Here is a 55,983-nt window from a genome sequence, read left to right as displayed (position 1 = left end):
CTCGCACGGCGAGATCGCCGAGCGTACGCAGACGCCACTGGGCACCGTGAAGGCCTGGATACAGCGCGGCATGCGCGCGCTGCGGGAGTGCATGGCATGACGAGCCCATCGACGAATTCAACATCAGACCCCTCGGGCGACATCGACACGCTGGCCAGTGCCTACGTGCTGGGCACGCTGCCCTTGGCCGGCCGCCTCGAAGTGCAGGACCGCCTGCCGCGCGATCCCGAGCTGCGCCAGGCCGTGCAGGCCTGGGAAGAGCGCCTGCACCCGTTGACCGCGCTGGCGCCCGCCGTGGAGCCATCGGCCGCCCTGTGGCCGCGCATCGAGCGCAGCCTGGGCTGGTCACGTGCCGATGTGCGCGTGCAGGCACCTGCGGCGCCATCGGCCTTGGCGTCCTGGTGGAACGACCTGCGGCTGTGGCGCGGGCTGGCCGGCGGCGGTTTCGCCGCCGCTGCGGTGCTGGCGGCCGTGCTGGTCACACGCATGGGCGTGCCGGGCGGCGCCGGGGCACCGCAATACATGGTGGTGCTGGTGGCACCGGGCGGCACATCGCCCGGCTGGGTGGTGCAGGCCGCCGCCACGTCCAATCAGCTGCAGCTGACACCGCTGGCCAACACGCCGGTGCCGCAAGGCAAATCGCTGCAGTTCTGGACCAAGGCCGATCAGTGGTCCGGGCCGAAGTCCCTGGGCCTGGTGCAGCCGGGCGAGTCGGTCAAGGTGCCGATCGACCGCCTGCCACCGCTGGAGGCGAACCAACTGTTCGAGCTGACGCTGGAGCCCGAAGCCGGCTCGCCCATCGACCGGCCGACCGGGCCGATCGTCTTCATTGGCCGGGCAGTGAAGATGATTTGATGGATCATCAGCAAAATATCTAGTCAAATAGGCCTCTAGCGCTTATTGATTAAGCGCTGATAGCTATTTTATTGATAGCATTGTTCGTGGTTGCCTTCTGTGATCCGCTGCGCACCATCGCGGCGCAGCGTTTGCTTCAGCCATTTCCCGTGCTGCCCTGGAACCACCGCCATGAACCTGCGCTTTGTCGAAGCCTTTTACTGGGTCGCCTCGCTCAAGAGCGTCACCCGCGCCGCTGAAAAGTTGTTCCTTACGCAGTCGGCCATGTCCAGCCGCATCGCTGCGTTGGAAGAAGAACTCGGCGTGCTGCTGCTGGACCGGCGCGACAAGCACTTCAAGCTGACCGTGGCCGGATCGCGTTTCTTGATCTACGCCAAGCGCATGCTGGAGCTGCAGCGGCAGCTCAAGACCGAGATGGGGTCGGGCGGGCCAGTGGAGATGTCCATGCGCCTGGGCGCCATCGAGTCGGTGCTGCACTCGTGGTTGATTCCGTGGATCGAGCAGTTGCGCAAGGACAATCCGCTGCTCAACCTGGAACTGACGGTGGAAACCACGCCGGTGCTGCTCGACCAGATGCGCCGCGGCACCCTGGATGTGGCGTTCGCCGCGTTGCCGGCATCGGCCGACGGCATTCGCAACCAGGCCCTCACGCCCATGGAGATGGTCTTCGTCGGCAACGGCAACATCCATCGCAAGCGGCGCTATGTGCTGGGCGATTTCGCCGACACCGACATCCTCACCTTCCAGCGCGGCTCGCAGCCGCATGTGTACCTGCTCGATACCTTCCGCCATGCGCAGGTGGAGCCGCGTCGCGTGCACACCGTGTCGTCGATCTCTGCGATGGTGCAACTGGTGCAAGGCGGCTTCGGCGTGGCCACGCTGCCGCGCCTGGCCGTGGCGCGGTTGCTGGCGTTTCCAGACCTGCGTGCGCTGTCGTGCGACGCAGCGCTCAAGCCTCTGCCGATCCACGTGAGCTACCGCGAAGATCCTTCTTCCCCGGCGATGGAAAACATCGTGCGTTCCGCGCTCGACTTCATCGACAACATGCAGCCGCTGCCTAAAAATCGCACTGGCTCAACCGTGCAGGCTGCGCGCCAGGGCACCAAGAAGGCCGGGTAAGCGCAGCGCCCCTACCGCTGGCAGACCATTGCGGTGCATGGCGGCCTTTCCAGTCGCCGCTTTGAAATCGAGTTCCGTGCGGCCTCGATCCCGTTTTCGTGCCGATTCTGTGCCGTTTTGGTACCGCTGGGCACCACGTTGGACCAGCGGTGTGCCTTGCCTTTCTCATGGCTTTCAAAAGACTCGGTGTTAACCCTGAATGCTGAGCCAAGGGTAATCCCTTGGCACCAAGTTGGGTGCCTCTGCCCCAATGGTGAGCATCGAAAAAATCGATGATGTAAGCAGAAATTTTTGAATTTGCCAGTGTTGGTCGCACCCCAACACAATCCGCCCAACGCCATGCAATGGCCTAATTCCAAGCAAGGAAAAACGGTGGATTCCATTCAAGAAAAAGCCCGCGCAGCGATGGGGGCTGAGGGCATCAACGACCCTGCCCATGTCCGCAGCGTGATCAGGCAAGGCGCCTGGTCTTCGCACACCAGCGGGCTGGCCCATGGCCGGGTGCAAGGCAACCTGGTGATCCTTCCCGAGGCGCTGGCCGGGGACTTTCTGCGCTATTGCCAGCGCAATCCCAAACCGTGCCCGGTGCTGGCTGTGAGCGAGCCCGGCCAGACCGCGTTGCCCACGCTGGGGCACGACATCGACATCCGCAGCGACCTGCCGCAATATCGCGTGTGGCGCCACGGCAAGCTGGTGCAGGAGGTGAGCGATGTCAGCGACCTGTGGCGGCCCGATCTGGTCACCTTCATCCTGGGCTGTTCGTTCTCGTTCGAGTCTGCCTTGGTGGAGGCCGGCATCAGCCTGCGCCACATCGATGAAGGCAAGAACGTGGCGATGTACCGCACCAACATCTCCACCGAGCCCGCCGGCCCATTCGGTGGCGCCATGGTGGTCTCCATGCGGCCCATGCCGGCGGCGGACGTGATCCGAGCCGTGCAGGTCACCTCGCGCTTTCCCAACGTGCATGGTGCCCCGGTGCACATCGGCGACCCATCGCTCATCGGCATCGCCGACCTCGGCCAGCCGGACTACGGCGACGCCGTGTCGTTGCTGCCTGGCGATATTCCGGTCTTCTGGGCCTGCGGCGTCACGCCCCAGTCCGCCATCCTCAATGCCCGGCCCGATTTCTGCATCACCCATTCACCCGGTTGCATGCTGATTACCGACCTTCTCAACCACCAACTTGCCAGTCTTTAACCCAGGAGTTTTGCCATGAAAAAATTGATGTTTGGCCTGTGTGCCGTTGCCGCCGTCAGCTTTGCGCAGGCCCAGACCAAGTGGGATCTGCCCTCGGGCTACGCCGTCAACACGTTCCAGGTGCAGAACCTGCAGCAGTTCGTGGCCGGTGTGGACAAGGCCACCAGCGGCAAGCTCAAGATTGCGGTGCACCCCAACGCTTCGCTGTTCAAGGCCAACGAGATCAAGCGCACCGTGCAGTCCGGCCAGGTGGCGATCGGCGAGTTCATCCTCTCCGGCGCGGCCAATGAGGCGCCGGTTTACGGCCTGGACTCGATCCCGTTTCTGGCGACCAGCTACGCCGACTCCAAGCGGCTTGACCAGGCCTCGCGCGGGCTGCTGGTCAGCACCCTGGGCAAGCAGAGCATGAAGCTGCTCTACACCGTGCCATGGCCTGCGCAGAGCCTGTACTCCGTCAAACCCGTCACGGCGCTCAAGGACCTGAAGGGCACCAAGATGCGGGCGTACAACCCCGCGACCTCCATGATTGCCAACCTGATCGGCGCGCAGCCGGTGACCATCCAGCTGGCCGAGCTGCCGGCCGCGCTGGCCACGGGCACCATCGACAACTTCCTGACCTCCAGCGCCAGCGGGGTGGACAGCAAGCTCTACGAAAGCGCCAAATATTTCTACGGTGTGGCCGCCTGGCTGCCGCGCAATGCAGTGGTGGTGAACCAGAAGGCGTTCGATGCGCTGGATAAACCCACGCAAGAGGCAGTGCTGGCGCAGGCCGCCATCGCCGAGCAGCGCGGCTGGGCCATGAGCGAGCAAAAGGACCAGGAATACCTCAAGGAGCTGGCCGCCAAGGGCATGCAGGTGGATGTAGGCGCAGAGAGCCTGAAGAAGGAACTCAAGGTCGTGGGAGACCGCATGACCGCCGATTGGGTCAAGTCCGCCGGCAATGAAGGCCAGGCCGTGATCGAAGCCTACAACGGCAAGAAGTGAGCAAGCCTGCCATGTCTGCCCTGTCTCGTCCCCCGGCGGCCGCCGGCAGCCCTGGGGCCCCGGGCATGCCGCCGCACATTTTGCGGCGCATGCTCGACGGCGCCTACCTGGCCGCTGGTGGGGTGGGTGCCGCCTGCATCGCCCTCATCTGCGTGCTGATGGTGGTGCAGTCGCTCGGACGCCAGTTCGGCTTTCCGACCGGGGCCATCAACGACGTGGTGGCCTGGCTGTGCGCCGCCGCAGCCTTCCTGACCATGGCCCATGCCTTCAAGCATGGCGACTTCGTGCGGGTCACGCTGGTGCTCGAAAAGCTCTCGCCGGCCGTGCGCCGCAGGTTTGAGCTGGTCAGCCTGAGCATCGCTGCGGTGGCGATCGGATACCTGGCCTGGTGGGCTTGCGCCTTCACTTACGAGAGCTGGCAGTTCAATGAGTTGGCGCAGGGCCTGTGGGCCATCCCGATCTGGATTCCGCAGCTGAGCTTTGCGCTGGGCTCCGTTCTGCTTCTCGTCGCGGTAGTCGACGAGTGGTGGATCGTGGTGCAGGGCGGCGTACCCACCTTTGTGCGACTGGTGCAAGAGCGCCATGCCAACGGTGACTTTTCTTCCGACCTTTAAAGAGCATATCCATGGACGTTCTTTCCATCGGCGCCTTCTTGCTGCTGCTCATGCTCCTCATGCTGTCCGGCGGCGTCTGGATCGCCATGACGCTGGCCATCTGCGGCTGGGTCGGCCAGGCCTTCTTCACCAACAGCCAGCCCGGGCTCAATCTGTTTTCTGCCTTCTGGGAAAGCAATGCGAGTTGGGAGCTGGCCGCGTTGCCCTTGTTTATCTGGATGGGCGAGATTCTGTTTCGCACCCGGCTCAGCGAAGACATGTTCACGGGCCTGGCGCCCTGGCTGGGCAAGGTGCCCGGGCGGCTGTTTCACACCACCATCCTGGGCTGCGGCATATTCGGTTCGGTATCAGGATCGTCTGCCGCCACGTGCGCCACGATTGCCAAGGTGTCGCTACCGGCGCTTAAAAAGCGCGGCTACAACGAGAGCATCGCCATCGGGTCGCTGGCCACGGCCGGCACGCTGGGCATCTTGATTCCGCCGTCCATCACCATGGTGGTGTATGCCGTGGCGGCCGATGCATCCATCATCCGCATCTTTCTGGCGGGCTTTCTGCCAGGGCTGCTGCTGATGCTGCTGTTCTCGGGCTACATCGCCTGGTGGTCCACACGCAACAAGGCGTTGATGCCGCCGGACGAGCCGCCGACGACCTTCCGCGAGAAGCTGCACCTGTCGCGCAACCTGATTCCCTGTGCGCTGCTGATCGTGTTCATCTGCTGGTCCCTGGTGGCCGGCTGGGCGACGGCCACGGAATGCGCCGCCTACGGCGTGGTGGGTGCCCTGGCGCTTGCCGCCTGGTGCCGTGCGCTGACGTGGCAGAACTTCAAGGAAGGCCTGGCAGGCTCGGCGCGCACCAGCTGCATGATCATGTTCATCTTGGCCGGCGCCGCGTTTTTGACCAAGACCATGGCTTTCACGGGGATCCCGCGTGAGCTGGCGGAGTGGGTCGACGCCATGAACCTGTCGCCCTATGCGCTGATCGGTTGCCTGGTGGTGGTGTACCTGGTGCTGGGCACGGCGCTCGACGGCATCAGCATGATCGTGCTGACCGCGGCGGTGGTGATGCCCATGGTGCAGAAGGCCGGGTTCGATCTGATCTGGTTCGGCATCTTCGTGATCTTGCTGGTCGAGATTGCCGAGGTCACGCCACCGGTGGGCTTCAACCTCTTCGTGCTGCAGAACATGACGGGCAAGGACAGCAACCTCATCGCCAAGGCCGCCATTCCGTTCTTCTTCTGCCTGGTCTTGTGCATCTGCCTGATCACGGCCTTTCCGCAGATCGTCACCATCGTGCCCGATCTCGTCATGGGTCAGCAGAAATAGCAGCACGCGCTGCCCGCTCTCGTCCCCGTGTCCGCCGGCCGTACTGCGCCGGCGCTTCAACCCCCTTCCCAGGAGCTTGCCATGAAGATGGTCTTGCTGGCCGCGCTCGCCGTGGCCCCGGCGCTGCACGCCCAGACACAGTGGAAGCTGGCCACCGGCTACCGCGCGGAGTCGTTCCAGACCCGCAACCTCGTGAAGTTCGCGCAGGAGGTGGAGCGCACTTCGGCAGGCGCCTTACGCATCGAGGTGCATGCCAACAACACGCTGGTCAAGCTGGCCGACATTGCGCAGGCGGTGCAAGGCGGCAACCCTCAGGCGGGTGAAACCATCATGACCAACCTGGCGGGTGAGATCCCGATCGCGGGTGCCGATGCCTTGCCCTTCGTGGTGCGCAGCTATGCCGACGCGCGCCGCCTGTGGGATCTGCAGCGGCCGTTGATCGACAAGCATTTCGCGGCCAAGGGGCTCAAGGCCCTGTACGCCGTGCCCTGGCCGCCACAGGGGCTCTTCTCCATCGCGCCCGTTCGCTCGCCCAGCGATTTCAAGGGCACCCGCATGCGCACCTACAACGCGGGCACGGTGCGCATCGCGGAAATGCTGGGCGCAACGCCGGTGGACGTGCCCATGGTCGAGGTCAGCAAAGCTCTGTCCTCCGGCAAGCTCGACTCCATGATCACTTCGGCTTTGACCGGGGTGGAAAACCAGGTCTGGGGCCAGATCCGGCAGTACTACGGCATCAACGCCTGGTTTCCCAAGAACATCGTTTTCGTCAACCGCCAAGCCTTCGACGCGCTGCCCGCCAGCGTGCGCCAGGCGGTGGCGCAGGCGGCCACCACGGCCGAAACACGCGGCTGGGCCATGAGCGCGGCCGTGGCTGAAGAGTCGGTGGCCGAGCTGCAGCGCAAGGGCATCAAGGTCGACCGTGCGCCGCCCGAGCTGGAGGCCGAGCTCAAGCGCATGGGTGAGCGCTTCTCGCTGGAGTGGGTGCACTCCGTGGGCAAAGAGGCCAACCAGATTTTCATTCCGTACTACACGCAGCGTTGAGTCCTTCGCGCCGCGCTTTCCAGCAAACCACTCAGAGACAGCCACATGCACACGCCAGCCCACACGATAGAAATGTATTTGCGCGCCAAGGACCTCAACCGGCCTCACCTGATGGAGCACGCCTTCACCGACGCTGCGTTGTTGCAGATGGAAGTGCGCCAGGGCGGCATGAACTTCCCGCCCAGAACCGAGGGGCGCGAAGCCATCGCCGACACGCTGGTGCGCAACTTCGGTCGCATCTACGACAACGTCTACACCTTCTGCCTGGCCGAAGCGCCGGATGCAGACTGTTCGAGCTTCGATTGCAGCTGGCTGGTGGTCATGACCGAAAAAGACAGCCGCGCCGCGCGGGTGGGCTGCGGCCAATACCGCTGGCGCTTTGCGGCGGACAACCGGCTCGCACAGGAGCTGCAGATCGTGATCGAGGCCATGCACACGTTGCCTGCCGCCGATGCGTCGGCATTGATGGCATGGGCCTGCGCGCTGGACGGTCCGTGGTGCCCGTTGCAGCAGGCGCTGGCCACGGCGCCTTCCATTCCTGCCGTGCAGAACGTCATGCAGATGTTGGCCACGGCGGACGTGGATGCGGTGGCATCGGCCTCGTAGGCACAAGGCCGCATTCGCCTTCCACCCACGCCACAGCAAGCCGTCTTTCTTCTACCCCAGGTTCCGCATGAAGCACTTACCAACCGCTGGCATGGCCGGCGCCGTCGCCCGGCCCCTGCATCGCCGCAGCCTGAGCGTCGGCCAGAAGCTGGCTGCCAGCTTCGGCCTGCTCGGCTGCGCCGTGGCGCTGCTGGGCGCCACCACCTGGATGACCGGCGAGGGCACGCGCCACCAGGCCACCTTGCTGGCGTCGGAACAACTGCCCATCGAGCGGTCGGTGCGCGACTGGAAGACGCAGTCGGTCACCATCGGCCAGATCGCATTGCGCACCACGGTGTCTCCAGACGTGTTTCCGCTGGTCGCCGAGATGCGCAAACAGCTGACCGCCGAGGAGGCGCTGCGAAAGCGTATAGAGGCCGCGCTGGCCGGGGCCTCTACCGCCGAGCGCACCCAGCCGCTGTGGGCGCAGGCCCAGGCGCAGCGGCAGCAATATGCGGCGCTGCGCGACACGCTGGTGCAGAACGCGCTGGAATCCAAAATCATCAGCCAGAAGGATCTTCAGGAACATGCCGCGGCGCTGGACGCGTACTTGAAGGCGATCGACCAGTTGCTGGGTGCTTCTGAACAGTCATCGCTGGTGGCGGCCGACACCATGGTGCAAGACGCCTCGCGTGCGCAGTGGATCAGCGCCATCGCCGTGCTGGCGGTGGTGGGCCTGTCTGCACTGTTCGGCTGGCTGCTGCGCCGATCCATCGTGCTGCCGTTGCGCCAGGCGTCCGCAGCCGCGGCCTTGGTGGCGCACGGCGACCTGACCGTGCACCTGAACACGGCGCGCACTGACGAGATCGGCCAGTTGCTCACGGCGCTCAACCGCATGGTCGAATCGCTGCACCACGTGGTGAACGAGGTGCGCGATGCGGGCGACTCGATCCACGTGGCCAGCTCCGAAGTGGCGGCGGGCAATACCGACCTGAGCGCGCGCACCGAGCACGCCGCCAGCAATCTGCAGCAGACGGCGGCCAGCATTGCCCAACTGGCGCAGACGGTGGCTGCCAATGCCGACAGCACGCGCCAGGCCAATGCGCTGGCGCACACCGCTACGCAAGTGGCCCGCAAGGGCGGTGAGGTGGTCGGCCAGGTGGTCACGACCATGGAAGAGATCAACGCCAGCAGCAAGAAAATCGCCGACATCGTGGGCATCATCGATGGCATCGCCTTCCAGACCAACATCCTCGCGCTGAACGCCGCAGTGGAGGCCGCGCGCGCAGGCGAGCAGGGCCGTGGCTTTGCCGTGGTGGCCAGCGAGGTGCGCGGCCTGGCCGGGCGCAGCGCCAACGCGGCGCGCGAGATCAAGGCCCTGATTGCAAACAGCGTGGATAAGGCGAGCGCCGGCGCCCGGCTGGTGGTGACCGCGGGCGCCACCATGGGCGACATCGTGCACAGCGTGGAGCGCGTGACCACGCTGATGACGGAGATCAACGACGCCAGCAGCGAGCAGAGCACGCAGATCGGCCAGGTGAGCCAGGCGGTGGATCAGCTCGACCACATGACCCAGCAGAACGCCGCGCTGGTAGAGCAGGGCGCGGCGGCGGCGCAAAGCCTCAAGGACCAGGCGCACCGGCTGGCCGGAGCCATGGGCCAGTTCAAGCTGGCGTGAAGCTGCGCCAAGCCAGAATCTCAATAAAAAAGGCCTGCAGCGCAGGCCCATCAAGCTTTTGTGGCTATCAATTCGATAGTTACATGCCCGAATAGTTCGGCCCGCCGCCGCCTTCGGGCGTGACCCACACGATGTTCTGCGTCGGGTCCTTGATGTCGCAGGTCTTGCAGTGCACGCAGTTCTGCGCGTTGATCTGCAGCCGTTGCGCGTCGCCGCCCTTCGCTTCGTCGGGCACGAATTCGTACACGGCAGCCGGGCAGTACCGCGCCTCGGGCCCGGCGTATTTCGCCAGGTTGATGTTCACCGGCACGCTCGCGTCCTTCAGCGTCAGGTGGGCGGGCTGGTCTTCGGCGTGGTTGGTGTTGCTGATGAACACGCTGGAGAGGCGGTCGAAGGTCAGCTTGCCGTCGGGCTTGGGATAGACGATGGGCTTGCAGTCGGCGGCCGGCTTCAGGCAGGCGTGGTCGGGCTTGTCGCGGTGCAGCGTCCACGGGATGTGGCCCTTGAGCACGAACTGCTCGATGCCGTTCATCAGCGTGGCGGTGGCCAGACCCTTCTTGAACCAGGTCTTGAAGTTGCGCGCCTTGTTCAGCTCGGTATAGAGCCAGCTGTTTTCAAAGGCAGCGGGGTACGCGGCCAGCTCGTCGTGCTGACGGCCGCCTTGAATGGCCTCGAAAGCCGCTTCGGCGGCCAGCATGCCGGTCTTGATGGCGGCGTGGCTGCCCTTGATGCGGCTCACGTTCAAAAAGCCCGCGTCGCAGCCCACGAGCGCGCCGCCAGGGAAGACGAACTTGGGCAGGCTCATCAGCCCGCCCGCGGTGATGGCGCGTGCGCCGTAACCAATGCGCTTGGCCGGCTTGATGCCCTTGGCCTCGTCGCCTTCCAGGTAGTAGCGAATGTTCGGGTGCGTCTTCCAGCGCTGGAATTCCTCGAACGGGCTCAGGTAGGGGTTGGAGTAGTCCAGCCCGGTGATGAAGCCCAGCGTGACCTTGTTGTCTTCGGCGTGATAGAGGAAGGCGCCGCCGTAGGTGTCGGCATTCATCGGCCAGCCGGCGGTGTGCATCACGAAGCCAGGCTGGTGGCGCTTGGGGTCGATTTCCCACAATTCCTTCACGCCGATGCCGTAGCTCTGCGGATCGCGCCCCTCGTCGAGCTTGAACCGTTCGATGAGCTGCTTGCCCAGGTGGCCGCGCGAGCCTTCGGCGAACAGCGTGTACTTGCCGTGCAGCTCCATGCCCAGCTGGAATTCGCCCGTGGGCTCGCCGTCCTTGCCTAGCCCCAAGTTGCCGGTGGCCACGCCCTTGACCGACCCGTCTTCGTTGTAGAGCACTTCGGCAGCCGGGAAGCCGGGGAAAATCTCCACGCCCAGCTCTTCGGCCTGCGCGGCCAGCCAGCGCACCACGTTGCCCAGGCTGACGATGTAGTTGCCGTGGTTCTGAAAGCACTCCGGCAGCAGGAAGTTGGGCGTGCGCCAGGACGACTTTTCGCCCAGGAAGATCATCGCGTCGTCGGTGACCGGCTGGGTCAGCGGAGCGCCCTTGGCCTTCCAGTCGGGGATGAGTTCGGTCAGCGCCTTCGGGTCCATGATGGCGCCCGACAGAATGTGCGCGCCGGGCTCCGAGCCCTTTTCCAGCACCACGACGGACAGCTCCTGCCCCTTGTCGGCCGCCAGTTGCTTGAGCCGGATGGCGCTGGCCAGCCCGCCGGGCCCGCCACCCACGATCACCACGTCGTATTCCATGGCTTCGCGCGGGCCATAGGTGCTCAGAATTTCGTCTTTCGTCATGGGCGTCTCTTCATCGTTTGATAATCGTCACGGTGGGTCGCTGGAGCGGAGTCTGGCGTTCACCTCGCAACCGATTGTATGCATGGCTTTTGGCAAGTGAACGATCGTTCTTTTTTAGGGGATCCACGGATGGCTTACCGCAATGAAACGCTCGGCAGAGAAGCATTCGGCACCGGCGCATCCGTCGGTTTTGCGCGTTGATGCTCACGGGCATCGCGGCGGGGCTGGCGGCGGGCGCACTCTGGGGGCTGGTGTTCGTGGCGCCGACCATGGCGCGCGGTTTTCCTTCCACCGACCTGACGGCCGGGCGCTTCATCGCCTACGGCGCCATGGCGGTGGGCATGCTGCTGTGGAACCTGCGCGGCACGCCGCGCTGGCCCACGCTGCGCCAGGCCGGTGCGGCGCTGTGGCTGTCCATCCTCGGCTTCACGGGCTACTACTTTCTGCTGGTGCTGGCCATTCGCGACGCGGGCGCAGAAATGCCGGCGCTCATCATCGGCACCATTCCGCTGTGGGTCATCTTGCTGGGCAAGCCGCACGGCCTGCGCTGGGCGGCCTTGCTGCCCGGGCTGGCGCTCACCGTTGCCGGGCTGGTGCTGATGGCCGACGTGCCGCATGGCGAGCCCGCGGCGGCCAATGCGGCATCGGCCGCCGCCACCTACTGGCGCGGCATCGGCCTGGCGTTGGTGGCGCTGGTCTTCTGGACGGCGTTCGCGTTGCTCAATTCCGCCTGGCTGAAGCGCCACCCGGACGTGCGCGCGGCCGACTGGGCCAACTGGCTGGGCATTGCCACCGGCCTGGGCGGGCTGTTGCTGTGGCTAGCCGATGGTTCCAGCGTGGCATCGCTGGCGGCGCGCCCGGGCTTTGGCGGCTTCGTGCTGGTGTGCCTGGCCATCGGCGTCGGCGCCAGCTGGCTGGCCACACTTTTGTGGAACGTCGCCAGCCAGCGCCTGTCGGCCAGCCTGTGCGGCCAGCTCATCGTCAGCGAGACCTTGTTCGCACTGGTCTATTCCTTCGCCTGGGACGGCCGCTGGCCCAGCGCCGCGCAGTGGGCAGCCTGCATGCTGTTCACGCTGGGCATCCTGGCGTCGATCAAGGCGCATCGGTAGCAATATGAAGGCCAAATCGGCCTCTAGCGCTTGATGTATAAGCGCAAGCAGCTATTGATTTTGTAGCAACCTTCAACGCACCACGCGAAACCGCGTGGCGTGCGCCGTCAGCCAGCCGGCGACCAGTTCGGCCGCGCCGGGCGACTGCGCTTCGTGGTCGGGGTGGAAATCGCGCCGCAGGTAGCGCAGCGCAGCCGGCACGGCGCGCCAGACCAGGCCGTCGCGGCCCCAGAACAGGTCCAGCGCCTGCCACCAGGTAGAGGGGCGCCACAGCGTGCCGTCGCGGTGCAGGTTCAGCACGGTCTGGCACAGGGCCTCCCGCACGAAGACCAGGCTTACCAGCACAAACCAGCGCACGCGCCAGGCGTGGTTGCCGCCCACCGCGCGGTACAGGTCGAACGCGACCGAGCGGTGTTCGGTCTCCTCGGCTGCATGCCAGCGCCACAGCAGCTGCATCTCGGGCTCGGCACCCTCCAGCCAGCGCGGGTAGCGCAGCGTGCCGTCGGCCAGCCGCGCGGTGTAGTGCTCATACGCGCAGGTGGCGGCCAGCGCGTGCAGTGGGTGGGGCGCGCGGCGTTGCAGCAGGTCGATGCGTTGGCGCGCCCAGTGCTGCCAGCGGTTGACCAGGCCCTGCTTTTCCAGCTGCGCGTTGCACAGGCCGTGGATGTGGCGGTGCGTCGCTTCTTGCCCGATGAAGCCACGCAGCTGCTCTTGCGGCGCCTCGCGCAGCGCGGCATGTTTCGGGGCTTTGGGAAGTAGCGGCGCGGCGTTGCGCACGGCGTCGATGAAGAATTGTTCGTCCACCGGAAAGCTCATCGACAGCGCGTTGAAGAACTGCGTGCGAAAGGCATTGCCGCCGTGCCAGTGGCGGCCAAAGCCTTGCTGCAGGTTCACCCCAAGCTTGCGAATGGGCAGCGGGCTGGGGCGCTTGGCGTTGTTGGCGGGCGTCTCGGTAGACGTGTCGGCGAGGTCGGGGGCTGGGCTTGTCATGGCATTTCCGGTTCGGGGTCGAACGCTTGCAGCGCCCCTTGTTTCTGAGCATTATTCAGGTTTACACCGCTGGCGCTACTCGCCTAATGCTCAGGTTTTGCCAGCTCCATCCATGAAGAAGCCCATATCGCCAAAACCCACGCCAGACATGCGCCGCCAGCCCACGCAAGAGCGCGCGCTGCAGACCATCGAGGCCATCTTCGGCGCGACGGCTCAGATTGTTGAACAGGGTGGAGAGGCGGCCGTGACCACCAACCGCATCGCCCAGGTGGCGGGCTTTTCCATCGGCACGCTCTACCAGTACTTTCCGTCCAAGGAGTCGATCCTGCTGGCGATGGTCGAGCGCGAGCGCGACCGGGTGCAGCAGCGGCTGCAACAGTTGCTGGGTGTGGCGGTGGCCGAGCAGCGCGAGGTGCGCGGCGTGCTGCGCGACATGGTGGCGCTGCTGGTGGCCGCGTTCGGCACCGGCGGGCGGTCGCTGGCTGGGCGGCACATGGTGCGGCTGGGCTGGCGCATCGACCACCACGACCGCATCACGGCCGCGCTGCGCGAAGGCGCCGAGCGCAACGCGATGGCCCTGTCGCGCCTGGTGCAGCAAGGCGACGCTTCGGTGCGCGCGCCCACGCCGGCGATGATGTTCGTGGCAACGCGCGCGGTGATGGGCGCCATCCGCAGCGCGTCGCTGGAAGGCTCGCCCCTGCTGGGCACGCGCGAGTTCGAGGACGAACTGGTGCGCATGGTGTGGGGCCTGTTGCGGGTCGATGGCGGCGAGCCCTAACTTTTCGCTTGGGAGTTCATTTCAAAGCAGCGCCTTAAAAGCGAGTCACTGACCACCTATTAGCCCGGGGAGACATTACACTGCGTGCAACCAATTGTGACTAAGGGAGAGAGAAATGTCGGCACAAGCAGGAGTTACTGTAAATATTAATGAAATAAAAAAAAGAAAAAATAGAACTATATTCAATGATTTTTCTGCTGCTGAGTTAATTTTCGCAATAGTCGGTCCGGTTGGCTCCGGCACTAGCTTTGTCGCAAAAGCTCTCGAAACTTTGGTGCGCAATCAACTAAGTGATAAAGAGACTGTGCAGGTTGTGCAAATTAAAGCAAGCAAGATCATAGAAAAACACGCGAATAAGGAAGATTTAGAGGCCACGGTCTTGGACAAGCTCAAGAGAGCTACCCTTTTTCAAGATGTAGGGGATGAGATTCGTAGGGAAGATCCATCTGCTCTTGCGGTTCAGATGATTGCTGAAATAAAAAATCAGCGTGAACTTCTTGAAAAACAAGGCGTGACCTATCTTAATGAGAATGAGCGGCCAAAAAAAGTTTTTATTATTGATTCTCTTAAGCATCCTGAAGAGGCTGCCCTGCTTCGGGGTGTCTATCGAGAGTCTTTTTGTTTGATAGGAGTTGTGTGTGAAAAAGAAAAAAGAGAAAAAAGATTAAAAGAAGAAAAGTGTCCCGACTCATCTCGTAATGAAGTTGCCGTATTCATGAAGAGAGATGAAAATGAGGGGGTTCCACACGGTCAAAAAGTTGCTGCCACTTTCCACTTATCAGACTTCTTTGTAGATAATACTGAAGATCGAGAGACGGCAGATCGAGAATCCAATCCAAATTGGGATGTTAATGAAAAATTGGGCCGTCTGATTGATATTCTACAAGCTAAAAAAGTCGTTCGTCCGACCCCTAGCGAAGCTGGAATGTTTTATGCGCATGGGGCGCAGCACAAGAGCGCATGCCTCTCTCGTCAAGTCGGTGCCTCGCTCACTGACCGAAAAGGAAACCTAATTGCTACAGGAACCAACGAAGTTCCTCGTGCTGGCGGCGGTGTTTACGGCGGGAATAGTGAGAAATTTGATTTCGATGATAATAGTGAGGCAGATCATCGCTGTTTTGCAACAAATAAATATTGTAGTAATACAAAAAATCAAGCAGAGATTATTGAGGAAGTGATACAAGCAATTCCAGAATTGAAAAATTCAAATTCAAAAGATATTGGCGATAATCTCAAAAAGACTCGACTTGGTCAGTTGATTGAATTTAGTCGTGCTGTACATGCAGAAATGGATGCTTTGTTGTCTGCAGGCCGGCAAGGAAAATCGACCGTGGGATCAAAGCTGTTTGTGACCACATTTCCATGTCATTATTGTGCTAGACATATTGTTACGGCAGGCATTGAGGAAGTGCAGTATATTGAGCCATATCCTAAAAGTAAAGCCTTAACACTTCATCAAGACGCAATTGGACAAATTGCTTCCGAATGGATTTCTCCTTTTGATCCAAAAATCGGTGTGAAGCCTAAGAAAGTGCTTTTTAGGCCTTTCACAGGCGTTGCCCCTAGGCTGTATCAACGCGCCTTTGTGAAAGATAGAGAACTGAAAGATGGAAAAGGTGATTTTAAAGTGGGTGAGCGTCTATGGTCTTCAGACCTCCTTAAAGAAGGCTACACATCCATTGAAAATGCACTTTTGAAGGAGCTTCAAAATGGCTAGTAATGTGTATTTTTTTGAAGATAAAGTAAAAAATCGTGATCTAAAAGATGGGCGAAAAAAAGGGTCAGAGGTGGAAGGTGCTAATATTCAAAAGTGCATCGCAAAGCAACTATCTTTACAGTTTGAAAAGCCGCATGATTTAATTTTTGTTTTTCCCCATGAATTTAATCAAATTCAGGGCTTTGTTGGCTTTCTTGAATCCCAGTCAATCGAAATAATTTTAGACCTCAGAGCAGCCCCTCGATTAGATTTTGCTGCAACCGATAGGCGGGGGGCTTTTCGAGAATTTAATAGATTAAATGTCACCTACGTGGATATCTTGGGTCGTACAGATTTTCTCCCGGGAAAATCCTTTGAAGCCCAAATGAAAATTATCGAAAGCGTTAAATCCGAGCTTGGGCGTCACCTGGATGTTGCAGCACCCGTTTTAATGCTTTTTGATGATATTGGTTTGTACAACATGTGCGGCCAGGCTCTTGTCGGTCTTCACGAAATAATAAAGCTTGATCCCGCATGCATGATTGATGAAAACACCGATTCCGATCAATTGCAGATGTGAGGCAATAAGCACGATAATTTTGCGATTTTAAAGAAGTCATGCTTGATCTAAAGCGTGTATAGATCGGAGGTCTTTAGGCCTTGATCCATAAATAAGCAACTTCAATGCCGTATTTTTACAGATTATGGAGTTATTCCTGAATCACCTGCATTTAGGTACGTTAGGTAATCAGGTCACCGGCGCCGGGTTGAACAGCACCAGCTGGTTGTGCAGCTTCCAGCGCTCGGCCCAGGTTTTCTGGCGGCCGCTGGCCACCTCCAGCATCATGTGGAACATCTCCCAGCCCACGTCCGCGATGGTGGCGTCGCCGTCGGCGATGCGGCCGGCGTTGATGTCCATCAGGTCATGCCAGCGCCGCGCCAGGTCGCTGCGCGTGGCCACTTTGATGACGGGCACCTGCGCCAGGCCGTAGGGCGTGCCCCGGCCGGTGGTGAACACGTGCAGGTTCATGCCGGCGGCCAGCTGCAGCGTGCCGCAGATGAAGTCGCTGGCCGGGGTGGCGGTGTAGAGCAGGCCCTTCTGGCGCGCCTTGTCGCCGGGCGCGACGACGCCCGAGATCGCCGCGCTGCCCGACTTGACGATGGAGCCCATGGCCTTCTCGACGATGTTGGACAGGCCCCCCTTCTTGTTGCCGGGCGTGGTGTTGGCGCTGCGGTCCACGCGGCCCTGGTTCAAATAGTTGTCGTACCAGGCCATCTCGCGAATCATGGCCTCGGCCACTTCCGGCGTGCTGGCGCGCGAGGTGAGCTGGTCGATGCCGTCGCGCACTTCGGTCACTTCACTGAACATCACGGTGGCGCCGGCGCGCACCAGCAGGTCGGTGCAAAAGCCCACGGCCGGGTTGGCCGTCACGCCGCTGAAGGCGTCGCTGCCGCCGCACTGCACGCCCACCACCAGTTCGCTGGCAGGCACGGTCTCGCGCTGGCGGGCGTTCAGGCGTTGCAGGTGCACCTCGGCCTGCCGCATGATGGATTCGACCATCGACATGAAGCCCACGTGCGCGTCGTCCTGCAGGCAGACCACGTCGAGCGGAGATTCTTCCAGCGTACGTTCGTCGCGCAGCGGAATGCTGCCGGGCGGCAGCAGGCGCTCGGGCTGCAGCTTCTCGCAGCCCAGGCTGACGACCATGACCTCGCCGCCGAAGTTGGGGTTGAGGCTGATGTTGCGCAGGGTGCGGATGGGAATGATCGCGTCGGGCGCGTCGATGGCCACGCCGCAGCCGTAGCCGTGCTCCAGCGCCACCACGTCGTCCACGTTCGGAAAGCGCGGCAGCAGCTCGGCCTTGATGCGCTGCACGGCGAAGTCGGTCACGCCGGCCACGCACTGCACGGTCTGCGTGATGGCCAGAATGTTGCGCGTGCCCACCGAGCCGTCGGCATTGCGGTAGCCCTCGAAGGTGTAGCCGGTGAGCGGCTCCATGACGGGCGCTTGCACGGTAGAGATCGGCAGGCCTTCGAGCGAGCGCGCCTCGGGCATGTTCAGCAGCTTTTCATGCACCCAGCTGCCAGCGGGAATGGCCTTGACGGCATAGCCGATAGGCACGTTGTAGCGGCGCACCACGCCGCCTTCGGCGATGTCGTGCAGCGCCACCTTGTGCGCCTGCGGCACGTGGTCGACCAGCACGATGCCATCGGACAGCACGGTGCCGACGGGCAGGCCACCGTCGTTGGCCACGATGGCGACGTTGTCGGCCTCGTGCATCTTGATGTGCAGCGGAGGGCGCACGGGCGTGGTTCTAGCGTTCATGGGGGGCTCCAGTGGCAAGAGGTTCAGCAGCTCTCAGGCCGCTTTTTTGTCAGACAGGCTTCAGTTCGATGCGCTTGATGTCCTGGACGATCACCAAATAGGCGAAGACCGTCACCAGGGCGTTGAGCCCGACGAAGACGAGTGCGCCGCCGAACGAATGCGTGGCCGCGAGGATATAGCCGATGACGATGGGCGTGACGATTCCGGCGATGGCGCCGAAGGTGTTGAAGATGCTGCCCGCCAGGCCGATCACTTCCTTGGGCGCCACGTCGGCCATCACCGCCCAGCCAAAGGCGCCGAAGCCCTTGCCGAAGAAGGCCAGCGCCATCAGGCCGACGATCATCCAGTCGGCGCTGACGTAGTTGCACAGGATCATGCTGGACGACATCAGCATGCCGATGACGATGGGCGTCTTGCGCGCCACCGTCAGCGATACGCCGCGCCGCAGCATCCAGTCCGAAACGACGCCGCCCAGCACCCCGCCGATGAAGCCGCAGATGGCCGGCAGCGACACCATGAAGCCGGCTTTCAGGATGGACATGCCGCGTTCCTGCACCAGGTACACCGGGAACCAGGTCAAGAAGAAGTACGTCAGCACGTTGATGGAGAACTGGCCCAGGTAGATGCCCACCAGCATGCGGTTGGTCAGCAGTTGCCAGGCGTAGAGGGCGGTCTGGCCCTTGGGCTTGGCCTGCGCGTTGGCCGCAGCGTCTTCACCCATGTGGATGAGTCCGCCGCCTGCGGCGATGTGGTCCAGTTCGGCGCGGTTCACGCCGGGGTGCGAGGCGGGGCTGCGAATGAAGAACCACCAGACAATGGCCAGCACGATGCCCGTGACACCCATCGAGATGTAGACCCAGTGCCAGCCCACCCAGTGCGTGAGCGCGGCCATCAGCGGCGTGAACACCACCGCCGCGAAATACTGCGCCGAGTTGAAGATGGCCGACGCCGTGCCGCGCTCTTGCGTAGGGAACCAGCCGGCCACGACCTTGGCGTTGGCCGGAAAGGCCGGCGCTTCGGCCATGCCGACCAGAAAGCGCATGACGAACAGCGTGGCCACAGCCGTGGCGGCCGAGGTGAAGATGCCCACGGTGGACTGCAGCAGCGTGAACACCGACCAAAAGAAGATGCTGGCCGCATACACGCGCCGCGCGCCGAAGCGGTCCAGCAGCCAGCCGCCCGGCAGTTGCGACAGCACATAAGCCCAGCTGAACGCCGAGAAGATGTAGCCCATCTGGATGGTGTCGAACCCGAACTCCTTTTGCATCGTCGGGCCGGTGATCGACAACGTGGCGCGGTCGGCGTAGTTGAAGGTGGTGACCAGGAAGATCATCGCCAGCACCCAGTAGCGAACGTGCGTGCGCGGCTCCTTGGCCGCCGCTGCAGGGCGGGCAGATAAAGAGGAGGGGTCGAGTACAGCTTGGCTCATAAATACGCGGGCTTCAGGGGTGCCCGTTCAGTGGGGAATCAGGGGGCTCTGGGCGGCCGTTTTTTTCAGGCGCGCTGGCCGATCTCGGCCGATTCGCGCGTCCAGCCGGCGGCCTGCTCGCTGAGCGACAGGCCCAGGCCCGGGCGCGTGGGCACCAGCATGCGGCCGCCTTTCAACTCCAGGCGTTCGTTGAACAGCGGTTCCAGCCAGTCGAAATGCTCGACCCAGGGCTCGCTGGGGTACACGGCGCCCAGGTGCACGTGCAGCTCCATCGCAAAGTGCGGGGCCAGCATCACGTGGGCGGCCTCGGCCTGCGCGGCCACCTTCAAGAACGGCGTGATGCCGCCCAGGCGGGGACCGTCGGGCATGATGAAGTCGGCACTGCGGTGGCGGATCAGCTCGGCATGTTCGGCGGCGCTGGTCAGCATTTCGCCGGTGGCGATGGGCGTGTCGAATTGCGCGGCCAATGCGGCGTGGCCTTCGTAGTCGTAGGCGTCCAGCGGCTCTTCGATCCAGATCAGGTTGAAGGCCTCGAAGGTGCGGCACATGCGCTGCGCGGTGGGGCGGTCCCACTGCTGGTTGGCGTCCACCATCAGCGAGACCTGGTCGCCCAGGTGCTTGCGGGCGGTGGAAACGCGGTGAATGTCCAGCGCGCAGTCGGGCTGGCCGACTTTCAGCTTCAGCCCGCCGATGCCGCGCTCCAGCGAGGCTTCGGCATTGCGCAGCAACTGGTCGAGCGGCGTGTGCAGAAAGCCGCCCGAGGTGTTGTAGCAGCGCACCGAATCCCGCTGCGAGCCCAGCAGCTTGGACAGCGACAGGTTGGCGCGGCGCGCCTTCAGGTCCCACAGCGCCACGTCGAACGCGCCGATGGCCTGCACCGCTAGGCCGCTGCGGCCCACCGACGCGCCAGCCCAGCACAGCTTGGTCCACAGGCGAGATATATCGCTCGGGTCTTCGCCGATCAGCGCGGGTGCGATTTCCTTAGCATGCGCAAACTGGCCGGGGCCGCCCGCGCGCTTGGAATAGCTGAAGCCCAGGCCGCGATGGCCGTCCTTTGTCTCGATCTCGGCGAACAGCATCGCGATCTCGGTCATCGGCTTCTGGCGGCCCGTCAGCACCTTGGCGTCGCTGATCGGGTTGGCCAGCGGCAGATAGCAAGACGACAGGCGTATCCAGGCGATGCTGTCCTGGCTGGCGGTGGCTGAGGAAGACGAGGCAGGCGACGAGGTCATGGCGAAAGAGGGCAGGCGGTGGGCTTCAGGAACAGGCAGGGCGCGAGTGGCTGCTGGCGCCCGTGGTTCTCTAGTCGATGGAGATCTTTCCGGTCTGGATCACGGTCTTCCAGCGGTCGTATTCCTTGCGCTGGAACGCCACGAACTCTTCCGGTGTGTTGGCCACCATCTCGAAGCCGATGGAGACGAACTGGTCGCGCACCTTCGGGTCGTTCAGTGCCTCGACGAAGGCGGCGTGGGCCTTTTGGCGCACGGCGGGCGGCAGGCCCTTAGGCGCGACGATGGCCTGCCAGGAGGCGACTTCCACGTTCTTCACGCCGGCTTCGGCCAGCGTGGGCACGTCGGGCAGCACGGGCGAGCGCTTGCCGCTGGTCACAGCCAGCGCGCGCATCTTGCCGCCCTTGATGTACTGGATCACCGAGTTCACGTTCTGGAACGATGCATCTACCTGGCCGCCGATGATGTCGGTGTGCGCGGGCGCGCCGCCCTTGTACGGCACGTGCATGCCTTGCGTGCCGGTCTGCTGCCAGAAAAGTTCGGCCGTCAGGTGGTCGCTGGAGCCATTGCCGGCCGAGGCGAAGCTCATCTTGCCGGGGTTGGCCTTCAGCTGCGCCACCACGTCGGCCACGCTCTTGATGGGCGAGCTGGCGGGCACCACCAGCACGTTGGGCGACTGCACCGCCACGGTGATGAGGTCGAAGTCTTTCAGCGGATCGAACGGCAGGCTCTTCATCAGGTGCGGCACGATGACCAGCGGGCCCAACGAGGTGACGAGGAAGGTGTTGCCATCGGACGCCGCACGCTGCACGAAGGTGGCGCCGATGGTGCCGGTCGCGCCGGGCTTGTTGTCCACCAGGAACGACTGCTTGAACTTCTCGGTCAGGCGGGGGCTGACGGCACGGGCGACCTGGTCGGTGGAGCCGCCGGGCGGGAACGGAACGACGAGGGTGACGGGCTTTTCGGGCCAGGCCTGGGCAGCGGCGCCGAAGGCGGCCAGTGCCAGCGCGGCGGTCATGCAAAGCTTTTTCATGGGTTTGTCTCCTGATGGATTGCCTGAGGGGTTGCCTGGCTTTGACATCGTTGTCATTGCCGAAGGCGACAGGACGGCATGCTTTGTTTTGGATAGCGCTGGGCGCCTATGAATACGCGTCAGGGAAAATGATATCGTTGTCATTTGTGGAAAAGAATGAGGGTTTTCCCGCAAGTTGTCGCCATCAAAAGCGGCAGGGCGGGGCGATCTGATACCGTCGCGCGGCCCGCATCTGCGCACCCGCCAGCTTCTTTTCTTCATGAATGCCCATTCCCGCTCTTCACCGCCCATCAAAGCCGCCACGCTGCATGACGTGGCCCGGGTGGCGGGCGTCTCGCTGATCACGGCGTCGCGGGCGCTGGGCAACCCGGGCATCGTTTCGGCGAAGACGCGTGAACGCGTGGAGCAGGCGGTGGAGGCGACGGGCTACATCCCCAACCTGTTGGCGGGCGGCTTGAAGTCCAAGCGCAGCCGCATGGTGGCGGGCATCGTGCCGGCGCTGTCGGTGTCGCAGTTTTTGCCCACGGTGCAGGCGCTGACGGCGGCGCTGCACGACGAGGGATACCAGCTGCTGCTGGGCCAGACCTTCTACGACGCCGAGCGCGAGGACGAGGTGCTGGCCGCGATGATCAGCCGCCAGCCCGACGGCATCGTAATGATGGGCCTGGTGCAGTCAGAGCGCGCCCGCGAGCGGCTGCGCCGCACCCGCATTCCGGTGGTGGAGACCTGGGACATCAGCGACCGGCCGGTGGACATGGTGATCGGCTTTTCGCACGTGAAGGTGGGCAGCGCTTTGGCGGGCTACTTTCTGGCGCGCGGCTGCCAGCGCGTGGGCATTGCCACGGGCGACGACCACCGCGCCATGCAGCGGCGCGAAGGCTTTCTGGCCGCCTGGGGCCGCGACGTGCCCACGGCGCTGGTGCCCGCGCCCAGCACGCTCGAATCAGGCCGGCGCGCGTTGGGCGAGTTGCTGGACAAGGAGCCGCGCCTGCAGGCCGTGGCCTGCAGCTCCGACATGCTGGCGCACGGCGTGCTGGTGGAAGCGCGTGCGCGCGGCCTGCGCGTGCCGCAGGACCTGGCGGTGTCGGGTTTCGGCAATGCGGAATTCGGCGCGCACATGCTGCCGGCCATCACCACCGTGCATGTGGACGGCCCCGAGATCGGCCGCCTGGCCGCGCGGCTGATCGTGGACCGCTGCCGGGGGCTGCAGCCCGAGCGCTCGTCGTTCGATTTGGGCTTTCGGCTGATCGAGCGGGCGTCCACGGCGGCGGTGGAGGCTTAAGGCCGCATCCATTGCTCTGGATGCTGAAATTGAGCCAAATCGGGCTCTAGCGCTTATGTATCAAGCGCTGGTAGCTATTAATTCGGTAGCGACTTCTTCTCGCGCGGCACGCGGCCCATCAGATAGAACTCCGGGTTGGGCTGCATGCCCGCAAAGCTCGCCATGCGGTTAGACAGCCCGAAGAACGCGGTGATGGCCGCGATGTCCCAGGCGTCTTCATCGTCGAAGCCGTGGGCATGCAGGGCGTCGATGTCGGCGCCCTCGATGGTGTGGCTGGCCAGGCACACCTTCATCGCAAAGTCGAGCATGGCGTGCTCGCGCGGGCTGATGTCGGCCTTGCGCCAGTTGACCGCCACCTGGTCGGCCAGCATCGGTTTTTTCTCGTAGATGCGCAAAATCGCGCCGTGCGCCACCACGCAATAGAGGCACTGATTGGCCGCGCTGGTGGCGGTGACGATCATCTCGCGCTCGCCCTTGGTCAGGCTGCCTTCCTCCTTGAGCATCAGCGCGTCGTGGTACGCGAAGAACGCGCGCCATTCGGCCGGGCGGCGCGCAAACGCCAGAAACACGTTGGGAATGAAGCCGCTCTTTTCCTGCACCTCCAGGATGCGGGCGCGCAGGTCGTCGGGAAGGGTGTTCAGGTCGGGCAGGGGAAAGCGGGGTTCGGTCACTGTGAAAGTCTCCTGGAGGTTGAGAGACGGTTGTACCCAAGCCGCACCAGGCACGTAAGCAGGAAATCACGGATGCCGGGTCACCGATTCGACATCACGGGTGCCACTGGCTGGGCCGCACCGGCGCGCCGTTGCCGGCCGGTGCAGCCGCGTTGCCCGCCAGTGCGTACGACAGCTGGTTGGCCGCAGTCACCACCGTGCGGGCCAGCGCTTCAAGGCGGTCGGCCGGCAGACGCGACGCCGGCCCGGAGATGCAGACCGATCCCATCAGCCGCCAATGCATGCCGAAGACTGGCGCCGACACGGTGGCCACGCCCTGTTCGCGCTCGCCGATGGACCAGTGGTAGCCGCGCTGGCGGATCTCTTCGTAGGCCTCGCCCGGCTCGCCCGAAAACGCCAGGATCACGCGGCCCGGCGAGCCCTTGTCCAGCGGCAGGCCTTCGCCCATGCGGGCATGGTGGCGCAGCGCATGCGGGCCTTCCACCCGCACCAGGCAGGTCCGCACGCTGCCTTCGCGCACATAGAACGCAGCGCTCTCGCCAGTGGCCTGCGTTAGTTCGCGCAGCGCGGGCTCCAGCACGTTCTGCACGTCGAAGCCGGCCTGGTAGCGCGCGCCCAGCCAGCCGGCGGCCGGCCCCAGGCGCCAGTCGCCGTCTTCGCGCTGCACCATGAAGCCGGACTGCGCCAGCGTGCGCGCCAGCCGCAGCACCGTAGTCTTATGCAGCCCGGTGCGCCGGCTGAGTTCGGCCAGCGCCAAACGCGATTCGCCCAGCGCGAAGGCTTCGAGCAACTGCAGCGCACGGGTGACGGCAATCACTCCGCCGGCAGCAGCGGCGATGGCCTCGGGGCCGTTCGACTCGGTCGATTCGGTGGCGGGCTGGACTGCGTCGAGCGCTGCGGGAAGCGGTGTGTGCGGGTTGCTCATGGTGCTACGCGTTGCGTTGTGTGAAACGCCATTGTATGGATTGAAACGTTTATCTAAAGTCACCCGCGTCGCCATTCAGCAGCCCAGGTTGCAGAGCGGTGATCGAATTTTCATAAACGGAGACAAAAACCATGTTCCAGCATTCCTGTGCTGCGTCGTCGCGCGCCGCCGCTTCTTCCCTCACGCTCAAGCCGGCATTGCCGCGCATCCGCCTGGCCGTGGCCGGCGCCGCGCTGGCTGCATTGGCGCTGGCTTCGGTGCCCTCCGTGGCCGTGGCGCAGGCGGCCTATCCGGCCAAGCCCATCCGGTTGATCGTGCCATTCCCGCCCGGCGGTGGCACCGACATGATTGCCCGCACCGTTGCGCAGAAGCTGGCCGATCAGAACCAGTGGACGGTGGTGGTGGACAACCGCCCCGGCGCTGGCGGCAACCTGGGCGTGGACGCGGCGGCCAAGTCCGCACCCGACGGCTACACGCTGGTCATGGGCCAGACCAGCAACCTGGCCATCAACCCGTCGCTGTATGCCAAGCTGCCTTATGACTCTCTGAAGGACCTGGTGCCGGTGGCGCTGGTGTCGTCGGCGCCCATCGTCATGGCCACGTCGGCCACGTCGCCCTACAAGACGTTTGCCGACGTGGTCGCGGCCGCCAAGGCCAAGCCCGACGGCATCACGCTCGGCTATTCGGGCAACGGCACGGTGGCGCATCTGGCGGGCGAGCTGGCGCAGGGCGCCTCTGGCATCAAGCTGCGCCACATTCCGTACAAGGGCGCATCGCAGGCCATGACCGACCTGGTGGGCGGGCAGATCGACCTGTACATGTCGGCCGTGCCCACGCTGCTGGGCCAGGTGCGCAACGGCAAGCTGCATGCGGTGGTGGTCACCTCGCGCCAGCGCTCCAGCCAACTGCCGCAGACGGCGACGATGGAGGAGTCGGGCTACAAGGGTTTTGAGGCCACGTCGTGGTACGGCGTGCTCGCGCCGGTCGGCACGCCGGCGGCCATCGTTCAGCAGCTGAACAAGGCCATCAACAGTGCGCTGGCCCAGCCCGATGTGGCCGACAAGCTGCGCTCCGAAGGCGGGGAAGTACTGGGCGGCACGCCCGAGAAGTTCAGCGCGCTGCTGCGCGCCGAAGTGCCCCGCTGGGCCAAGATCGTCAAGGATTCGGGCGCCAGCCTGGATTGATGTCTGCCCGCACTGCATCGCATTCATCACACCAGACCATCGCCATGACTTCTTCTCCCGACATCATCCGTGACATCGAGCGCGTGGGCGCCGAAGTCGTCGCCAAGGCCGCGACCTTCCAGGCCGCCATCCTGGCCGACGTGGCCGGACGCCGCGGCACCATGCACGCCCGCGTGGCGCCCGTTCACCAGAGCATGAAGGTGGCCGGCCCGGCCTTCACCGTCGAGGTGCGGCCCGGCGACAACCTGATGATCCACGCCGCCATCGCGCTGGCCCAGCCCGGCGACGTGCTGGTGATCGACGGCAGGGGCGACCAGACTGCCGCGCTGATGGGCACGCTGATGCTCAGCGCCTGCCAGAAGATCGGCCTGGCCGGCGTGGTCGTGGACGCCGCCATTCGCGACAAGCTGGAACTGCTCGACCTGGGCTTTCCCGTGTTCAGCGCCGGCTTCAACCCTGCCGGCCCGACCAAGTACGTGCCCGGGCGCATCAACCACCCCATTTCGGCAGGTGGCGCCGTGGTGAACCCGGGCGACCTGGTGGTGGGCGACGCCGACGGTGTGGTGGTCATCGAGCGGGCCAAGGCGCCCGCCATGCTGGCCCTGGCCGACAAGAAGGTCGCCGACGAGGCCGCGCGCATCGAGGCGATCGCCCGGGGCGACACGGCATCGAAGTGGCTGCCTGCCGCGCTGCGCGCCGCCGGTGTGCTCAAGGATGGAGAAACGCTGTGAGTGCCGGTGCCATCCTCGTCACCGGCGCCGACCTGGCGCAGCAGGCGCTCGATCTGCTTGAAGATTTCGAGATCGTCTATGCCGGCAAGACGCCCACCGAAGGCGACCTGGTGGCGCTGTGCAGGCAGCACGACCCGGTGGCCATCATCGTGCGCTACGGCCAGGTGGGCGCGGCGGTGATGGATGCTGCGCCCTCGCTCAAGGTGATCTCCAAGCACGGCAGCGGCACGGACACCATCGACAAGGAGGCCGCAAAAGCGCGCGGCATCGACGTGGTGGCCGCTGCGGGTGCCAACGCGGCGGCGGTGGCCGAGCAGGCGCTGGCGCTGCTGCTGGCCTGTGCCAAGTCCGTCGTGCAGCTGGATGCGCGCATGCACGCCGGTCACTGGGACAAGGCCACGCACAAGAGCCTGGAGCTGGGTGGGCGCACCGTGGGCGTGGTGGGCCTGGGCGCCATCGGGCTGCGGTTTGCCAGGATGGCCGATGCGCTGGGCATGCGGGTGATCGGGTTTGATCCATTTGCCCGCGATTTGCCAGCCCATGTGCAAAGCGTGGATCTGGACACGATCTGGCGCGAGTCCCACGCCATTTCGCTGCACTGCCCGCTGAAGGACGAGAACCGGGGCCTGGTGAACGCCGCCACGCTGGCGCAGTGCCAGCGCGGCGTGATCGTGGTGAACACCGCGCGCGGCGGGCTCATCGACGAAGCGGCGCTGCTGGCCGCCGTGCGGTCGGGCCAGGTGATGGCCGCCGGGCTGGACAGCTTCGCCGTGGAGCCCATGGCAGCGGGCCACCCCTTCCAGGGCGAGCGGCGCTTCATCCTCAGCCCGCACATCGGTGGTGTGACCTCCGATGCCTACGTGAACATGGGCGTGGGCGCGGCGCGCAACCTGCTGGCCGTGCTGGCACGCGCGCCTGCCGCCACGGCTGCTGCATGACCTGTCTGGAGCTGCCTGCGGGTAGGTTTAGAGCCAAATAGGCCTCTAGCGCTTATGCATCAAGCGCTGGTAGCTATTGAATTAATAGCGAAAGAGGCCCGCTCAGTTCACTGCGCTGCAGCCGACCGGCCCGCGCCACGGTAGCGCGACAGCCAGTGCGCATACGGCGCAGGCAGCTTCCAGTCAGGCTGGTCTTCGCCCAGCGTCTGCGCCAGGTGATAGGCGTAGTGCGGGTTGGCCAGGTGGGCGCGGCCGATCATCACCAGACTCATCTGGCCCTCGGCTACCACGCGCTCGGCGGTGCGTGGGTCGTCGATGCACCAGGACGACGCCACGGGCACGCCGGCTTCGCGGCTGACGCGCTGCGCGATGGGCGCCAGGAAGGCGGGCGTGACCCAGGGAATCTGCGTGCCCGGAATGACGAAGTTGACGCTGACGTTGAGCAGGTCGAGCCCGCGCTCGCGTGCGCGGCGCGCGGCGGCCACGAAGTCGGCCTGCACGCGGGCGATATCCTCCAGCGTCATGGCACGGGGCACGCGCGGCAGGTTTTCACCGTAGGCGATGGCCGATGGCGTGATGGTGGGCCAGCTGTCCGGCGCGCCTTCGGCGATGTGGTCGTCACCTTCCCACGGGCGGTTGGCGCTGGCCTTTCGGCCGGCATGGCCGATCTGGATGCCGGGTACAGCGCCTGCGGCCTTGATGCCGGCGGCGATGCGCGACAGGCCCTCGGCCTGCTCGTCGTTCCACAGCCCCGTGCAGCCCGGGGTGATGCGGCCCTCGGGCGACACGCCCGTCGCTTCGACGATCACCAGCCCGGCGCCGCCGCGCGCGATGGAGGGGTCATGCACCTGATGCCAGTCGTTGGTCAGGCCGTCGGTGGCATGCCGGCCGATATCAAAACCCTGGACCTGAACCTGCTCAAAGCGCTGGACGCCTTGCTCGACGAGCGCAGCGTGACGCGCGCCGCCCAGCGGCTGGCGCTGACGCAGCCGGCCGTGAGCGGCATGCTCACGCGGTTGCGCGAGAGCTTTGACGACCCGCTGTTTGTGCGCATGCAGCGCGGCATCGCCCCCACGCTGCGCGCGCAGGATCCGGCGTTGCCGGTCAAACAGCTGCTGGGCCAGGTGGAATCGCTGCTGCAGCCGCCCGACTTCGACCCTGGGACGGCGACCATGACGCTGCGCATCGCATCGACCGACTACGCCCTTCAGACTGTGGTGGTGCCGTTTCTTGCGCGGTTGCGCCAGGGCGCGCCGCACCTGCGCGTGGCCGTGGTGCCACCGCAGCACCTGCCGGTGCAAGAGCGGCTGGAGCGCGGCGACATCGATCTGGCGCTGATCTCGCCCGAGAACACCGCGCCGGGCCTGTATGCCCGCCATCTCTTCGATGAGCACCATGTGTGCGTCATGCGCGAAGGCCACCCCGAGGCCAGCAACGGGCTTTTGTCGCTGGACCGCTTCTGCGCGCTGGACCGCGCACGCATTCCCTACAGAGGGGGCCGCTTCGAAGGTGTGACGGACGAGGCGCTGGCCCGCCTGGGCCGCACGCGGCGGGTGCTGCTGTCGGCCACCAGTTTCTGGTGCTTCCTGAAATCTTGAGCACCAGCGACCTCGCCGTGGTGCCACAGCGGCTGGTGGCACATGCGCCCGGTCTGGTCGTGCGCGAGCCGCCGCTGTCCACTGCGGGGTTTGCCAAGACGGCGGTATGGCATGAACGCACGCACCGCTTGTCGGGCCACCGCTGGGCCCGCGCATTGCTGTTCGGCATCTGCGGGTGCGACGGGGCAGAAGTGGCTTGATGTAGCCAAAAACTATCCCGAAGATGCGATTAATTGACTTAAAGGTATCTGGCAACGACCTTACTATTCACCTGTCTAACAGCCGAGAGGATCGCCCCATGACCGAAACAAGCAAGTGCCCTTTCCACGCCGCCGCAGCCAATGGCGGAACCATCAACAAGGACTGGTGGCCCAACCAGCTGCGCGTGGATCTGCTGAACCAGCACTCCGGCAAGTCCGACCCGCTGGGCGGTGCTTTCGACTATGCCGAAGAGTTCAGGAAGCTCGACTACGAAGGCCTCAAGCGCGATCTGCGTGCGCTGATGACCGACTCGCAAGACTGGTGGCCGGCTGACTTCGGCCACTACGGCCCGCAGTTCGTGCGCATGGCCTGGCATGCCTCCGGCACCTACCGCACGGGCGACGGCCGTGGCGGCGCAGGGCGCGGCCAGCAGCGGTTTGCGCCGCTCAACAGCTGGCCCGACAACGTCAACATCGACAAGTCGCGCCGCCTGCTCTGGCCCATCAAGCAAAAGTACGGCCAGAAGATTTCCTGGGCCGACCTGATGGTGCTGACCGGCAACGTGGCGCTGGAGAGCATGGGTTTCCGCACCTTCGGCTTTGCCGGCGGGCGCCAGGACACCTGGGAACCCGATCAGGACGTGTACTGGGGCAACGAGAAGACCTGGCTGGGCGGCGATGCGCGCTACGGCAAGGGCACGCCGGGCGACGGCACGCTGGTGGCCGAGCCCGCCATGCACGGGCATGAAAAAGAACGCGTGCTCGAGAACCCGCTGGCCGCCGTGCAGATGGGCCTGATCTACGTGAACCCCGAAGGCCCCGAAGGCAACCCCGACCCGATTGCAGCGGCGCACGACATCCGCGAGACCTTCGCCCGCATGGCGATGGACGACGAGGAAACCGTGGCGCTGATCGCCGGCGGCCACACCTTCGGCAAGACCCATGGCGCCGGCGCTGCCGACCATGTGGGTGCCGAGCCCGAAGCCGCCGGCCTGGAACACCAGGGCCTGGGCTGGGCCAGCAGCTTCGGCTCCGGCAAAGCGGGCGATGCCATCACCAGCGGCCTGGAAGTCACCTGGACCAGCACGCCCGCGCAGTGGGGCAACGAATTCTTCGAGAACCTCTTCAAGTTCGAGTGGGAACTGACCAAAAGCCCGGCCGGCGCGCACCAGTGGCAGGCCAAGAACGCTCCCGCGACCATTCCCCATGCGCATGACCCATCGCAAAAGCGCGTGCCGACCATGCTGACCACCGACCTGTCGCTGCGCTTCGACCCCGCCTACGAGAAGATCTCGCGCCGCTTTCTCGACAACCCGCAGGCCTTTGCCGAAGCCTTTGCCCGCGCCTGGTTCAAGCTGACCCACCGCGACCTGGGCCCCCGCGCCCGTTACCTGGGCCCCGAAGTGCCGAAGGAAGAGTTGATCTGGCAAGACCCCATTGCACCTGTGCAGCATGCACTGGTCGCCCCGGTCGATGTCGCCGCCCTCAAGCAACGCGTGCTGGACTCGGGCCTGACCGTGCAGGATCTGGTGGGTACGGCCTGGGCGTCGGCCTCCACCTTCCGCGGCTCGGACAAGCGCGGCGGTGCCAACGGTGCGCGCATCCGCCTGGCTCCACAGAAGGACTGGGCCGTGAACCAGCCCGAACAGCTGGCTCGCGTGCTGCAGGTGCTCGAAGGCATCCAGCGCGACTTCAACAAGTCGGCCGACGGTGACAAGCGCATTTCTTTGGCTGACCTGATCGTGCTGGCCGGTGCCGCTGGCGTCGAACAGGCGGCCCAAAGCGCCGGCGTGGCCGTGACGGTGCCGTTCATTCCGGGCCGGGGCGATGCGCGCCAGGACCAGACGGATGTGGAATCGTTCGCCGTGCTCGAACCCGTGGCCGATGGCTTTCGCAACTACACCAAGGGCCGCTACAGCGTGCCGGCCGAGGTGCTGCTGCTCGACAAGGCCCAGTTGCTGACGCTGACGGCGCCCGAAATGGCCGTGCTGGTGGGCGGCTTGCGCACCATCAACATCAACGTGGATGGCACGCAGCATGGTGTCTTCACGGCCAGGCCAGGCGCGTTGTCCAACGACTTCTTTGCCAACCTGCTGGACATGAACACCGAGTGGAAGCCCGCCGGCGACGTGTTTGAAGGCCGTGACCGCAAGACGGGTGCCGCGAAATGGACGGGCACCCGCGTCGACCTCGCCTTTGGCTCCAACGCCGTGCTGCGCGCGGTGGCCGAGGTCTATGCCAGCGCCGACGCGAAAGAGAAGTTCGTGCGCGACTTCGTGGCCGCCTGGGCCAAGGTGATGGATCTGGACCGCTTCGATCTGCGTTGATCGCCTGACACGGCTGAGCCGCATTGGCAAGAGCCCGCTGCCTGACACAGGTGGCGGGCTTTTTCTTCTGTGCGGCTTGTTCTGTTGGCGTCTACATTTCAACCTTGCGCGCTGATAGAGGCCTCTGACCGGCACTCGCACAGCATGCATTCCGAAGTCGATGACATGCCCTCATGCCGCGCGGCTCACAGACACGAGTGGGACTGCAGGATGCTGGGATTCACAAGCATGTTGCTCCCGCTGTACCAGCGCTGGTTTGGTCCCAGGGCCGATGAGGGCCGCCGCGAAGCTCCGTCCGCTTCAATGCCGCTCATTCGGCACGCAGCAAGTCGAATCGTTTGCTTTCCATACCCGTCCGGCCGCGCTCAAGGTAACAGCCGACGTGGTCCGCGCCGGGAGATGGGCGTGGACATGACGATCGCCGTGCGTGTTTCTCCCCACCGATTGATGTCGCCAAGGAAGGACTCCAGCGCAGCCATGTCCGCCACGGCCACACTCATCACGTACGAATCGGCACCGGTGACGTGGTGGCACTCGAGAACTTCGGCGCGCGTGCGCAGCGCCTTCAGCAGTGCCTGCTTGTGCGGTTGCCCGGTGGTGATGCCGATGATGGCCTGGACCTGCAACCCCACCTTGGTGGGATCGAGGTCTGCGTGCACACCGCGGATCACACCAGCTTCCTGCAGGCGCTTGAGACGCTCGGCCGAGGCAGCGATCGAAAGGCCGGCCGCCTCGGCCAGCGTCTTGAGCGGCGCACGGCCATCGGCCTGCAGCGCTTCAAGTAGTTTCCAGGCTTTGGCGTCGAGTTGAATGGATTCTGTCATCGATATTATTTTCCATAAATATTCTGGTATTTGCTAAATATCACAGTAAAAAAAACTTCAGGTGGTGAATTGACTTACCTACGATAGGTGGCATGGAACTAGTTGAAATCTTTTTCTCTTCGATGCTGATCGGGCTGTCGATTGCCGCCCCTGTCGGCCCGATCGGCGTGCTGACCATTCAGCGCAGTCTCGACCACGGTTCTCGCGCGGGGCTCGCCACCGGGCTGGGCGCCGCAGCGGCGGATGCTGTCTATGGCGCGGTAGGCGCCTTTGGCGCGAGCTGGCTGATCCAGGCCCTGGTTGCCGCGCGCTTGCCGCTCACGCTGTTCGGCGCAGGGTTTCTGCTGTGGATGGCCTGGCGGCTTGTGCGTGCGCCTGCGGTCCTGGGGCCGGTGGATGCCGGAGTGGCACGCAGCGGCTGGCACTACTTTGCCTCCACGTTCGTGCTGACGCTGTCCAGCCCGGCGACCATCCTCTTGTTCGTCGCGATCTTCGGCGCGATGGCCGGGCGTTCGGCCGTGACAGCACCCGCAACGATGGTGTTGGGCGTGCTGATCGGCTCGGCGATGTGGTGGCTATTTTTGAGCGGCATCGTTGGCCGGCTCCGCGCGCGCTTCGATTCGCGCTGGCAGCAGCGTATCAGCCTGGGGAGTGCGGGTGTGCTGATGGTCTTTGCCGTGTGGCAGGTGGCATCCATCCTGCGGTGACGGAGTCATCTGGCCGTTGTCCATCTGTTCGCCCCAGGTGAGCGCGAACTTGCGCTAGCTGTGTGCCCCAGTGGCTCCCGGCCGAAGCATTTTCATCTGAAGGCCGTTGGCGGCGAAGCTGCTAATCTCGCCGCCCCTGACCCTCTGCTTTCCAAAGTGATTCGTTCGAGGCGCAGCGGGAATCCATGAATTCTTCAAAAAACGGAAATCGACAATGAGCAACAAGAGAGTGGGAGTGGCGGCGGCCACTGCGGTGGCCGTGGCTGTGGTGGCGTATGGTGGCGCAACTTGGTACTTCGGGCAGCGTGTGCAGGCGGAATATCAAGAGGCCGTGGCTGAGCTGCGCAAGGCGCTGGGCGCCGATGTCGTGGTGTCTGACGACTACGACAAGGGGTTCTTCTCGTCGCAGGCGCGCCTGGTGCTGCAGTGGGCGCAAGCCCCTAAGGAAGCCGGCTCCCCCGCGCCGCAGCCGCTGCGGGTGGTGGTCGACAGTGCGGTACGCCACGGCCCGCTGGCGGGCGCACGCGTTGCCGGCGCCGTGGTCGATTCACGTTTTTCCCTGGAAGGGCTGGATGCTGAAACCCAGGCCCGGTTGAGCAAGGCCTCAGCGCCGATCCTGACCAGCGTGCACCATCTGACGGGCAGCCACGACATTCATTTCCAGCTGCCGGCCGGCGAGATGGGTGACGACGGCATGACGATGCGCTGGCAGGAGATGGTCTATGACATGGCCATCAGCCGCGATGGCAAGCATCTCAAGGGCAGCTTTCGCCTGCCCGAGTTTGGCCTGATCGGCATTCCGGATGCCTCAGCCCAGGCCATGGCCGACGAGCAGGAGGAAGAAGAAAACGACAACGACGAAACGGCGGCCGTGGAGCCGGTGGACCGCACGTCGGTCAACCTGCAGGGCATGGAAGGCAGCTTCGACAATGCCGTGATCGATGGCCTCTGGGGCATCGGCCCGGGCAAGGCCGAGTTCCGCGTGGAGCGGGCCTTTGCCAGCGTGGTGCCGGCGGCTGGTGGCGATGCCAAACCCATGATGGACGTCAAGAACATCGTCGGCACCTATGTCATCGAGGCCGCCGACGGCACGCTGGGCATGATGACGAACCTGAAAACGGCCGGGCGCCTCGGCCCGATCGACTTCGAATCGATCGGGTTCGAGGAAAAGATCCAGCGCATCAGCATCGAAGCGATTCGCAGCTTCCAGCGCGTGGTGCTGGACAGCTATCGCGCCGGTGGTGTTGCCAATGCAGTGGCCGCCATGGAGCAGCAAGGCATGACCGTACTGATGGAGAACGCGCCCCGCCTGGTGCAGGCATTGCCCGCCTATTCCATGAAGGTGCAGGCCACCTACCAGGGCAAGACAGGCCAGCTGGACTACGGCGCCGAGGTGCAGCGCGCGCCCACCGACGCCGAAGTGGCCCAGGCAGGCTGGACCCCGGCGTTGATGAAAACCTCGGTGCTGCAAGCCGGCGCGCGGCTGCCCAAGGCCTGGGTGCTGCCGCTGATGCAGTCCACCGGCAAGCCCGAGGCGAAGGAAAAAGACGTGGATGCGATGGTCGGCATGGCCCAGTCTGCAGGCTACGTGCTGCAGGAGGGCGAATTCCTGACCAGCGCCATCAAGCTGCAAGGCGGCCAGCTGACGCTGAACGGCAAGACCACGCCGTTGCCGCCAGGGCTTTTTCGCTGACATGTTCTGACCCAAGGAGGTGCTGGCTTTCGTGCCAGCGCGTTTCCCTTCAAAGCCCCCAGCCAGCCGCTGCGGGCTTTTTTCATGCGGCTCTCTCCCCGCGATTTCCACGATTGCGCGCGTCTAGGGGTTTGCCGCAATAAACTGCAGCGTTGCGCAACGGGAGATTCATACATGCACTCGGACATCGCGATCGTCGGCGGCGGGGCTGGCGGGCTGGAACTGGCGGCCCGGTTGGGCCGCAGCCTGGGTGCGAAGCAGGGGCGCGAGCGCGTGCTGCTGGTGGACCGCTCTCCCTTTCACATCTGGAAGCCCACGCTGCACGAAGTGGCTGCCGGCACGCTGGATGCGCACCAGGAAGGCCTGTCGTACCCGGTGTTGGCGCGGCGCAACCATTTCGGCTTTGCCATCGGCGACCTGGTGGGGCTGGACACGGCCCGCAAGACCATCGAGCTGGGCGAGATCCGCAATGCCGAGGGCGACCTGCTGGTGCCGCGCCGCACGGTGAGCTACACGCGGCTGGTGCTGGCCATCGGCAGCGGCTCCAACGCCTTCGGCACTCCGGGCATCGAACACGCTTATCTGCTGGAGAACGTGCGCGACGCGCAGCGCTTTCACTCCGACTGGCTGGGCGCCTGTGCGCGTGCTTCGTTCGCGGACAACCGGGCGCTGTCGATCGCCATCGTGGGTGCCGGCGCGACAGGCGTGGAGCTGTCGGCCGAGTTGCTGGAAGCGCATGCCGAGCTGCTGGGCAGCCTGAGCAGCAGCCAGCGCTTTCGGCTCGACATCACGCTGGTCGAGGGCGGCAGCCGCATTCTGGGCGGGCTGCCCGAGCAGATCTCTGCGCAGGCCGACGTGGCGCTGCGCCGCAAGCAGGTGCAGGTGCTGACCGACACGCGCGTGACCGAGATCCGCAAGGGCGCGCTGGTGACGCCGGCCGGCGAAATCCCGGCCGACCTGGTGGTGTGGGCCGCCGGCATCAAGGCCGCCGAAGGCAATGCGCTGCTGGGGCTGGCGGTGAACCGGCTCAACCAGTTCATCGTGGACGACCGGCTGCGCACTTCGGTGCCCGACGTGCTGGCCCTGGGCGACTGCGCCGCCTGCCCGTGGAAAGACGGCAACACCGTGCCCGCCCGCGCGCAGGCCGCACACCAGCAGGCCGACTACCTCGCCCGCGTGCTGGGCGCCTTGCTGCGCGAGCGCGAAGTGGCCGAGGCCTTCGTCTACAAGGACTTCGGCTCGCTCGTTTCCTTGGGCGACAACAAGGGCGTGGGCAACCTGATGGGGGGCCTGGGTGGCCGCAACTTCTTCGTCAACGGGCTGATCGCCAAGTGGATGTACATCTCACTGCATCTGAACCACCACCGGGCCATTCTGGGCATTGGCAAGACGGCGGTGCTGGCGCTGGCGCGGCTGCTGCAGCAGCGGGTGTCGGGACGGCTGAAGCTGCATTGACCGGCATGGTCTGAAACACAGCTGATGCTATTGAATACATAGCTGATTGCGCTTGATTTCATTGGCTTTCCAATATAAAAGATATTGAAAGCCTTATGCAGCAAGCGCTACCAGCTCACTTTTTTGATTCAGCCGATCAGCAGCTTCTGCACCAGGTCGGCGGCGGTGGACGCGTGGTACTTGCGCATCAGTCGCGCGCGGTAGATCTCCACCGTGCGGTGGCTGATGTTCAGTGCGCGGCCGATTTCTTTGGAGGTAAGCCCGTCCAGCAGCCGCGCCGCCACCTCGCGTTCGCGGCCCGTGAGTTCGGCCTTGACCGAGCGCTCCGCGCTCAGGTCTTCAAAGCTCCAGATGCCCGATTCGTGCGGCGCCTCGCGGTTAAGGGCGCGGCCCGACACGTGGCACCAGAACATCTCGCCGCTGGAGCGCTTCATGATGCGGTTGTCGGCGTAGTGGCCGTGCGCGTTCAGAATGGGCTCCATGCGCCGGCCCAGCCGCTCGTACTCGTCGGCGCTGGGGTAGAGAATGCGAAAGGACTGGCCGATCAGCACCTCGCGGGAGGCGCCGAACATCTCGCACACCTGCCGGTTGCAATCCACCATGGTGCGGTTGCGGGAGATGACCAGCCCCACCGGGGCCATATCGAACGCAAGGCGGTAGTCGGCGATATCCATGGAAGTCTTTAGGGAAAACTACGTAATAAAGTACGTAGTATCGTAGCGCGATCAGTAGCGCCATTCATCTTGATGAGGAGTCACCAGTGAACAAGATCTTTCCCAATGCGACCGAGGCGCTCAAGGGCGTCGTCGCCGATGGCCAGTTGATGGCCGTGGGCGGCTTCGGGCTGTGCGGCATTCCCGAGGCGCTGATCGACGCGCTGCGTGATTCCGGCACCAAGGACCTCACCGTCATTTCCAACAACGCCGGCGTGGACGGTTTCGGCCTGGGCAAGCTGCTGGAGACGCGGCAGATCAAGAAGATGATCTCGTCCTATGTGGGCGAGAACAAGGAGTTCGAGCGCCAGTACCTGGCCGGCGAGCTGGAGCTGGAATTCACGCCCCAGGGCACGCTGGCCGAAAAGCTGCGTGCCGGTGGCGCGGGCATTCCGGCGTTCTTCACCAAGACCGGCGTGGGCACGATGGTGGCCGAGGGCAAAGAGCTGCGCGAATTCGACGGCGAGACCTACGTGATGGAGCGCTCGCTGGTGCCCGACGTGTCGCTGGTCAAGGCGCACCGCGCCGACAAGTCCGGCAACCTGCAGTTCCGCCTCACGGCACGCAACTTCAACCCTGCTGCGGCCACTGCCGGCAAGGTCTGCATCGTCGAAGTCGAAGAGATCGTCGAGACCGGCCAGATCGCCCCCGACGACGTGCATCTGCCGGGCATCTACGTGCACCGCATCGTGCACAACCCGACACCTGAAAAACGCATCGAAAAGCGAACTGTCTCGGCTGCAGTCCCGGTGGATGCCGCAGCTGCCAAGGTCGAGGCCCAGGCCGTCATCGCCCAGGCTGCCGCCAGCAGCGAAGTGGAAGTGCCGGTGCCCACCGTGCCCGCCAACCAACAAAAAGGAGCCTGAGATGCCCTGGACCCAAGACCAGATGGCCGCACGCGCGGCGCAAGAGCTGGAAGACGGCTTCTATGTGAACCTGGGCATCGGCATTCCGACCCTGGTGGCCAACCACACGGGCACCAAGGAAGTGTGGCTGCAGTCCGAAAACGGCATGCTCGGCATCGGCGCGTTTCCGACCGAAGACGCGGTGGACGCCGACCTGATCAACGCAGGCAAGCAGACGGTGACGACCATTCCCGGCTCCGCCATCTTCGGCAGCGACCAGTCGTTCGCGATGATCCGTGGCGGCAAGATCAACCTGTCGATTCTGGGCGCGATGCAGGTCAGCGAAAAGGGCGACCTGGCCAACTGGATGATCCCCGGCAAGATGGTCAAGGGCATGGGCGGTGCCATGGACTTGGTGGCTGGCGTCAAGCGCGTGATCGTGCTGATGGAGCACGTCGCCAAGAAGAAAGACGGCACTGAAGATCTGAAGATCCTGCCCGAGTGCACGCTGCCCCTGACGGGCGTGGCCGTGGTGGACCGCATCATCACCGACCTGGCCGTGCTCGATGTGACGCCCGAAGGCCTGAAGGTCGTCGAGCTGGCGCCTGAAGTCAGCTTCGAGGCGCTGCAGGCCAAAACTGGCGTGACGCTGATCCGCTGAAAGTGCGGGGCAGGGCGTGCGATGGCTTCTGGCACGCAGCCCGTGGCAACGACGGCCGATGAGGCGCTGCGCGGCCTCTGGCTGCAGGCCGGCTTGCCGCTAGAGGCGCTCGCCTTTGCCCAGCTGACCGGCGCCGACCCGGTTATGCCGTCGTCGTTCGCCGTCGGCGTTGCCGCGCAGGCCAGCATTGCAGCGGCCGCACTGGCGGCCTGCGAATTGCCCACCAGCGCGGTGCAGCCCGCCAGCAGGTGGCGGTGGACATGGCCCATGCCGCCATCGAATGCACCGGCTGGTTCAGCCTGGATGGGCAAGCGCCCGATTTGTGGGACGCGTTGTCGGGGCTGTACCGCTGCGCCGACGGGTTCGTGCGCCTTCACGCCAATTTTGCGCACCACCGCGATTCCGGCTTTGGCGCATTGCAGGCCGTGCGGCACAGCGCTCAGCTGTCGCGCACTCCGGCCGGCTGGTCGCGGCCTTCGGTGCCGCCGGGAACGCACCCGCCGCACTGGCCCTGACCGTCGTCAATCGCCCTTGGCCGTTTGGCCGCCGACCCCGGCAAATCACTTTACAGTCGCCGCTGGCATCTACCCCCGTCTTCTGCTTTTCGACCAGCGCATGAACGCCCAGAACCCTACCGTTGCTGATCTTCCCCTTTCGGAAGAAGGCGCTTGCGACAACCTGCACTACCCGCGTGCGGTGACCGACATGGCCGAGCGTTGCAAGGTGGTTGCGCAGGACGCGGCCTACACTGACAAAGGCATCAAGCTGCTGGAAAAGGGTGCGCGCGTGGACAACCGGCTGTACGAGCGCTTGGTACAGCACAAGCTTCGCGGCTCCATCGACAGCCAACTCAGCGTGTAGAACGCGGTCGATGTGCCTTCGCTGATTGCCGCCGCGCGGGCGCAGTGCGCGCAAGATCCATTGCCCATGCTGCTGTCGCATGCGCTGGGCGGCCCCGACCGTTTGCTGGCACCACTGCAGTTCGTGCCGCTGCCGCAGCCCATGGCTTTCAAGCTGACCGTCATGCGCGAGCAGCGGCCCGACCTGCTGGCCCACAGCCTGCGCATGGCGCTGATAGCGTTGTACCTGGGCGTGCAAAGCGGCTGGAGCGAACGCGAGTGCATTCCGCTGGCGGCTGCAGCGCTGCTGCATGACATCGGCGTGCTGCACATGGACCCGGTCTGGCGTGACCCCTACCACAAGGGTGACGGGTGCTGGCCGCAAGCACCCGGTGTCGGCCATGCTGATGGTGCGGGCGCAGGCGTATGCCAAGTCGGTTGAAACTGCGGTGCTGGAGCACCACGAACGCATGGACGGCACCGGCTACCCGCGCAGCCTGCAGGGCAACGCCATCTCGCCGATGGGGCAGATCCTGATGCTGGCCGAGGTGGCCGCGGCTTTTTTTGAAAAGTACCAGGACGACGCGCCCGCGCAGCGCCTGTCGCTCAGCCTGCGGTTGAACCACCGCAAGTTTTCTGCACCGCTGGCGTCATTGCTGCTGCCCCTGTTGCAACAGGCCGCCGTGGGGCAGGGCGGCATGCAGGCGGAGCAGCCCCTGTCCGCAAAGGACGAGGCCGCGCAGCACATCGCCACCCTGGCCGATGCCTTCCAGGCCTGGGACGACGCCCGCAAGGCGCTGCCGGCCGCCTGGCTGGCGCTGCCCACCGGCCGGGCCTGTGCTTTTGTAGACATGCGCCTGACTGCGCTGCAGAAGGCGCTGTACGAGGCCGGCTCGCACCCCCACCAGCAGGCCGAGATGCTGGTGCACCTGGAGGGCGACGCGCAAGGCATGGTCGAGCTGGAACTGCTGAACCGCGAGGCGATCTGGCAGCTGCAAAGCATCCTGAATGCCAGCCACAGCCGCTGGCCCTTGCTGGCGGACCGTGCCGATGCGGGCGACGCCTGTGTGGCGGACTGGCAAGACCAGTGCACGCAACTGCTGGCGGCAATTTAGTCCGATAGACCGCCATTGATCGCCGCATTGCGGTTGAGGATCCGGTGACACGTGGTGAAGATGCCGAGGTGTGATGCCTGCTGAATACTGTATATTTAAACAGCATCAAGTCATCACCATGTTTGTCCACCCCGCGCTCTCCGCTGCCCCTTCTTTGCCCAGGCTCGCCCTGAGGCGGGCTGAAAGCGCCTGCGAGTTGCCTGGTGTCTGGCGTGCCGATGGCATGGAGCAGGGCCCGCAGCGGACCCAGCCATCAGGCCATGCGCTGCTGGATGCGCAACTGCCCGGTGGTGGGTGGCCGCTGGGCGCCATGTCGGAGATCCTGTTGCCCGCGCACGCTTTCCATGAATGGCGTCTGGTGCTGCCCGCACTCGCCGGTGCCATCGCCGCCGGTCTGCCCGGCCAGGTGGTGCTGGTGGCACCTCCGCACGTGCCTTTCGGGCCGGTGCTGGTGATGGGTGGGTTGCCGGCACACCGGGTATGCCGCATCGTGGCAGGGCCCCATCAGGGTGCGCAGGCTGCCTGGGCCGCCGAACAAGCCCTGCGCTGCCGCGATGTGCTGGCGGTACTGGCCTGGTTGCCCCAGGCTGCCCCCGAGGTACTGCGGCGGCTGCAGCTGGCGGCTGCCCACCAGGGGCGGCTGCTCTGGGTCTTTCGGCCTGAACAGCTGCGCATGCAGGCATCGCCCGCGCCGTTGCGGCTCTGGGCGCAATCGGGTGGCGATGCCGATGTCGTCCAGGTGCACGTTCTCAAGCGCCGCGGCCCGCCCGTGGTGGTGCCCGTGCTGTTGCCGGCTTGCGACGCGCGATTGGCGGCGGTGCTGCAAGCCCAGGCGCGGCGTCGCCAGGCAGCGCAAGAAGCAGCGCAGCAGCAGTGGCAGGAAAGCCAGCAGCGCCTGCAGACCCTGCGTGCACTCGGGCTTCCCATCGAACCATCGCCGCGCCATGCACTGGATCGCACTGCCCCTGCCCGCGCCTGACCCGCAGCCCGGCGGCGTGCCTGTGCAGGCACATGGCTGGTGGGCGTTGCGCTTCACGCCGCGCGTGGCATTGCTGGAAGAGGCCCTGCTCATCGAGGTGGGCAGCGTGGCGCGGCTCTGGGGCGGTGTGCCGGCATTGCTGCAACTGCTGCAGCGGCATCGCCCGCTACCCTTGCCCGCAGCGGATGGCCAGGGTTGCAGCGCCGCATTGCAGCCGCCAGACGAATCCGGCCCAGCCCAGGCCCCCACGGCCTTGCAGGCGCTGGCGCAACTGCGGTTGTTGCAGACCAGCCGCCCCTTGCCGCGCCGCCTGCCGTACGACCTGCCACTGCGTACCTTGACCGACCTGCGCCCCCATGCGGCCGAGCTGGAGCACATGGGCTGCCGCACCTGGGGCGCCGTGCGCGCCTTGCCGCGTGCCGGCCTGGCGCGCCGGCTGGGCGCTGGCCCCTTGCTGGCGCTGGACAGGGCGTGGGGCGACGTGCAGCACCTGCCGCCCTGGCTGCAGGCCCCCGAAAGCTTCGCCATGGAGGCCGAACTGCCGGCCCTCGCCGAATCGGCCGATGCGCTGCTCTGGTCCGCCAGCCGCCTGTTGGGCGCGTTGCAATCGTGGCTGCAGGCGCGGCATCAGGGCGCGCTGGCGTTGTCGCTGGGCTGGCGCCACGATCTGCGCCGCATCGACGGCGTGGACTTGCCCGCCTGGCAAAGCCTGGAAGTGCGCACCGCCCAGCCCGTTCAGGAAATGACCCACTTGCGACGCCTGCTGGCCGAGCGACTGGGCCGTCAGCAGTTGGCAGCGCCGGTGAATCGCATTGCGCTGAAGGCCTTGCAGACGGCGCCCTGGACGGGCGACAGCATCAGCTTGCTGCCCCCGGGCCCGCACGACATGCCGGGCGAGCCCTGGCACCAGTTGCTGGAGCGCCTGTCTGCCCGACTGGGAGCCGGCCGTGTGCAGGGCCTGCGTCTTGTGGCCGATCATCGGCCCGAAGGCATGCAGGAATGGCAGGCGCTCGAAGGCTCAGCCGCAGGCGGTGGCCTCTGCGCTGCGACGGTCTTGCCTGCCGATGCCCGCGCCGTGCTGTGGCCGCGCTGGCTGGTGCAGCCGCCGCGCGCCTTGGCCCTGCAGGGCAGCCGCCCTTGCCTGCAAGGCCCGCTGCGCCTGCTGGTGGGGCCGCAGCGGTTTGAAACCGCGTGGTGGGAGGCCGGGTCGCAGGAGCAGAACGCACCGGCCGCCGAGATGCCGGTCATGCCAGGCGAGGCGGCCGCCGGACCTGCGCGGCGCGACTACTTCGTGGCGCACAACGCCACCGTCGGCCATGTCTGGATCTTTCGTGACCTGCAGGGTCGGTGGTTCCTGCACGGGATTTATGGCTGAATCTTGCTGAACGGCACTGCCGTCAGCCAACGGCTCAACTCGCCAATGGCGCCACGCCCAGCCGCTCGTGCAGGCGCGTGCTGGTGGTCGTGTATTGCAGCGCCACCTTGTCGCCCGAGAGATATTCGGCAGCGCTGAAGGCCGCCAGCGTGGCTTCGTGGAAGCCGCACAAAATCAGCTTGCGCTTGCCCGGATAGGTGTTGATGTCGCCCACCGCGTGGATGGCCGGCACGCTGGTGCGGAAGGCGGCGGTGTCCACCACCAGTTGCTTGCGCTCGATGGCCAGGCCCCAGTCGGCAATCGGCCCCAGGCGCGGGGATATGCCCAGGTAGGCGAGCAGCAGATCCAGCGGCAGGCGCTCCTCGCCGCCCTCGGGTGTGGTCAGGCGCAGCGCCTGCAGCATGCTGCCGTCCGCCGATGCTTCGATACCGTTGATCTGCCCGGCCACCACGCGAATGCGGCCGGCTTCGCGCAGCGCCGCCAGCTGGGCCAGCGCCTCGGGCGGGGCCTGGAAGGCATCGCGCCGGTGCAGCAGGGTGATGCTGGCGGGCGTGTTTTCAGTCTGATTGCCCAGCGCGACGGCGGCCATCACGGCCGGCTCTTCGCCGCCATGCACCACCACATGGCGCGCGGATGTATTGACTGTCAACGATGCGGCATCGGGGTGATAGAGAACCTGCGTGCCCGTGAAGGCGTCGATGCCATCGGCCTTCACGGTGCGGGGCACGAAGGCGCCCACGCCGGCGGCGATGAACACCGTGCGGGCCAGCAGCCGGGTGCCGGCCGAGGTTTGCAGCAGCACGCGGCCGTCATCCTGCAGCGCCAGCGCAGACACCACCTGGCTCAGATGCCGCTGCGGTGCGAACGGCGCGATCTGCCGCTCCAGCAGCGTCACCAGTTCCCGGCCAGTGCACACGGGCACGCCGGGAATGTCATAGATGGGCTTGTCTGCATACAGCTCGGCGCACTGGCCGCCCGTGTAGGGCAGGGCGTCGATCAGATGGGCGTGAATGCCGTGCAGCCCCAGCTGGAAGACCTGCCACAGGCCCACCGGCCCCGCGCCAATGACGACAGCGTCAACAGCCAGGGGTTCTTGGGGTGCTGGGCCGGTCACGTGCAATGCGAGGTCGAAACCGAGATCAGCGGATCAGGTCGGCAATCTTGCCCGGCTTGCCGTTCCACTCGTCGGCGTCGGGCAAGGGGGGCTTGCGCTTGGTGATGCTCTTGAACTGGGGCGACAGCTCGGCGTTGATCTTGATGAACGCGATCTGGTCTGCGGGCAGATCTTCTTCGGCAAAGATGGCATTGGCAGGGCATTCGGGAATGCACACGGCGCAATCGATGCACTCGTCAGGGTCGATCACGAGAAAGTTGGGGCCCTCGCGGAAGCAGTCCACGGGGCACACGTCCACGCAATCGGTGAACTTGCACTTGATGCAGTTTTCGGAAACGACGTGAGTCATGGCTCGTCAATGTCTTTGTAATCGGGGGTAACCCGCGATTTTAGGCCGTTTCAGGGGCCGGGCTGTGGGCCCGGCCCTTGCGGCGGGAAGGATTCGTGCCCTGGGTCAACGTACCAGCGCTGCGCCAGCGGTCCTGTGGCTGGCGGTGTCTACCAGAATCAGCGAGCCCAGCACGCGGGCTTGCGTGAAGGGCGCAGCGGGCAGGGGCTCTTGCAGCAGCAGTTCCACATGGCCGATGGCGTTGGGGTCGAGCTGCGAAGCGTCTTCTTCGGCCAGGGTGTTGATGTCCAGCCGGTGCACCACGCGTCGCACCTTGGCCTTGACCCAGCGGTGGCCGTGCAGCGCCCAGTACACGCGCCCCGCCACCAGCGGCTCGTCGTCCATCCAGGCGACGGTGGTGAGCAGCTCGCGCTGGCCGGGCCAGGCGGGCACCGACGCCGGCGTGTCGAAATCGTCATCGCCGGCCGCCTGCGCTGGGGCCACGGGCGCGGCCAGAATCCAGTCGCCGCGCGACACGTCCACCTCGCGGTCGAGCACGATGCCGGCGCTGGTGCCGGCCTGCACGTTGCCGGGGCGGCGCGCATGGTCGAGCACCTGGGCTACGGTGGCCAGCTGGCCGCTTGGGAAGACCTGCACGGCCGTGCCCGGCGTGACCTGGCCCGCAGCGACGCGGCCCCAGAAAACACGGCGGCCTTGCGATGTGTCGGCCGAGCCCGAGAACTTCTCGACCCACTGCACCGGGAACGCGACGGGCAGCGCCACGTCCGCAGGCGTGTTGGGCAGCAGCTCCAGCAGCTGCAGCAGGCTGGGGCCGTCATAGCCGCACCAGCCGGGAGTGCCGTCGACGACGTTGAAGCCCTTCAATGCCGACACCGGCACCGTGGCGCGCACGGCGATGCCGGCGGCCTGCGCGAACTGGTCGAGGGCCGCGCGGATGTGGGTGAAGGCGAGGGCCGGATCTGCCACTGCGTCCAGCTTGTTCACGGCGAACACCAGCGAGGGCACGCGCAGCAGATTGACCAGCAGCGAGTGGCGGCGCGTCTGCGGCAGCAGGGCCAGTTGCGGGTTCTTCCAGTCGAGCTTGGTGGCATCGACCAGCACCACGGCGGCGTCGGCGCTGCTCGCGGCCGTGACCATGTTGCGCGTGTACTGCTCATGGCCCGGCGCGTCGCCGATGATGAACTTGCGCGTTTCGGTGGCGAAGTAGCGGTAGGCCACGTCGATGGTGATGCCCTGTTCGCGCTCGGCGGAAAGGCCGTCGGTCAGCAGCGCCAGATCGGTCTCGCCGCCGCGCTGCACGCCTGCCAGGTGGTCTTGCAGCACGGCCCGGCTGTCGACCAGCAGGCGGCCGATCAGCGTGCTCTTGCCGTCATCGACCGAGCCGCAGGTGATGAACTTGAGCGCAGATTGATGGTCATTTAGGCCTGTAGCGCTTGATGGATAAGCGTTGGCAGCTATCAAATTAGTAGTGGTCATCAGAAATACCCGTCCTTCTTGCGCTTTTCCATCGATGCGTCGCTGGTCTGGTCGTCCATGCGGGTGGCGCCGCGCTCGCTCACGTCGGCGGCCAGCGTCTCGATGACGATGTCGGCAGCGGTGGCGGCCGTGCTCTCCACCGGGGCGGTGCAGGTGATGTCGCCCACGGTGCGAAAGCGCACGTCGCGCGTTTCCACGGTTTCGCCGTCGCGCGGCGGTGTCAGCTCGGTCACCGGCATCAGCATGCCGCGGCGATTCACCACCTGGCGCTTGTGGGTGTAGTAAATGCTGGGCAGGGCGATGTTTTCGCGCTCGATGTATTGCCACACGTCCAGCTCGGTCCAGTTGCTGATCGGGAACACACGAAAGTGCTCGCCGGGCGCCAGACGCGTGTTGAACAGCGTCCACAGCTCGGGCCGCTGGGCCTTCGGAGCCCACTGGCCGAAGCTGTCGCGGTGCGAAAAGATGCGCTCCTTGGCGCGGGCCTTTTCCTCGTCGCGGCGGGCGCCGCCGATCAGCGCGTCGAAGCGGAATTCTTCAATCGCCTCGAGCAGCGTGACCGACTGGTGCACGTTGCGCGACTCGCCTGGATGCGCCAGGCGCACGGTGCCGCGCGCCATCGAATCTTCGACGCTGCGCACGATCAGCTCGGCCCCCAGTTCCTTGGCACGGAAGTCGCGAAAGTCGGTCACTTCCGAAAAGTTGTGGCCCGTGTCGATCATCAGCAGCGGGTAAGGGATGCGGCCCGCGCCAAAAGCCTTTTCGGCGCACTTGAGCATCACCAGTGAGTCCTTGCCGCCTGAAAAGAGCAAGGTGGGGCGTTCGAAGGCGGCGGCCACCTCGCGCAGGATGAAGATGGTTTCTTCTTCCAGCGCGTTCAGGTGGCGGTTGCTGAGCTGGCTCAGCGCCGTGGCTTGGGGTTCATCGATTCGGGCGTTCATGCGCTTTGCTTCGCTTTCTGTGCTGCTTGTCTTTGCAAGGCGGGCTGAATGGATCGAGCTCAAGCCGCCTCGGTCTGCCGGAAATGCGGCAGCGGCTGGTCCACGTCGCCCTGGTAGAAGGCCGGAAAGCGGTCGAGCTGGCGCTGGGCGTCGGCGATGTCCAGGCCTTCGCGCAGCACCGCCACGTCGAAGCCGCAACGGGCCATCTGCGCCACCTGGTCGACCAGCACGTCGCCCGTGGCGCGGATCTCGCCGGCGAACTTCACGCGCTGGCGCAGCAGGCGGGCCTGGCTGTAGGCACGGCCGTCGGTGAACTTCGGAAAGTGCAGGTCGATGCGCGTCACGCCGGACAGGTCTTGCAGCAGCGGATCGGCGTCATTGGCCAGTTCAAGCACTTTTTGGCCTTCCGCGCTTGTGGAATGGGCGCTGGCAGCTATCAATTTCATAGTGATTCTCAAAAAGGCTCAGGCGTTGGCGGGGGCGGATTGCGGGGCCTCGGCCGGGTGGCGGGCCGCATTGCCGGCGAGCTTGAACGGCTCGATGCCGACGCGGCGCACCGTGTCGATGAAGTTTTCGTGGCGCGGGCCGCTGGCGGAGTCGGCTTCGATGGCCTGGCGCTGTTCGCGGTAGGTGGCCAGCAGGGCCTCGATCACGCCGGGAATCTCCGACGCGCTGAACGACGGGCCGATGGCCTTGCCCGGCTGGGCGGGGCCGGAGAGATCCGAGCCGTCGGCGCCGCCGAGCGTGACCTGGTACCACTCCTTGCCGTCCTTGTCGACGCCCAGAATGCCGATGTGGCCGCTGTGGTGGTGGCCGCAGCTGTTGATGCAGCCGCTGATGTGCAGGTCGATCTCGCCCAGGTCCCACAGCTCGTCCAGGTCTTGGTAGCGCTCGGTGATGGCCTCGGCAATGGGCAGCGAACGCGCGTTGGCCAGCGAGCAGAAGTCGCCGCCGGGGCAGGCGATCATGTCGGTCAACAGGCCAATGTTGGGCTGCGCCAGGCCCAGGGCCTTGGCCGCCTTGTAGAGCGCGGGCAACTGGTCGCGGCGCACCCAGGGCAGCACCAGGTTCTGCTCGTGCGTCACGCGCATCTCGCCGGCCGAGAAGCGGTCGGCCAGGTCGGCGGCGGCTTCCATCTGGTCGGCCGTGGCGTCGCCGGGCGCATAACCCAGGCGCTTGAACGACAGCACCACGGCGCGCAGCTGCGGCAGGCGGTGGGGTTCGACGTTGCGGGTCAGCCAGCGGCCGAAGTCCTTGTCTTCTTCCGTGGCGGTGCGCAGCAGGGCCAGCGTTTCGGCTTCGGCATCGGCGGGCGACAGGTCCAGTGCGGGCTCCTGGAAGTTGGCCGCCACGCGGTCGTATTCGGCCTGCGTGATGGTGTGCGGGCCGCCTTCCACTTCCACGATCTGGCGAAACTCTTCATCGACCTGGTCGATGAAGCTCTGGCCTTCGGACTTCACCAGAATCTTGATGCGCGCCTTCCAGAGGTTGTCGCGCCGGCCGTAGCGGTTGTAGACGCGAATCACCGCTTCCAGGTAATTCATCAACTGGTTCCACGGCAGGAAGTCGCGCAGCACCGGGCTGATGGTCGGCGTGCGGCCCATGCCGCCGCCTACGCGCACCTTGAAGCCCAGTTCATCGGTGGCGTTCTTGACCAGCTGCAGGCCCACGTCGTACCAGCCCAGCGCAGCGCGGTCTTCGCGTGCGCCGTTCAGCGACACCTTGAACTTGCGCGGCAGGAAGGCGAATTCGGGGTGCAGCGTGCTCCACTGGCGCAATATTTCGGCGAAGGGGCGCGGGTCGGCGATCTCGTCGGCGGCGATGCCGGCCAGCGCGTCGCTGTTGATGTTGCGGATGCAGTTGCCGCTGGTCTGAATGCCGTGCAGCTGCACGCTGGCCAGCAGGTCCATCACGTCGGCGCTCTTGTCCAGCGGAATCCAGTTGTACTGCACGTTGGTGCGGGTGGTGAAGTGGCCGTAACCGTACTTCAGCCGGGTGCCGATGCGGCGGCCGTCGTGCAGCGGAATGTCGCCCAGTTTCTCCTGCGCGGCCTGCGCGTCGGCCAGCAGGGTGGCGTCTGGCTGGTCGTATTCCCGCGCGATCTTCGCCAGCACGCGCAGCTGGGTGCTGGAGAGCTCGCCGTAAGGCACCGCCACGCGCAGCATGGGCGCATAGCGCTGCACATACCAGCCGTTTTGCAGGCGCAGAGGCTTGAACTCATCGCCTGACAGCTTGCCGGCGTAATAGCGTTCCAGCTGGTCGCGGTATTGCTCTGCCCGCAGGCGGATGAACTGTTTATCGAATTCTGTGTATTGGTACATGGTGGGGCTGTGCGCTGCGGTGCGCACTCAGATCAGAGCCGGGAGTGACGGGGTCGAAACGGACGCCAAATCGTGCCTGCGGGCGACTGTAATAGCCACCCTTATGGACACAAACGATTGTTTCGTGCTGCTCTTATGCCAATAAGCTTATGCACGAGGCTGCATGCGGGCTGGCAAGGTGTGTGCGGCCCCCAGCGCCTGCGCGCCTGATGGGCCGGTTTTTCACGACGCAGCGCGTGGGGCCGCCTCTGCCGGTGCCAGGCGCTCGGGCGCCAGCGCCCGGGCCAACCGGGCATCGAGCGGCAAAGGCTCGCCATGCAGGCGCGCGGCGATCAGCTCTGCGCACAGCAGCGACAGCGTCAGGCCGCGTGCACCCATGGCGGTGCACACCCACAGGCCCGGCCAGGCCAGCGCATCTGCCGGGCCGGCCAGCGGCAGCCGGTCGGTCGATGCGCAGCGCACGCCGGCCCAGGCGCTGGAGGGTGGGTGTTCTGCGAGTTGTTCAGCAGCAGCAGGCAGCAGCACACGCAGCTTGGCGTGGTTGGCTGCATGGGCGGCGGCTTCTTCTTCGGCCGTCAGCGGCAACCGGCTTTCGCCGCGCTCGAAGGTGGAGCCGAGATGCCATTGCGACGAAGACTCTTCCGAGTCGCCCGGCACACAGGGCAACAGATTGCCGTTGCCGTTCACCGGAAACGGCGGCCACGCGGCCTGCGCGCCTGCGGGCACGGTGCCCGATGAAATCTGTCCTCGCAACGACTGCAGCCGCCAGCGGTGCTGCAGCAAGGGCCCGCTGCCGCCAGCGGCCGCCACGACCACGCAGTCGGCCTCTGCCAGCAGCACGCCTTCGGCATCGAAGCACTGCCAGAGGGCCGACGATTCGTCGCGCCGCAGCGTTGCGACCTGCAGCTTGCCGCGCCAGGTGATGGCCTCGTGCGCCAGCAGTTCGGCCACCAGCCGCGCCGGCTTGACCCAGCCGCCGCGCGCATGCCAGCAAGCCACGGTGTCTGCGGGCAGGCCGGCCTGCTCCAATTGGTCGTGCGAGGCGGGCCCGCTCCATGCGTCGCCCGCGCCGTCTTTCCAGTCCGCAGGCACACCGGCGTCGCGGTCGACCCGGTGTTCGAGCACGCCGCAGGCCGCCCAGTCTTGCCCGGGCTTCAAGCCGGGCAGGGCGGCCAGTGCGTTCAAGGTGGTGCGCACACCGCTGCGCGACAGGCGCGACAGCACCGCGTCGTCGCGCGACACATGGGGCGCGAACAGCCCGGCGGGCAGGCCCGACGCACCGGCCGCCGGAGTGGCCGCCTGGTCCAGCACTTGCACACGCCAGCCGCGCCGTGCAAGGCTGCGTGCGGTAGCGGCGCCCGACATGCCGCCGCCGATGACGACGCAGCGCCCCGCCTGGGTTACTGGTGGATCGATGCCTTCGGCCTGCTGCGATACGCGCGGCGTCCATGCAGGGTCGTATGTGGCTTGCAGGTTGTCGCGCTTCGGGGGTGTGCCCGGCACTTTCTGAACGATGAAGCCGCACTGCGCCAGCGCATCGCGCACAGGCCGCGAGATGGTCCAGGTGGCCAGCCGCGTGCCACGCCGGCAGCAGCGCGCCACGGCTTTCAGGGTGTGCGCATCCCACATGCCGGGGTTGCGCTGCGGGCTGAAACCGTCCAGGTACACCGAATCGGCCTGCGGTGCCTGCTGGCGCAGCATGGCCTGTGCGTCGCCCACATACAGAGTGAGCAGCACGGCGCCGCCCTCGAACGACAGGCGGTGCACGCCCGGCAGCAGGCCCCAGAACTGGTCGTGCAGTTGCTGTGCCAGCGGCAGCAGGTCGGGGTGAGCGCCTGCGGCGCGCAGCAGGTCGGCGGCGCTGACCGGCCAGGCCTCGCACGACACGAAATGCAGCAGTCGAGGCCGTTCCGGGTCCGCTGCCCAGGCCGCCCAGGTGACCAGGAAGTTGAGCCCGAAGCCGAAGCCCGTCTCCAGGATGCGCCACTGCGGCTGGCCCTTCCACGCCGCGGGCAGCCCGCAGCCGCGCAGGAACGTGTCGCGCGCCTGCGTGATGCCACCTTGCTCGCTGTGATAGCGGTCGCCGAAGCGCGGGCTGTAGGGCGTGCCGTCTGGCATCCATTCGATGGGTTCGGACATGCGGGGGATTGTCTGTGCGGGCCTGGTTGGTTGGCTGGCGCGCGGAGCGCCGCGCATTGAACTGCATCAGGCCGATGCACGGCTTTCAGCGCAAAAAAGAAAGCCCGGCGACCTGCCAAGGTGCGCCGGGCCGGGGGTGATGGATATCAGGCGCTGGGCGGCACGTAGCCGGCAGCCGCATCGGCACCACCGCCGAAGAAGTGCTGCTCCATCTGGCGCGCCAGATATTGGCGAGCGCGGGCGTCTGCCAGGTTCAGGCGGTTTTCGTTCACCAGCATGGTCTGGTGCTTGAGCCAGCCGGCCCAGGCTTCCTTGCTCACGCCTTCATAGATGCGCTTGCCCAGATCGCCGGGATAGGGGGGGAAATCAAGGCCTTCGGCTTCCTTGCCGAGCTTGATGCATTGAACGGTACGTGCCATGAATGGGTTTCCTGCGGAATAGGGTTTAGATGTTTTCGGTATTAGAAACTGAAATTTGAGTAGTTCCAGTTTTAAAGAGGGGCTTTCAGAATGCGTTGCATCGGTGATGTGCACCGATTCCCAACGACAAGAAAGCCTCTCAATGAACGTGCGCCGCGACTTTATCAAGTTTCCTCTGGCTGCTGCCCTGGTGGCCGGCTTGGCCCTGACGGCATTGCCGTCGTTTGCGCAGACCGTCTCGTTCCTCAACGTGTCGTACGACCCGACACGCGAGCTGTATGTGGAATACAACCAGGCCTTCGGCAAGCACTGGAAGGCCAAGACCGGTCAGTACGTGCAGTTCAAGCAGTCGCACGGCGGCTCGGGCAAGCAGGCCCGCTCGATCATCGACGGCATCGACGCCGACGTGGCCACGCTGGCCTTGGGGGGCGATATCGATGCGCTCGCATCACACGGCCTGCTCAAGGCCGACTGGCAAAAGCGCCTGCCGCACAACTCGGCGCCCTACAGCTCCACCATCGTCTTTCTGGTCAAGAAGGGCAATCCCAAGGGTCTGAAGGACTGGGACGATCTGGCCAAGCCGGGCGTGCAGGTCATCACCCCCAACCCCAAGACCTCGGGCGGCGCGCGCTGGAACTATCTGGCCGCATGGGAATTTGCCAAGCGCAAGTACGGCGGCGACGCGCAGGCCAAGGATTTCATCGAAAAGCTCTACCGCAACGTGCCCGTGCTGGACACAGGCGCGCGCGGCTCGACGATCACCTTCGTGCAACGCGGCGTAGGCGACGTGCTGCTGGCCTGGGAAAACGAAGCTTTCCTGGCGCTGAAGGAATTCGGCCCCGAGAAGTTCGAGATCGTCGTGCCGTCGATTTCCATCCTGGCAGAGCCCTCGGTGGCCGTGATCGACAAGAACGTCGACAAGAAGGGCACCCGCGCATTGGCCGAGGAATACCTGAAGTACCTGTATTCCGATGAAGGCCAGGAAATCGCCGGCAAGAACTTCTACCGCCCGACGAGCGAAAAGGCCAAGGCCAAGTACGACAAGCAGTTCCCCAAGCTGACGCTGGTGACGATTGATCAAGCGTTCGGCGGATGGGCCAAGGCTGACAAGGAGCACTTTGCCGACGGTGCCAGCTTCGACCAGATCTACACCAATCGCAAGTAAGCACCAGCGCCACAGCACGCCCCACCGGTCACATCCACCATGTCCGTACTTTTGATCGCTGGCAGCCCGTCCGAACGTTCGCGATCGGCCGTCTTGTTGGATGCGGTGTCGCACAGGCTTCAACGCCAGGGCGCTGCGGTGCAGCGCCTGAATATTCGTGACCTGTCGCCGCAGGCGCTGCTGCTGGCCGATCTTGGCCACCCCAGCATTGCGCATGCGGTGCAACTGGTGCAGAACGCGAGCGTGCTGGTCGTAGCAACGCCGGTCTACAAGGCAGCGTACAGCGGGGTGCTGAAGGTCTTTCTCGATCTGCTGTCCCAGACTGCGCTCAAGGGCAAGACCGTGCTGCCGCTGGCCACGGGTGGCAGTCCGCACCACATGCTGGCGCTTGACTACGCGCTGCGCCCGGTGCTGCAGTCGCTTGGCGCCAAGCACATCCTGCCTGGCATCTACGCGACCGATGCCCAGGTGGCCTTGACGCCTGAGGGCGCGTATTCCGTCGGCCCCGACGTGGGCGCACGGCTTGACGAGGCCGTGCACACGCTGGTCAGCGAAGCCTTGCGGCCGCAGCCGCTACCGGCCACGCATTTCTCACCGGTGCATTTCTCGCAAGTGCGATGTAGCGTCTGACGCACAGGGCCTGCAGCAGGCCTGCCTTCACCGCATTCCCTCAATTTTGTGTCGCCGATACCGCCCCGCCCGTGCACCTGCCGGAGCCGGCGATGAGGCGCAGCCTTGCCCCAATGTTGTGCCAGCCGCACGCATCGAACCGGAGTCCTTTGACATGACCTCGCACCTGAATCTCTCGCGTCGCCAGTTGCTGGCAGCCACCGCAGGCGCTGCGGCTATCGCCGGTGCACCAGTCGTGTGGGCGCAGAAAGCCGATCGCGTGCTGCGCATAGGGCACCAGAAAGGCTGGCTCGCGCTGCTCAAGGGCCGTGGCACGCTGGAAAAGCGCCTGACGCCGCTGAGCGTAAAAGTGACCTGGATCGAATTCAACGCCGGCCCGGTGCAACTGGAAGCCCTGAACGTCGGCTCGATCGACTTTGGCGACGTGGGCGAGGCTCCGCCCATCTTCGCCCAGGCTGCCGGCGCGCCGCTGGTCTATGCCGGCGCGACCGTGCCGCGGCCCACGCTGGAGGCCGTGATCGTGCCCAAGGCCTCGCCCATCCGCAGCGTGGCCGAGCTGAAGGGCAAGCGCGTCGCCCTCAACAAGGGCTCGAACGTGCATTACTTCCTGGTCAAGCTGCTGCAAAAGCACGGCCTGCGGTACGCCGACGTGCAACCGGTCTTTCTGGCACCTGCAGATGCCCGCGCCGCCTTCGAGCGCGGCGCCGTCGATGCGTGGGTCATCTGGGATCCGTTCCTGGCCGCTGCGCAGAAAACGCTGGACGCTCGCCTGCTGGCAGACGCCACCGGCGTGGTGAACAACCGCGCCTTCTATTTCACCTCGCGTGACTTCGCTACCCGCAATGCCGACGTGCTGAAGGTGGCCATCGAAGAGGTCAACGCGGTGGATGCGTGGGTCGAAAAGAACAAGCCTGCGGCGGCGACCGAGCTGTCGGCCCTGCTGGGGCTGGATCGCTCCATCACCGAGCTGTTCATCAGCCGCGCGGGCTACGGCACCTCGGTGGTCACCCGCCAGATCCTGGCCGAGCAACAGGTCATCGCAGACACGTTCTTCGACCTGAAGCTGATCCCGAAAAAGATCAACCTGCTACATGCAGCGCCGGTCGATCTCGTCTGACCACGACACGACGCATTCGCAACGCGTGAAACCGCCATTCCCGGAGACCGCCATGTCCCATCCGAATCATCTTCTTCCGTCCGAGCGCGCAGCGCATGTGCTGAGCGTGACCGCCCAGGCCTGGGATGTGTCCGCTCCTGCTGCCAAAGCCGTCGCGCGCCGTTCCATCGTCGCAGCGGCACGCGCCGTCGTCTGCCGCGACCGGCGCAGCGCCAGCCCTTCGCGGCTGCGGCTTTCGGCGCATGGGTTCGACATCTCGTATTGATCGACCGAACGACTGACTGATCGACGAGCGGCGCGCGCTGGTCCCCAAGAAGAGCGCGCCCGCCACCACTACACATCGCAAGACCCGCAGGAGATCCCCATGCACATGTTCTGGTTCATTCCTACCCACGGCGACAGCCGCTATCTGGGCACCGCAGAAGGTGGCCGTGCGCTCAGCTTCGACTACCTCAAGCAGATTGCCGTGGCAGCCGACAGCCTGGGCTACGAAGGCGTGTTGATTCCCACCGGCCGCTCGTGCGAAGACCCGTGGGTGATCGCCTCTGCGCTGATCGGTGCTACCAAGCGGCTGAAGTTTCTGGTCGCCGTGCGCCCGGGCCTGCACCAACCCAGCCTGGCTGCGCGCATGGCGGCCAGCTTCGACCGGCTCTCGGGCGGGCGCTTGTTCATCAACCTGGTGACGGGCGGTGACAAGACCGAGCTGGAAGGCGATGGGGTCTTTCTGGACCACGCTGCGCGATACGAACAGTCGGCCGAGTTCATTCGCATCTGGCGCGAAATCCTGACGCGCAGCCACGACGGCGAGACGCTCGACTTGGAGGGCGAGCACCTGTCCGTCAAAGGTGCCAAGCTGTTGTTTCCGCCGTTGCAAAAGCCTTATCCGCCGGTGTACTTCGGTGGCTCGTCTGCCGCGGCGCACGACCTGGCCGCCGAACAGGTGGACGCCTATCTGACCTGGGGCGAGCCACCTGCCGAAGTGGCCAAGAAGGTGGCCGACGTGCGCGAGAAGGCCGCGCGCCTGGGCCGTACGGTGAAGTTCGGCATCCGCCTGCACGTCATCGTGCGCGAAACCGATGCCGCCGCCTGGGCCGCCGCCGAAGACCTGATCAGCCGGGTCAAGGACGAAACCGTGGTGCAGGCACAGGCCGTTTTTGCACGCATGGATTCCGAGGGCCAGCGCCGCATGGCCGCGCTGCATGCAAGGGCGAGAAACAAAGCCCCCACGCTCGGCGCTGACGCGTCCTCGCTGCCCCCCGAGGGGGCTCAATCGCCTAGGGGCGGCCCGTCGGCGATTGGACGCAGCCGCGCCGACCTGGAGATCAGCCCCAACCTGTGGGCTGGCGTGGGCCTGGTGCGCGGCGGCGCGGGCACGGCCCTGGTGGGCGATCCGCAGACCGTGGCCGCGCGCATCAAGGAATACGCGGACTTAGGGATCGACACCTTCGTGCTGTCGGGCTACCCCCATCTGGAAGA

The 55,983-nt window shown here is 65.2% G+C and carries 51 protein-coding genes and 2 pseudogenes (2 of these 53 running past the window's edge); 34 read left to right on the top strand and 19 right to left on the bottom strand.

Annotation, left to right across the window (positions count from 1 at the left end; translation table 11 throughout):
• The 10 genes from RQI28_RS02545 to RQI28_RS02500 form a co-directional block, all read left to right on the top strand.
• On the top strand, nt 1-100 hold the 3' portion of the coding sequence (locus RQI28_RS02545; RefSeq protein WP_311221015.1) for a sigma-70 family RNA polymerase sigma factor. 467 nt of this gene lie to the left of the window's left edge; only the last 100 of its 567 coding nucleotides appear in the window; the start codon falls outside the window, past its left edge; the stop codon is at nt 98-100.
• Nucleotides 97-855, top strand: coding sequence for an anti-sigma factor domain-containing protein (locus RQI28_RS02540; protein WP_311221014.1), 759 nt, complete (start codon nt 97-99; stop codon nt 853-855). The genes RQI28_RS02545 and RQI28_RS02540 overlap by 4 nt, the downstream gene beginning before the upstream one ends.
• A gap of 171 nt (nt 856-1,026) precedes the next feature.
• Nucleotides 1,027-1,974, top strand: a complete 948-nt coding sequence (locus tag RQI28_RS02535; RefSeq protein ID WP_311221013.1) for a LysR family transcriptional regulator — start codon at nt 1,027-1,029, stop codon at nt 1,972-1,974.
• 405 nt (nt 1,975-2,379) lie between these two features.
• Nucleotides 2,380-3,171, top strand: coding sequence for a putative hydro-lyase (locus RQI28_RS02530; RefSeq protein WP_311221550.1), 792 nt, complete (start codon nt 2,380-2,382; stop codon nt 3,169-3,171).
• A gap of 15 nt (nt 3,172-3,186) precedes the next feature.
• Nucleotides 3,187-4,155 (top strand): TRAP transporter substrate-binding protein, encoded by a 969-nt coding sequence (locus RQI28_RS02525; protein ID WP_311221012.1) that lies wholly within the window; start codon nt 3,187-3,189, stop codon nt 4,153-4,155.
• Between the two features lie 65 nt (nt 4,156-4,220).
• Entirely contained in the window at nt 4,221-4,769 is a 549-nt protein-coding gene (locus RQI28_RS02520; RefSeq protein ID WP_311221549.1) for a TRAP transporter small permease, read from the top strand.
• Between the two features lie 11 nt (nt 4,770-4,780).
• Nucleotides 4,781-6,091: a TRAP transporter large permease subunit gene (locus tag RQI28_RS02515; protein WP_311221011.1), complete on the top strand. Its 1,311-nt coding sequence runs from the start codon at nt 4,781-4,783 to the stop codon at nt 6,089-6,091.
• Between the two features lie 81 nt (nt 6,092-6,172).
• Entirely contained in the window at nt 6,173-7,135 is a 963-nt protein-coding gene (locus tag RQI28_RS02510; protein WP_311221010.1) for a TRAP transporter substrate-binding protein, read from the top strand.
• A gap of 45 nt (nt 7,136-7,180) precedes the next feature.
• A complete protein-coding gene (locus tag RQI28_RS02505; protein ID WP_311221009.1) occupies nt 7,181-7,741 on the top strand; it encodes a hypothetical protein in 561 nt (186 codons plus the stop codon).
• A 67-nt stretch (nt 7,742-7,808) separates the two neighbouring features.
• Complete coding sequence (locus RQI28_RS02500; RefSeq protein WP_311221008.1) at nt 7,809-9,398, top strand: methyl-accepting chemotaxis protein; 1,590 nt, start codon at nt 7,809-7,811, stop codon at nt 9,396-9,398.
• 79 nt (nt 9,399-9,477) lie between these two features.
• Here the strand turns inward: RQI28_RS02500 and RQI28_RS02495 are convergent, their stop codons facing one another.
• Complete coding sequence (locus tag RQI28_RS02495) at nt 9,478-11,184, bottom strand: electron transfer flavoprotein-ubiquinone oxidoreductase (protein WP_311221007.1); 1,707 nt, start codon at nt 11,182-11,184, stop codon at nt 9,478-9,480.
• 200 nt (nt 11,185-11,384) lie between these two features.
• Here RQI28_RS02495 and RQI28_RS02490 point away from each other — a divergent pair, with 200 nt between their 5' ends.
• On the top strand, nt 11,385-12,293 hold the full coding sequence (locus tag RQI28_RS02490; RefSeq protein ID WP_311221006.1) for a DMT family transporter: 909 nt from the start codon (nt 11,385-11,387) through the stop codon (nt 12,291-12,293).
• A gap of 72 nt (nt 12,294-12,365) precedes the next feature.
• Here the strand turns inward: RQI28_RS02490 and RQI28_RS02485 are convergent, their stop codons facing one another.
• Entirely contained in the window at nt 12,366-13,283 is a 918-nt protein-coding gene (locus tag RQI28_RS02485; RefSeq protein WP_311221005.1) for a metal-dependent hydrolase, read from the bottom strand.
• 112 nt (nt 13,284-13,395) lie between these two features.
• Here RQI28_RS02485 and RQI28_RS02480 point away from each other — a divergent pair, with 112 nt between their 5' ends.
• The 3 genes from RQI28_RS02480 to RQI28_RS02470 all read left to right on the top strand — a co-directional run bounded on the left by RQI28_RS02480 (nt 13,396) and on the right by RQI28_RS02470 (nt 16,337).
• On the top strand, nt 13,396-14,061 hold the full coding sequence (locus RQI28_RS02480) for a TetR/AcrR family transcriptional regulator (RefSeq protein ID WP_311221004.1): 666 nt from the start codon (nt 13,396-13,398) through the stop codon (nt 14,059-14,061).
• Between the two features lie 115 nt (nt 14,062-14,176).
• Complete coding sequence (locus RQI28_RS02475; protein ID WP_311221003.1) at nt 14,177-15,778, top strand: anti-phage dCTP deaminase; 1,602 nt, start codon at nt 14,177-14,179, stop codon at nt 15,776-15,778.
• Nucleotides 15,771-16,337: a hypothetical protein gene (locus RQI28_RS02470; RefSeq protein WP_311221002.1), complete on the top strand. Its 567-nt coding sequence runs from the start codon at nt 15,771-15,773 to the stop codon at nt 16,335-16,337. The genes RQI28_RS02475 and RQI28_RS02470 overlap by 8 nt, the downstream gene beginning before the upstream one ends.
• 168 nt (nt 16,338-16,505) lie before the next feature.
• Here the strand turns inward: RQI28_RS02470 and garD are convergent, their stop codons facing one another.
• The 4 genes from garD to RQI28_RS02450 form a co-directional block, all read right to left on the bottom strand.
• A complete protein-coding gene (garD, locus tag RQI28_RS02465) occupies nt 16,506-18,083 on the bottom strand; it encodes a galactarate dehydratase (protein ID WP_311221001.1) in 1,578 nt (525 codons plus the stop codon).
• Between the two features lie 49 nt (nt 18,084-18,132).
• Nucleotides 18,133-19,512, bottom strand: coding sequence for an MFS transporter (locus RQI28_RS02460; protein WP_311221000.1), 1,380 nt, complete (start codon nt 19,510-19,512; stop codon nt 18,133-18,135).
• A 65-nt stretch (nt 19,513-19,577) separates the two neighbouring features.
• Nucleotides 19,578-20,744 carry an L-talarate/galactarate dehydratase gene (locus tag RQI28_RS02455; RefSeq protein WP_311220999.1) on the bottom strand — a complete coding sequence of 389 codons (1,167 nt, stop codon included), beginning with the start codon at nt 20,742-20,744 and terminating at the stop codon, nt 19,578-19,580.
• A 70-nt stretch (nt 20,745-20,814) separates the two neighbouring features.
• Nucleotides 20,815-21,774, bottom strand: coding sequence for a tripartite tricarboxylate transporter substrate binding protein (locus RQI28_RS02450; RefSeq protein ID WP_311220998.1), 960 nt, complete (start codon nt 21,772-21,774; stop codon nt 20,815-20,817).
• Between the two features lie 259 nt (nt 21,775-22,033).
• On the opposite strand from RQI28_RS02450, the gene RQI28_RS02445 reads away from it, so the two are divergent.
• Nucleotides 22,034-23,056: a LacI family DNA-binding transcriptional regulator gene (locus RQI28_RS02445; protein WP_311220997.1), complete on the top strand. Its 1,023-nt coding sequence runs from the start codon at nt 22,034-22,036 to the stop codon at nt 23,054-23,056.
• A 77-nt stretch (nt 23,057-23,133) separates the two neighbouring features.
• Here RQI28_RS02445 and RQI28_RS02440 read toward each other — a convergent pair whose 3' ends face one another.
• Nucleotides 23,134-23,727: a peroxidase-related enzyme gene (locus RQI28_RS02440; protein WP_311220996.1), complete on the bottom strand. Its 594-nt coding sequence runs from the start codon at nt 23,725-23,727 to the stop codon at nt 23,134-23,136.
• A 94-nt stretch (nt 23,728-23,821) separates the two neighbouring features.
• Nucleotides 23,822-24,652, bottom strand: coding sequence for an IclR family transcriptional regulator (locus RQI28_RS02435; RefSeq protein WP_311220995.1), 831 nt, complete (start codon nt 24,650-24,652; stop codon nt 23,822-23,824).
• Nucleotides 24,653-24,783: 131 nt separating this feature from the next.
• On the opposite strand from RQI28_RS02435, the gene RQI28_RS02430 reads away from it, so the two are divergent.
• Genes RQI28_RS02430 through RQI28_RS02420 form a run of 3 tightly spaced genes read left to right on the top strand, consistent with a single transcriptional unit; the run spans nt 24,784 to nt 27,505 of the window.
• Complete coding sequence (locus tag RQI28_RS02430) at nt 24,784-25,836, top strand: tripartite tricarboxylate transporter substrate binding protein (protein ID WP_311220994.1); 1,053 nt, start codon at nt 24,784-24,786, stop codon at nt 25,834-25,836.
• 44 nt (nt 25,837-25,880) lie between these two features.
• Nucleotides 25,881-26,567 (top strand): RraA family protein, encoded by a 687-nt coding sequence (locus tag RQI28_RS02425; RefSeq protein ID WP_311220993.1) that lies wholly within the window; start codon nt 25,881-25,883, stop codon nt 26,565-26,567.
• Complete coding sequence (locus RQI28_RS02420; protein ID WP_311220992.1) at nt 26,564-27,505, top strand: NAD(P)-dependent oxidoreductase; 942 nt, start codon at nt 26,564-26,566, stop codon at nt 27,503-27,505. Before RQI28_RS02425 ends, RQI28_RS02420 begins: the two co-directional genes overlap by 4 nt.
• 107 nt (nt 27,506-27,612) lie before the next feature.
• On the opposite strand, the gene RQI28_RS02415 is transcribed toward RQI28_RS02420, so the two are convergent.
• Nucleotides 27,613-28,398 carry a hypothetical protein gene (locus RQI28_RS02415; protein WP_311221548.1) on the bottom strand — a complete coding sequence of 262 codons (786 nt, stop codon included), beginning with the start codon at nt 28,396-28,398 and terminating at the stop codon, nt 27,613-27,615.
• Here RQI28_RS02415 and RQI28_RS02410 point away from each other — a divergent pair.
• Together RQI28_RS02410 and katG are read left to right on the top strand one after the other, a co-directional pair.
• A pseudogene (locus RQI28_RS02410) lies at nt 28,387-29,303 on the top strand (LysR family transcriptional regulator). The gene RQI28_RS02415 and the pseudogene RQI28_RS02410 overlap by 12 nt on opposite strands.
• A 98-nt stretch (nt 29,304-29,401) precedes the next feature.
• Nucleotides 29,402-31,630 carry a catalase/peroxidase HPI gene (katG, locus tag RQI28_RS02405; RefSeq protein WP_311220991.1) on the top strand — a complete coding sequence of 743 codons (2,229 nt, stop codon included), beginning with the start codon at nt 29,402-29,404 and terminating at the stop codon, nt 31,628-31,630.
• A gap of 365 nt (nt 31,631-31,995) precedes the next feature.
• Here katG and RQI28_RS02400 read toward each other — a convergent pair whose 3' ends face one another.
• Nucleotides 31,996-32,454 (bottom strand): Lrp/AsnC family transcriptional regulator, encoded by a 459-nt coding sequence (locus RQI28_RS02400; RefSeq protein ID WP_311220990.1) that lies wholly within the window; start codon nt 32,452-32,454, stop codon nt 31,996-31,998.
• Nucleotides 32,455-32,576: 122 nt separating this feature from the next.
• Here RQI28_RS02400 and RQI28_RS02395 point away from each other — a divergent pair, with 122 nt between their 5' ends.
• The 3 genes from RQI28_RS02395 (at nt 32,577) to RQI28_RS02385 (ending at nt 36,309) form a co-directional block, all read left to right on the top strand.
• Entirely contained in the window at nt 32,577-33,161 is a 585-nt protein-coding gene (locus tag RQI28_RS02395; protein WP_311220989.1) for a LysE family transporter, read from the top strand.
• Between the two features lie 214 nt (nt 33,162-33,375).
• A complete protein-coding gene (locus tag RQI28_RS02390; RefSeq protein WP_311220988.1) occupies nt 33,376-34,854 on the top strand; it encodes a DUF945 family protein in 1,479 nt (492 codons plus the stop codon).
• 174 nt (nt 34,855-35,028) lie between these two features.
• A complete protein-coding gene (locus tag RQI28_RS02385; RefSeq protein WP_311220987.1) occupies nt 35,029-36,309 on the top strand; it encodes an FAD-dependent oxidoreductase in 1,281 nt (426 codons plus the stop codon).
• Between the two features lie 128 nt (nt 36,310-36,437).
• On the opposite strand, the gene RQI28_RS02380 is transcribed toward RQI28_RS02385, so the two are convergent.
• Nucleotides 36,438-36,983 (bottom strand): PAS and helix-turn-helix domain-containing protein, encoded by a 546-nt coding sequence (locus RQI28_RS02380; RefSeq protein WP_311220986.1) that lies wholly within the window; start codon nt 36,981-36,983, stop codon nt 36,438-36,440.
• 86 nt (nt 36,984-37,069) lie between these two features.
• Between RQI28_RS02380 and RQI28_RS02375 the strand changes: the two genes are divergently transcribed.
• From RQI28_RS02375 to RQI28_RS02340, 6 genes and pseudogenes are all read left to right on the top strand, one after another.
• Entirely contained in the window at nt 37,070-37,888 is an 819-nt protein-coding gene (locus tag RQI28_RS02375; RefSeq protein ID WP_311220985.1) for a CoA transferase subunit A, read from the top strand.
• Between the two features lies 1 nt (nt 37,889).
• Nucleotides 37,890-38,528: a 3-oxoacid CoA-transferase subunit B gene (locus RQI28_RS02370; RefSeq protein WP_311220984.1), complete on the top strand. Its 639-nt coding sequence runs from the start codon at nt 37,890-37,892 to the stop codon at nt 38,526-38,528.
• Between the two features lie 260 nt (nt 38,529-38,788).
• On the top strand, nt 38,789-39,043 hold the full coding sequence (locus RQI28_RS19705; protein ID WP_404976842.1) for a hypothetical protein: 255 nt from the start codon (nt 38,789-38,791) through the stop codon (nt 39,041-39,043).
• 100 nt (nt 39,044-39,143) lie between these two features.
• Nucleotides 39,144-40,482: pseudogene (locus tag RQI28_RS19700) on the top strand (HD-GYP domain-containing protein).
• 118 nt (nt 40,483-40,600) lie between these two features.
• Nucleotides 40,601-41,461 carry a translesion DNA synthesis-associated protein ImuA gene (imuA, locus tag RQI28_RS02345; RefSeq protein ID WP_311220980.1) on the top strand — a complete coding sequence of 287 codons (861 nt, stop codon included), beginning with the start codon at nt 40,601-40,603 and terminating at the stop codon, nt 41,459-41,461.
• Nucleotides 41,427-42,836 (top strand): DNA polymerase Y family protein, encoded by a 1,410-nt coding sequence (locus RQI28_RS02340; protein WP_311220979.1) that lies wholly within the window; start codon nt 41,427-41,429, stop codon nt 42,834-42,836. Before imuA ends, RQI28_RS02340 begins: the two co-directional genes overlap by 35 nt.
• Nucleotides 42,837-42,870: 34 nt before the next feature.
• Here RQI28_RS02340 and RQI28_RS02335 read toward each other — a convergent pair whose 3' ends face one another.
• From RQI28_RS02335 to RQI28_RS02300, 8 genes are all read right to left on the bottom strand, one after another.
• On the bottom strand, nt 42,871-43,950 hold the full coding sequence (locus RQI28_RS02335) for an NAD(P)/FAD-dependent oxidoreductase (RefSeq protein ID WP_311220978.1): 1,080 nt from the start codon (nt 43,948-43,950) through the stop codon (nt 42,871-42,873).
• Between the two features lie 25 nt (nt 43,951-43,975).
• Nucleotides 43,976-44,299, bottom strand: a complete 324-nt coding sequence (gene fdxA / locus RQI28_RS02330; protein WP_311220977.1) for a ferredoxin FdxA — start codon at nt 44,297-44,299, stop codon at nt 43,976-43,978.
• A 105-nt stretch (nt 44,300-44,404) separates the two neighbouring features.
• On the bottom strand, nt 44,405-45,775 hold the full coding sequence (locus RQI28_RS02325) for a GTP-binding protein (RefSeq protein ID WP_311220976.1): 1,371 nt from the start codon (nt 45,773-45,775) through the stop codon (nt 44,405-44,407).
• Nucleotides 45,775-46,716 (bottom strand): sulfate adenylyltransferase subunit CysD, encoded by a 942-nt coding sequence (gene cysD / locus RQI28_RS02320; RefSeq protein ID WP_311220975.1) that lies wholly within the window; start codon nt 46,714-46,716, stop codon nt 45,775-45,777. Before cysD ends, RQI28_RS02325 begins: the two co-directional genes overlap by 1 nt.
• A gap of 59 nt (nt 46,717-46,775) precedes the next feature.
• Nucleotides 46,776-47,162, bottom strand: a complete 387-nt coding sequence (locus RQI28_RS02315) for a DUF934 domain-containing protein (RefSeq protein ID WP_311220974.1) — start codon at nt 47,160-47,162, stop codon at nt 46,776-46,778.
• 18 nt (nt 47,163-47,180) lie between these two features.
• Nucleotides 47,181-49,037, bottom strand: a complete 1,857-nt coding sequence (locus RQI28_RS02310) for a nitrite/sulfite reductase (RefSeq protein WP_311220973.1) — start codon at nt 49,035-49,037, stop codon at nt 47,181-47,183.
• Nucleotides 49,038-49,259: 222 nt separating this feature from the next.
• The gene (gene mnmC / locus RQI28_RS02305) at nt 49,260-51,176 is read right to left on the bottom strand and encodes an FAD-dependent 5-carboxymethylaminomethyl-2-thiouridine(34) oxidoreductase MnmC (RefSeq protein WP_311220972.1); all 1,917 of its coding nucleotides are present in this window, start codon (nt 51,174-51,176) and stop codon (nt 49,260-49,262) included.
• Between the two features lie 146 nt (nt 51,177-51,322).
• Complete coding sequence (locus tag RQI28_RS02300) at nt 51,323-51,595, bottom strand: oxidative damage protection protein (RefSeq protein ID WP_311220971.1); 273 nt, start codon at nt 51,593-51,595, stop codon at nt 51,323-51,325.
• 142 nt (nt 51,596-51,737) lie between these two features.
• Here RQI28_RS02300 and RQI28_RS02295 point away from each other — a divergent pair, with 142 nt between their 5' ends.
• The 5 genes from RQI28_RS02295 to RQI28_RS02275 form a co-directional block, all read left to right on the top strand.
• Nucleotides 51,738-52,760: a sulfate ABC transporter substrate-binding protein gene (locus RQI28_RS02295; protein WP_311220970.1), complete on the top strand. Its 1,023-nt coding sequence runs from the start codon at nt 51,738-51,740 to the stop codon at nt 52,758-52,760.
• A 39-nt stretch (nt 52,761-52,799) separates the two neighbouring features.
• Complete coding sequence (ssuE, locus tag RQI28_RS02290) at nt 52,800-53,390, top strand: NADPH-dependent FMN reductase (RefSeq protein WP_311220969.1); 591 nt, start codon at nt 52,800-52,802, stop codon at nt 53,388-53,390.
• Nucleotides 53,391-53,544: 154 nt separating this feature from the next.
• The gene (locus RQI28_RS02285; protein WP_311220968.1) at nt 53,545-54,507 is read left to right on the top strand and encodes a sulfonate ABC transporter substrate-binding protein; all 963 of its coding nucleotides are present in this window, start codon (nt 53,545-53,547) and stop codon (nt 54,505-54,507) included.
• 52 nt (nt 54,508-54,559) lie between these two features.
• On the top strand, nt 54,560-54,772 hold the full coding sequence (locus RQI28_RS02280) for a hypothetical protein (RefSeq protein WP_311220967.1): 213 nt from the start codon (nt 54,560-54,562) through the stop codon (nt 54,770-54,772).
• 99 nt (nt 54,773-54,871) lie between these two features.
• On the top strand, nt 54,872-55,983 hold the 5' portion of the coding sequence (locus tag RQI28_RS02275) for an FMNH2-dependent alkanesulfonate monooxygenase (RefSeq protein ID WP_311220966.1). Its footprint extends 136 nt past the window's final position; the window shows 1,112 of its 1,248 coding nt (coding positions 1-1,112); its start codon is at nt 54,872-54,874; the stop codon falls past the right edge of the window.

Source organism: Acidovorax sp. WCS2018Noco2-16 (genome assembly GCF_031843945.1).
Lineage (GTDB): Bacteria > Pseudomonadota > Gammaproteobacteria > Burkholderiales > Burkholderiaceae_C > Paracidovorax.
The sequence above is the reverse complement of the archived record's forward strand: the minus strand, read 5'-3'. Positions and strand labels throughout refer to the sequence as shown.

Coding starts and splice junctions, on each gene's coding strand:
- RQI28_RS02495 (WP_311221007.1), bottom strand. CDS start 11,184: ATGACGAAAGACGAAATTCTGAGCACCTATGGCCCGCGCGAAGCCATG.
- RQI28_RS02315 (WP_311220974.1), bottom strand. CDS start 47,162: ATGAAATTGATAGCTGCCAGCGCCCATTCCACAAGCGCGGAAGGCCAA.
- RQI28_RS02285 (WP_311220968.1), top strand. CDS start 53,545: ATGACCTCGCACCTGAATCTCTCGCGTCGCCAGTTGCTGGCAGCCACC.
- RQI28_RS02470 (WP_311221002.1), top strand. CDS start 15,771: ATGGCTAGTAATGTGTATTTTTTTGAAGATAAAGTAAAAAATCGTGAT.
- RQI28_RS02455 (WP_311220999.1), bottom strand. CDS start 20,744: ATGACCTCGTCGCCTGCCTCGTCTTCCTCAGCCACCGCCAGCCAGGAC.
- RQI28_RS02525 (WP_311221012.1), top strand. CDS start 3,187: ATGAAAAAATTGATGTTTGGCCTGTGTGCCGTTGCCGCCGTCAGCTTT.
- fdxA (WP_311220977.1), bottom strand. CDS start 44,299: ATGACTCACGTCGTTTCCGAAAACTGCATCAAGTGCAAGTTCACCGAT.
- RQI28_RS02385 (WP_311220987.1), top strand. CDS start 35,029: ATGCACTCGGACATCGCGATCGTCGGCGGCGGGGCTGGCGGGCTGGAA.
- RQI28_RS02520 (WP_311221549.1), top strand. CDS start 4,221: ATGCCGCCGCACATTTTGCGGCGCATGCTCGACGGCGCCTACCTGGCC.
- RQI28_RS02530 (WP_311221550.1), top strand. CDS start 2,380: ATGGGGGCTGAGGGCATCAACGACCCTGCCCATGTCCGCAGCGTGATC.
- katG (WP_311220991.1), top strand. CDS start 29,402: ATGACCGAAACAAGCAAGTGCCCTTTCCACGCCGCCGCAGCCAATGGC.
- RQI28_RS02300 (WP_311220971.1), bottom strand. CDS start 51,595: ATGGCACGTACCGTTCAATGCATCAAGCTCGGCAAGGAAGCCGAAGGC.
- RQI28_RS02480 (WP_311221004.1), top strand. CDS start 13,396: ATGAAGAAGCCCATATCGCCAAAACCCACGCCAGACATGCGCCGCCAG.
- RQI28_RS02490 (WP_311221006.1), top strand. CDS start 11,385: ATGCTCACGGGCATCGCGGCGGGGCTGGCGGCGGGCGCACTCTGGGGG.
- garD (WP_311221001.1), bottom strand. CDS start 18,083: ATGAACGCTAGAACCACGCCCGTGCGCCCTCCGCTGCACATCAAGATG.
- RQI28_RS02460 (WP_311221000.1), bottom strand. CDS start 19,512: ATGAGCCAAGCTGTACTCGACCCCTCCTCTTTATCTGCCCGCCCTGCA.
- RQI28_RS02510 (WP_311221010.1), top strand. CDS start 6,173: ATGAAGATGGTCTTGCTGGCCGCGCTCGCCGTGGCCCCGGCGCTGCAC.
- RQI28_RS02325 (WP_311220976.1), bottom strand. CDS start 45,775: ATGACCACTACTAATTTGATAGCTGCCAACGCTTATCCATCAAGCGCT.
- RQI28_RS02505 (WP_311221009.1), top strand. CDS start 7,181: ATGCACACGCCAGCCCACACGATAGAAATGTATTTGCGCGCCAAGGAC.
- RQI28_RS02280 (WP_311220967.1), top strand. CDS start 54,560: ATGTCCCATCCGAATCATCTTCTTCCGTCCGAGCGCGCAGCGCATGTG.
- RQI28_RS02515 (WP_311221011.1), top strand. CDS start 4,781: ATGGACGTTCTTTCCATCGGCGCCTTCTTGCTGCTGCTCATGCTCCTC.
- RQI28_RS02400 (WP_311220990.1), bottom strand. CDS start 32,454: ATGACAGAATCCATTCAACTCGACGCCAAAGCCTGGAAACTACTTGAA.
- RQI28_RS02540 (WP_311221014.1), top strand. CDS start 97: ATGACGAGCCCATCGACGAATTCAACATCAGACCCCTCGGGCGACATC.
- RQI28_RS19705 (WP_404976842.1), top strand. CDS start 38,789: ATGGCCCATGCCGCCATCGAATGCACCGGCTGGTTCAGCCTGGATGGG.
- RQI28_RS02435 (WP_311220995.1), bottom strand. CDS start 24,652: ATGAGCAACCCGCACACACCGCTTCCCGCAGCGCTCGACGCAGTCCAG.
- RQI28_RS02310 (WP_311220973.1), bottom strand. CDS start 49,037: ATGTACCAATACACAGAATTCGATAAACAGTTCATCCGCCTGCGGGCA.
- mnmC (WP_311220972.1), bottom strand. CDS start 51,176: ATGTCCGAACCCATCGAATGGATGCCAGACGGCACGCCCTACAGCCCG.
- RQI28_RS02390 (WP_311220988.1), top strand. CDS start 33,376: ATGAGCAACAAGAGAGTGGGAGTGGCGGCGGCCACTGCGGTGGCCGTG.
- RQI28_RS02370 (WP_311220984.1), top strand. CDS start 37,890: ATGCCCTGGACCCAAGACCAGATGGCCGCACGCGCGGCGCAAGAGCTG.
- RQI28_RS02445 (WP_311220997.1), top strand. CDS start 22,034: ATGAATGCCCATTCCCGCTCTTCACCGCCCATCAAAGCCGCCACGCTG.
- RQI28_RS02535 (WP_311221013.1), top strand. CDS start 1,027: ATGAACCTGCGCTTTGTCGAAGCCTTTTACTGGGTCGCCTCGCTCAAG.
- RQI28_RS02475 (WP_311221003.1), top strand. CDS start 14,177: ATGTCGGCACAAGCAGGAGTTACTGTAAATATTAATGAAATAAAAAAA.
- ssuE (WP_311220969.1), top strand. CDS start 52,800: ATGTCCGTACTTTTGATCGCTGGCAGCCCGTCCGAACGTTCGCGATCG.
- cysD (WP_311220975.1), bottom strand. CDS start 46,716: ATGAACGCCCGAATCGATGAACCCCAAGCCACGGCGCTGAGCCAGCTC.
- RQI28_RS02340 (WP_311220979.1), top strand. CDS start 41,427: ATGCACTGGATCGCACTGCCCCTGCCCGCGCCTGACCCGCAGCCCGGC.
- RQI28_RS02395 (WP_311220989.1), top strand. CDS start 32,577: ATGCTGATCGGGCTGTCGATTGCCGCCCCTGTCGGCCCGATCGGCGTG.
- imuA (WP_311220980.1), top strand. CDS start 40,601: ATGTTTGTCCACCCCGCGCTCTCCGCTGCCCCTTCTTTGCCCAGGCTC.
- RQI28_RS02295 (WP_311220970.1), top strand. CDS start 51,738: ATGAACGTGCGCCGCGACTTTATCAAGTTTCCTCTGGCTGCTGCCCTG.
- RQI28_RS02425 (WP_311220993.1), top strand. CDS start 25,881: ATGACTTCTTCTCCCGACATCATCCGTGACATCGAGCGCGTGGGCGCC.
- RQI28_RS02500 (WP_311221008.1), top strand. CDS start 7,809: ATGAAGCACTTACCAACCGCTGGCATGGCCGGCGCCGTCGCCCGGCCC.
- RQI28_RS02485 (WP_311221005.1), bottom strand. CDS start 13,283: ATGACAAGCCCAGCCCCCGACCTCGCCGACACGTCTACCGAGACGCCC.
- RQI28_RS02380 (WP_311220986.1), bottom strand. CDS start 36,983: ATGGATATCGCCGACTACCGCCTTGCGTTCGATATGGCCCCGGTGGGG.
- RQI28_RS02450 (WP_311220998.1), bottom strand. CDS start 21,774: ATGAAAAAGCTTTGCATGACCGCCGCGCTGGCACTGGCCGCCTTCGGC.
- RQI28_RS02430 (WP_311220994.1), top strand. CDS start 24,784: ATGTTCCAGCATTCCTGTGCTGCGTCGTCGCGCGCCGCCGCTTCTTCC.